The organism is Modicisalibacter xianhensis, from assembly GCF_900113605.1.
In the GTDB taxonomy this organism is placed as follows: Bacteria; Pseudomonadota; Gammaproteobacteria; order Pseudomonadales; family Halomonadaceae; genus Modicisalibacter; species Modicisalibacter xianhensis.
Genome location: NZ_FOPY01000001.1, coordinates 350,590 through 402,032 on the forward strand (window position 1 = coordinate 350,590; position 51,443 = coordinate 402,032).

The following is a 51,443-nucleotide window of genomic DNA, read 5'->3' on the forward strand; positions in this document are numbered from 1 at the left end:
GCCAATGCGTCTCCAGGTTGGGCACGGCAGAAACACCATTTCCCTGCGATCCCGGCAGAACCGCGGCCACACCTTGAGGCAGCACGACATAGAGACGCTGGATGAGCGCATCGCTCTGGTAAAGGTCGCTCATCAACGGCTCGAGGCGGTGAATCTGCCGGGCAAGTGCATTGGCTTCACGCTCACTTCCGGTGTCCGACGGGCTGAAGACGTCATTCGCCTCGGGTTGTGATGGTGAGTGCGTGCCAGGAAAGGGGAATGCGAAGGCAACCGCCGCGGGTGGCCCCTCTCTGTGGAAAAGGCGGCGCGTGGCATACCCCAGCTGCCTAAGGTACTGTTGTTGATCAGCCAGGCGCTGGTCGAGCAGCCGTGCCTGAAGCTGGAACGTGTCGAACTGCGCCTGGCGGTATGCCTCGACGCGGTGCTCGTGGTCATTGTGCCAGACCCAGCTACCCACGCCGAGACAAAGCAGGGTAAAGGCGACCTCGGCCAGCAGCACCGGCAAGACACTGCGCCTGGCCAGGCGCCGCCGAGGCTTGTCTCCCTTCACTTTTTTCCCCGACATGTCTTGCATCGGCATCCCTGGCATCGAGAATAACGAAAGTTTACGCCCTTGCTTATCATGATGTCATGACAGGCCAGCCAAAACGAGGACCCTCGGAATAAAGTGCTATGTGTCTTATCGTCCTAGACTGGCAACCCGGCAGCCTGAGGCCCCTGCGCCTGGCCGCCAACCGGGATGAGTTCTACGATCGGCCGACAGCCCCCCTTGCCCGGTGGCAGGAGGCCCCGGATGTCCTGGGCGGACGCGACCTGCGCGCCGGCGGGACCTGGCTCGCCGTGCATCGCAAAGGCCGCATGGCCGCCGTAACCAATGTCCGCGACCCGCAGCACAAGGCGCCAGCCGATGGCCCCAGCCGCGGCGAACTGGTGCGCAACGCGCTGGAATGCGACTCGCTGACGACATGGCTGGAAGACCTGGCCAGGAGAGGAGCGTCAAGCTATGCCGGCTTCAACCTGCTGGCCAGCGATGGTCATACGCTCTGGCACCTGCATCATGGCCGCACCGGAACCCGGCTGCAGCAGGTTGCACCGGGGCTACATGGGCTCTCCAATGCGACGCTGGATACGCCGTGGCCCAAGCTGCTGCGCAGCCGGCGGGCCCTGGAAGACATAGCGGCATTGCCGACGTCCGCCTTTGCCAAGCAGGCCTGGTCGCTGCTGGCCGATGAGTGGCGTCCTGACGATACGGCGCTGCCGAACACAGGTGTAGGGCTGGAACTTGAGCGCTTGCTATCCGCGCCATTCATTACCAGCCGCGATTACGGCACGCGCGCCAGCACCTGGCTATCGTGGCATGCCGAAGGCCAGCTCGACATGGGCGAGCGCAGTTTCGGCCCCCATGGCCAGCCCCTGGATGAGAGGGAGCAGTCACTGGCGCTTTCCCCGCTACTGACATGAGCGTGTCAATGCTCGTCCTTGGGCGGCAATAAATGATCCAGTTGCCAGTCCGAAAAGCATTTTCCCAGGTAAGAACGCACCTCCCTTGAGGTGGGCATCGCCAGGGTCTGGTCTACCAGATCGCGCGCCGACGCCAACGAGACACGCCGAATCGCCGCTCTCACGCGCGGCAGACTGGGCGCATTCATCGACAGTGCATCAAAGCCCATGCCCATCAGCAGCAACGCCCCTGCCGGATCGCCAGCCAACTCGCCACACACCGACGTAGGAACGCGCAACCGCGTCACCTCCTGCGCCAGGTACGCCAAGGCCGCCAGCACAGCCGGATGGCAGGAGTCGTAGAGCTCGGCGACGCGCGGATTGTTGCGATCCACGGCCAGCAGGTACTGGGTCAGGTCGTTACTGCCCACCGAGAAGAAATCGACACGTGCCGCCAAGGCCTCGAGCTGATACAGCGTGGCCGGCACCTCGATCATCACCCCGACCCGAGGCCGGGCGAGATGAATGCCCTCCTCGGCAAGTTCGATGAGCGCCCTGTCGAGCAGCCGCAAGGCAGCATCGACCTCATCGATGTTGGTGACCATGGGCAGCAGTATCTGCAGGTTGCCGAGCCCGTCCGAGGCACGCAGCATGGCCCGTAGCTGCACCATCAGCACTTCGGGATGATCCAGGGTGACACGGATACCGCGCCAGCCCAGGAACGGGTTGGCCTCGTTGATCGGGAAATACGGCAGATCCTTGTCACCCCCGATATCCAAGGTACGCATGACCACCGGCAGCGGCGCGAATCCTTCGAGCTGCTCGCGGTAGAGTCGCGCCTGCTCCTGCTCGCCGGGAAAGCGCTCGGTGATCATGAACGGCACTTCGGTCCGGTATAGGCCGACACCGCTGATGCGCGGCTTGAGTACGCCCACGGCATCCACCGCCAGCCCGGTATTGACCATCAGCGGCATGACATGGCCATCGGGCGTGCAGCTGGGCAGGTCCTGCTCGTGCTCCAGTACCTTGGCCAGCGCCTGCTCCTCGGCGATCAGGTGCTGGTAGCGCTTGATCAGTTCTTCGCCGGGCCGCACGAACAGGCGGCCACGGTAGCCGTCGAGTATCACCTGGGCACTGTTCAGCCGAGGCAGCGGCAGATCGACCATCCCCAGCACGGTGGGAATGCCCATCGCCCGAGCCAGGATCGCCACATGCGAGGTACTCGACCCGCGAATCGACACCAGGCCGGCCAGCTTCTCGCGCGGGACCTCGCCGAGCATGGTCACGCTGATCTCGTCGCCGACGAGAATGCAGCGCTCGGGGTAGGTATCGGGTGTGCGCGGGTTCTCTTCCTGCAGATGGGCCAGCACACGCCGCCCAAGGTCGCGAATGTCCGCGGCCCGCTCGCGCAGGTAGTCGTCATCGACACGCTCGAGATACTTGACGTGACGGCGCACTACGTCTGCCAGGGCCCCGGGTGCCCATTGCCCTTCGCGAATCCGCTTCTCCACTTCCTGGCCGAGCGACGCATCCGCCAGCATCTGCTCGTAGACGTCGAACAGCGCCAACTCCTGGGTCGTGATGCGACTGGCCAAGCGTTCGCTGGCGCCTCGAATCTCATTGCGCACCTGGGCGATGGCCTCGCTCAGGCGGCGCACTTCGTAGTCGACATCGGTGGGAATCAGGTCCGGCACGCTGTCCAGGTCCGCCGGCGGGGCAATCACCACGGCCTCGCCAATGACGATCCCGGGCGAGGCGGCCACTCCCTTGAAGGTCGCCATGCCATCGGCACGGGTCGGCCGGTTGAGCGTGCCCGTGGCCAGGGCATGCGCCAGCACGCCTGCGAGCTGTGCCGCCATGGTCACCAGGAAGGCTTCGTCACCCTCGTCGTAGCGGCGATTGTCCTTTTGCTGAACGACCAGGACACCGAGCATCCGCCGTTGATGGATGATGGGTACACCCAGGAAGCTGGAAAAACGCTCTTCGCCGGTTTCCTTGAAGTAGCGGAACAGCGGGTGGGCGGGGGCATCCTCGAGGTTGAGCGGCTCCTCGCGCTGCCCGACCAGCCCGACCAGCCCCTCGCCCAGGCGCAATGTGACATGCCCCACCGCCTGGGTGTGCAGGCCGATGGTATCCATGAGCACCAGGCGATCCTGAGCGGGATCGAACAGGTAGACCGAGCAGACGTCGGTCTGCATCGCCTTGCGAATGCGGCGGACCATGGTAGCCAACGCCGCCTCGAGACTTCGAGCTCCGTTGACCTCCTGAACGATGCGGCGTAGAACGTCGAGCATGGGCTTTCTTCTTTGTAATGATCGTCATGCCGTCGCGAGACTTCCCGCGATCAGCCGCCTCCCTGAGCCAGGCGCTGGACGCGTGGCGCCAGTTCCCGCAAGGCGCGGCGATAGACCTCGCGCTTGAAAGGAACTACCTGCCCCAACGGGTACCAGTAACTGACCCAGCGCCAGCCGTCGAATTCCGGCTTGGGCGTCGTGTCCATGCAGATTCGGCTATCCTGGCAACGAATGCGCAGCAGGAACCATTTCTGCTTCTGGCCGATACAAACCGGCCTCGATTGGGTGCGTATCATGCGCCGCGGCAGACGGTAGCGCAGCCATCCCCGGGTACAGGCCAGCATCTCGACATCGTCCGGAGTCAGGCCGATCTCTTCCTCGAGTTCGCGATAGAGTGCCTGTTGCGGAGTCTCGTGCGCCTTGATGCCTCCCTGGGGAAATTGCCATGCATTCTGTCCCACCCGACGCGCCCACAGCAGTTGCCCTTCATGGTTGGTAATGATGATACCAACGTTGGGGCGGAAGCCGTCAGCGTCTATCACGGGCTTCACCTTATGAAAAACCAGTATTGAAGCCATTCTTCCACAAAGCTGGAAAGCGCATCAATACAGGGGATGCCAAGCGGTGTGCATGGATTCGCGGTTCTGCAATAATCGGCGCCGGTGCCGCCAACCGCCATCGTTCACGCAACGGGAGAATCCCCTTGAGTCTGGCCATTTTCGATCTCGACAACACCCTCATCTCCATCGACAGCGATCACGCCTGGGGGCAGTTCCTTGTCGAGCAGGGCGCCGTCGACCCCGTCCGCTATCACGAAGCCAACGAACGCTTCCTCGAGGATTACAAGAACGGCACCCTCGATATACACGCCTATCTGGAACTGGCGCTGAAACCCCTGGCCGAGTACAGCCGCGAGCAACTCAACGCTTGGCACCAGCAGTTCATGGCGAGCAAGATCGAACCGCACATCCTGCCCAAGGGCGAGGAACTGCTGGCGCGTCACCGTGAGCGCGGCGACACCCTGCTGATCATCACCGCAACCAACCGATTCGTGACCGGCCCCATCGCCGAGCGCCTGGGCGTCGACGACCTGATTGCCGTCGAGCCGGAGTGCGTCGATGGTCGCTATACCGGCCGGGTACACGGCACGCCCAGCTTTCGGGAAGGCAAGGTCGAGCGGCTGGAGACCTGGCTATCAAGGAACGCGACCTCGCTGCACGATGCCTGGTTCTACAGCGACTCCCTCAACGACCTGCCGCTACTGGAAAAAGTCGATCATCCGGTCGCCGTCGACCCCGACGACACCCTGCGCCGGGAAGCCGAACGTCGCGATTGGCGAATCATCAGCCTGCGATAGATAAGTTTCATCAGCATTTTCATACTGCACCGCACCATCGACAAGCGTCAGCAAAAGCAACTTAACCTGTTGGTTTCGTTGCTTTTTTACTCCGCCTTCAACGCTAAGCTTTTGCTTATAGCCAGCCGAGTAACCATAAAGTACACCTTTGGCATAGGTCGTTTTTCCTATCAAAGCGTCTATAATGAGCGCCAATTGCTCTTTACGGGTCACCGCGTATCGAAAAGACGCACCGGACCCAGACGACTCCCTGATGATTACCGCCAATGGTTGATAACGTTATGGATGAGACAGTCGATGTCTTGCTGGTAGGCGCGGGGGTGATGAGCGCAACGCTTGCCACCCTTCTCCATGAACTGGAACCGGAAGCACGCATCGAGGTTCTTGAGCGGCTCGATTCCACGGCCAGTGAAAGCTCGTTCGCCTGGAACAACGCTGGCACCGGCCATGCCGGCCTGTGCGAGCTCAACTACACCCCGCAGACCAGTGATGGCTCGGTCGACATCCAGAAAGCCGTCAAGATCAACACCATGTTCGAGGAGTCCAAGCAGCTATGGACCTACCTGGTGGAACATGGCGATCTCGGCGATCCCTCGCGTTTCGTATACCCGGTTCCGCACATGAGCTTCGTACGTGGGAAGCAGGATGTCCGTTTCCTGCGTGCACGCCATGAAGTCATGCAGGCGCACCCCTGCTTCGAGGCGATGAAATACACCGAGTCGCCCGAGGCCATCGAGCAGTGGGCTCCGCTGCTGATGAATGGCCGCCAGGCAAACGAGCCACTGGCAGCGACCCGGGTGGAATCCGGTACCGACGTCGACTTCGGCGCGCTGACCCGCCAGCTTCTGGCACGTCTCGAGACCGAGCCCGACGAGCAGGTTCGCATCAGTACCGGTCAGAAAGTCAGCGACCTGGAACGCAATCGTGACGGCAGCTGGACCGTCAAGGTCGACACCAACGGTGGCGAACGACGGGTCATTCGTGCCCGTTTCGTGTTCCTGGGGGCCGGGGGCGCCTCCCTGCACCTGCTGCAGAAGAGCGGTATTCCCGAAGCCAAGGGATACGCCGGCTTTCCGGTCAGTGGCCAGTGGCTGCGCTGCGACAAGCCCGAGATCGTTTCCCAGCACAATGCCAAGGTCTACAGCAAGGCGCCTATCGGTGCGCCGCCGATGTCGGTTCCGCACCTGGATACCCGCAACGTCGACGGCACGCCATCGCTGCTGTTCGGCCCGTTTGCCGGTTTCACGACCAAGTTCCTGAAGACGGGGTCCGTGTTCGATCTGGCCAGGTCGGTACGCTCATCGAACCTGAGCCCGATGCTGGCCGTGGCGCGTGACAATTTCAGCTTGGTCAAGTACCTGCTCGATCAGGTACGCCTCTCGCATGGCGAACGCGTCGAGGAACTCCAGGACTTCTATCCGGCGGCATCGGTCGACGATTGGCGGCTCGAGGTCGCGGGTCAGCGCGTCCAGGTCATCAAGAAGGACCCCAGGAAAGGCGGCGTCCTGCAGTTCGGTACCGAAGTGGTGGCCTCGAGCGATGGCACCATCGCTGCCCTGCTCGGCGCCTCGCCGGGGGCATCGACGGCCACGTCGATCATGCTCGGGTTGATCGAACGCTGCTTCCCCGAGAAGTATGCCTCCACCGCCTGGCAGGAGCGCTTGAAGCAGCTCGTGCCCGCCCGTGCCGACACGCTCGCCGACCATGGCTCGCTGCTACGTGACATTCGTGCGCACACGCATCGCACCCTGAAGCTGAGCGACCCGGCCACCTGAGATATGAACGTCCTTGCAGCCCGGCCTCTCCTGGCGGATTGGTCGGGTTCAGCATTCTCTCCTATACTGGCAAGCATGTTGCGCTGCAACATTGCCAGACCCAACCAACCCACCAAAACTAACCGATTAGTCTAAATTACCGATACGAGTAGCGTCCTATACTCGTATCGAGTGTCTGCGATTCGCCTGACCGTCACGCGGCGCTCGGCAGGCCCGGACTCGTCTTCGCGAGGAAGCCGAGATCGAACGACTGCACCAACCAGAGCGTATAGCCATGTCCGAAGCGACTTACGACGTCCTCATCATCGGCGGAGGCGTGTCCGGTACCGCCCTGCTCTACGAATTGGCCCGATATACCGACCTCAAGTCGATCGGACTGGTGGAAAAGTACGATCACGTCGCGATCGTCAACTCCCACGGTCGCAACAACAGCCAGACCATTCACTACGGCGATATCGAGACCAACTATACCCTCGACAAGGCCCGCGTCACCAAGCGCACGGCCGGCATGGTGGTCAACTTCGCGACCAAGCTGCCTCCCGAGGAGCGCGATCGCGTCGTGTTCAGGTACTCCAAGATGGTGCTGGGTGTAGGCGACAAGGAGTGCGAGTTCCTGCGTACCCGGCATGACCGGTTCAAGGAACTGTTTCCCAACCTCAAGCTGCTGGAGCGTGCAGAGATCGCAGAGCTCGAGCCCAACCTGGTCGAGGGGCGCCGGAAAGAGGAACCGATCGTCGCGTTGGGCGCGCTCGATGAATACTCTGCGGTCAACTACACCACCCTATCCGAGGCGTTTGTCGACCAGGCGCAAAAGAGCGCCGCTGCCAAGCACATGCGGTGCGATGTCTTTCTCTCAACCGCCGTGGAACGAATCGTCGAGGAAGACGGCTGTTTCAAGGTCAGGACACCCAACCAGGGCACATTGACGGCACGCTATGTCGTGGTCAGTGCCGGTGGGCATTCGCTGCTATTCGCGCACCAGATGGGCTACGGCCTGGACAAGTCCTGCCTGCCCATGGCCGGTTCCTTCTATTTCACGCCCAAGGTGCTCAATGGCAAGGTCTATACCGTGCAGAACGAGAACCTGCCATTCGCTGCCGTGCATGGCGACCCCGACGTACTCGTCGGAGACAAGACTCGCTTCGGCCCGACCGCACTCATGCTGCCGCTGCTGGAACGCTACAACGGCAAGACGTTCTTCGACTTTCTGAAAGTGCTGCGCCTCGATCAGAACGTGGTCAAGGCCCTGTGGGAGTTGCTCAAGGTTCGCGATATCCGCCACTACATCTTCAAGAACTTCCTCTACGAGGTGCCCATCCTGCGCGAGCGGCTGTTTCTCAAGGACATCCAGAAGATCGTACCCAGCCTGACGGCCAAAGAAGTGTCCTTCGCCAAGGGGTTCGGCGGCGTGCGCCCCCAACTGATCGACAAGACCCGGCACAAGCTGGTCATGGGCGAAGCGAAGATCAACCCGGGTACCGGCATCGTGTTCAACATGACGCCCTCGCCGGGCGGCACCAGTTGCCTGGGCAATGCCGAGAAGGACATGTACCTGGCCAGGGATTTCCTGGGCTTCGCCATCGATACCGAGGCCTTCGAACGCGACCTGCTGAGTGGCGAGATGCCGCTCACCGAACTCGAGCGGCCGGAAGCCTCCTCATTGATGTAAGCTGTCCGTTGGCCTGGAACGCAGCCCCGGCCCCGCGCCGGGGCGCTACGTTGACAGTGCCTCGCTGTGCATCGACTATCACGGTCGAGCGACTTCATCAGCGCTTCCTTATTTCCTCGACCTGGATGCAAGATGCGCCACAAACTTACCCTTTCGCCTGCCCTGTTCGCCCTGGCTCTCGGCATTGCCCTGCTCGCCTGGCTGGCCTTCGGCAACATGCAGGAGTTTCGCGATAACGCGCCCCCGAGCGATGAACAGGCCGGCCAGGATCTGCCTCGTGTCGAAGTCAGGCTGTCACGTGCCGAAGCGTATTCGCCGCACCTCACCCTACAGGGGCAGCTAGAGCCGCGCCGCGATGTCACCTTGCGTCCGAGCCTGTCGGGGACCGTCGCTCGACTGCCCCAGGCCCAGGGCACACGCGTCGCGCAAGGCGACGTGCTGCTCGAACTGGAGCTGGAAGATCTGGACGCCCAACTGGCGCGCGCCAAGGCAGACCTCGAACTGCGTCAGGCCGAGCTCGAGGCCGGCCAGCGCCTGCGCAGCCGTGAGCTGGTCGCCGGCAACGAGTTGCTGCGCCTGCAGAGTGCCCTGGCCACGGCCAAGGCCGAATTGGCCAGCCTTCGCCAGCAGCAGGCCAACCTGCGTATCGTCGCACCGTTTGCCGGCACGCTCGATCGCCTGGACATCGATGAGGGCGATTACGTCCAGGCCGGCGAAGACATCGGACGTCTGATCGAGATCGACCAGCTGACGGCGGAAGCCTGGGCGCCCCAGCGACGCGCCTTGGCCCTCGAGGAAGGCCTACCGGTAACGGCGATTTTGCTCGATGGCAGCACCCTGCAGGGAGAGCTCAGCTACATCGCCAGCGGCGCCGACGAAGCCACACGCAGCTATGCCCTGGAAGCGAACATCGCCAACCCCGAGCGCCGCCGTATCGCTGGTGCCAGCGCCACGCTGGAAATCGCCCTGCCCGAACGGCAGGCCCATCGTCTTTCGCCGGCCCGGCTGGTACTCGATGAGCAGGGGCAACTGGGCGTCAAGCATCTGGCGCCAGACGACACGGTCGAGTTCACGCCGGTCAGCCTGATCAGTGCCGATGCCACCCAGGCCTGGGTGGCCGGGCTCCCCGAGGAGATCCGCCTGATCACCCTGGGCGGAGGCTTCGTCGACAACGGTGACGCTGTCGTGCCCGTGCCGGCCGATACCGAGGAAGAGCGGAGCTGATGCGCACCCTGATCCATGCCGCCCTGAACCGTACCCGTACCACCCTGCTGCTGCTGGTCTTCCTGCTGATTGCCGGGCTGGTGGCCTACCAGGCGATCCCCAAGGAATCCAACCCCGACGTGGCGATTCCGATGATCTACGTGTCGCTGGCCCTCGAAGGCGTCAGCCCCGAGGATGCCGAGCGCCTGCTGGTTCGACCGATGGAACAGGAGCTACGCGCCATCGAGGGATTGGAGAAGATGACCTCCCAGTCCAGCGAGGGACATGCCTCGATCACCCTGGAATTCGATGCCGGCTTCGATGCGCGCCAGGCGCTGGCCGACGTGCGCGAAAAGGTGGACATTGCCCGTAGCTCACTGCCCGACGAGGCCGAAGAGCCCCGCGTCATGGAAGTCAATGTATCGCTTTTTCCGGTGATGTCGGTGGGTCTGTCGGGGCCGCTGTCGGCCGCCGAACTGATGACCGTCGCTCGTGAGCTCAAGCAGGCCATCGAGGGTATCCCCCAGGTATTGGAAGTGGATATCGCCGGCGAGCGCGAGGATCTGCTGGAAATCGTCGTCGATCCGCTGGTCCTCGACAGCTACGGCGTCGATTTCGATACCCTGTTCAATCTCGTGTCACGCAACAACCGACTGGTCGCGGCCGGCAGCATCGACAATGGCGCCGGCCGCCTGACCATCAAGGTCCCCGGGGTGATCGAGAATCTGGAGGACATCCTGGCCACCCCGGTCAAGGTCGACGGCGACCGTGTCGTCACCTTCGGTGACGTGGCGATGGTTCAGCGCACACTGAAAGATCCCGCCGGCTATGCACGCATCGATGGTCAGCCGGCACTCGTACTGGAAATCTCCAAGCGCACCGGGGCCAACATCATCGCCACCGTGGACGCGGTCAAGGCGCTGCTTACCCAGGCCGAGTCGCGCCTGCCCGAGACGCTGGACGTCAGCGTCATCATGGACCAGTCGACCGACGTCGAGAACATGCTCGACGAATTGCTCAACAATGTGCTGACCGCCGTGGTACTGGTCCTGATCGTGATTCTTGCCACCATGGGGCCGCGCTCCGCCCTGCTGGTCGGCACGACCATTCCCGGCGCTTTCCTTGCCGGTATCCTGCTGATCTGGGCGATTGGCTACACGCTAAACATCGTGGTGCTGTTCGCCCTGATCCTGGTCGCGGGCATGCTGGTCGATGGTGCCATCGTGGTCGGTGAACAGGCCGACCGCTTTCTCGCCGAGGGACTGACGCCCCACGATGCCTGGGCGGGCGCAGCCAGCCGCATGGCCTGGCCGGTCATCTCCTCGACTGCCACCACCCTGGCGGTATTCTTGCCACTGCTGTTCTGGCCCGGCGTGGTCGGTGAATTCATGAAGTACCTGCCGGCGACAGTCATCCTGTGCCTGCTGGCCTCGCTGGCCATGGCCCTGGTCTTCCTGCCTACGCTCGGCAATCTGTTCAGCCGTCGCCGAGCCACTCACAGCGACACCGTGAGTGCCGGTGGACGGCTCTACCGCCGCACCCTGGGCAGTCTGCTGCGTCATCCCGGCTTTACCCTGGTGGGGGCGCTGCTGGTCATGGCAGTGATCTACATGGGTTACGCCCGATTCAACCATGGCGTGGAATTCTTCCCTTCGGTGGAACCGGACAGCGCCCAGGTGCTGGTACACGCCCGCGGCGACCTGTCGGTAGAAGAGAAGGATACCATCGTGCAACGTGTGGAAAGCCGCCTGGATGACATGAGCGAGGTCGAAGCGCTTTATGCCCGCTCCTTCGCGGTGCCCAACGAGCAGCTTGGGGTCGACGTCATCGGCCAGCTCACCTTCCAGTTGATCGACTGGGACAGACGGCGTCCGGCGGGCAGGATTCTTGCCGACATGGCCGAGCGCACCGAGGACATTCCCGGCATCCAGTTGGAGTTCCGCGAGCAGGAACAAGGGCCAACCAGCGGCAAGCCGATCCAGATCGAGCTGAGCGCCGACGACCCGGCCGCCATCGAGCGCGCCGTGGAACAACTGCGTGCCGCCATGCAGCGACTGGGCGGATTCCGAGATATCGAGGACAACCGCAGCCTGCCCGGCGTGGAATGGCGACTGCAGGTCGACCGCGAAGCCGCAGCCCGCTTCGGCGCGGATGTGACGACCATCGGCAGCGCCGTGCAACTGGTCACCAATGGCCTGCAGATCGCCACCTACCGGCCTCAGGATGCCACCGACGAAGTCGATATCCGGGTACGCCTGCCCGGTGCCCGGCGCAGTCTCGACCAACTACAGCGCATGACGATCAATACGGCGCGCGGCCAGGTACCGATCAGCCATTTCGTGACGCTGGAACCGGCCCCCAAGGTCGGCACGCTGCACCGGGTCGATGGTCAGCGTACCCTGACCCTGGAAGCCGATGTCACCCCGGGCCAGCAGGTCGATGAACGCATCCAGGCATTGAGCGGCGAGCTGGACTCACTGCCCGATGGCGTGCGCGTCGGATTTGCCGGCGAGCAGGAGGATCAGGCCGAGACCAGTCGCTTCCTGGGCATGGCCTTCGGCATCGCCATTTTCCTGATGGCGATCATACTGGTCACGCAGTTCAATAGTCTCTACCAGGCAGGCCTGGTGCTGTCGGCCATCGTGTTCTCCACGGCCGGGGTATTGCTCGGCCTGCTGCTCAACGCCCAACCCTTCGGCATCGTCATGGTCGGCATGGGCATCATCGCCCTCGCCGGTATCGTGGTGAACAACAACATCGTATTGATCGACACCTACAATCAATTGCGTAGCGAGGGCCTGAGCGCCGACGAGGCAGCGCTGGAAGCCGGTGGCCGTCGCCTGCGCCCCGTACTGCTCACGGCTGTCACTACCATCCTCGGGTTAATGCCGATGGTACTGGGGGTCAACGTGGACCTGCTAGGACCGAGCCTGGGCTGGGGTGCCCCCTCGACGCAGTGGTGGACCCAGCTATCCAGTGCCATTGCCGGCGGCCTGGGGTTCGCCACCGGCCTGACCCTGCTGCTTACGCCCTGCATGCTGCTGCTGGGCGCTCGCCTGGGTGAGCGCCTGTCACGCCGACGTCGCATGAGCCAGCCCGATTCTGGCTAGACGGGGAAATAGAACGCGAAAAGGCCCGTCGACAATGTAGTCGACGGGCCTTCTTGCGTTTGATGTTGCGTTTGGCGTGCCCCGACGAGCATCAGCCAGCGCGTCTCTCGATCAGAGAGTCGCTTGCGGTGCCGCCTCGGACGCCGGCGGCGGCGAATGCGACGCATGCAGGCGTTCGATGAACTCGTCTTCCAGGGCAAAGCGCTCGGTCATGCCCTTCTGCAGCCGCGTCAGCCAGGCCGGTAGCCGGGACGCGAAGTGCTGACAGCGTACCGGGGTGGAAAATTCGTTCTCGAACTCCAGCGCCATCTCGGTGGACCTCTCCAACCGCGACAGCAGCTTTTCCGCCACGGCCAAGGCCTCGCGATCGTCGAAGGCCTTGGCCTCTTCCCGCAGTTGCGGGTAGATCTCGAAATGCCCGGCACTGATGTAATCCATCAGCAGCTCGTTGAAGCGATCGATCCGTTCCTTGGGCACCGCTTCGCAATCGATCTCACAGGCTTCGTAAAGATCCATGAAAGCCACCAGCATCTCGTGGCGCTCTTCGAGCCAGTGATCGATGAGGCGATGCACACCACCCCAACGCTCCTGAGCCGTCTTGCAATCCTCCAGCATGGGCAGCCTCCCTTCGTCCTTGTCCCAGCGGGACACCCAGCGTCGCCCCAAGCCGCGTCGGTGTCAATCCTCTATCGTCTAAAGTCGTGCCGGACAAGCGTCACGTTGCAAAACGCTACGAAACACCATGCCCAAGGGAACCACGGCCAGGACCACGAAGCCGATCAGCGTCCATTGCGGCAGGGTCAGCCCCAGCCAGACGCCATCGATCTCGGCGCACTCGCCGGAGCCGGAGAGCACGCGTGAGAGTACGTCCCACACGGGCAGCACCTCCATCATGTAATCGAGTCCCGGGCCGCAGCTTGGCACCTTGTCGGGCGGCAGTGACTGCAGCCATACATGGCGCCCGGCGACGGCAATGCCAGCGCCTACCGCGGCCAGGCCCAGCACACCGTAGACACTGCCGCCCCAGCCGCGCGGATTATGGATCGCCGCAACCAGGAACACGGCCGCCGCCGACAGCACCGCGACACGCTGGAAAATGCACAAGGGGCAGGGTTCGAGGCCCACACCATATTGCAGCCACAGCGCAACGCCCATCATCAGGGCACAGAAGGCCAGTCCCACCATACTCCACTGGCGAATGCTCGCCCTGGACAGGACATTCCACATCGGGTCGATCTCCCTTGCAAAGAAACGGCCCACAGAGGTGGGCCGCCGGTTCGGTAGGTCAGACTGCGGCCTTTCGCCGGGGTTCACGCGCCCGGGCGAAATAGGCATCCAGAAAGTCGTTGAAGCCGTCTGCGTCGGCTGCCTCGATGTCCTCCTGCTGCTGATGGGACGTCTCGGTCAGTTGAGTGAACAGCGTGTCGCGCGCGCGATCCATGGGCTGGCCGCGGAAGAATGCCGCCTGCTCTTGCGCCTGCGCAAGGGTGTACTCGACGAATTCGCTGCCGGTCTCCTCGAGCGCGGCAAGCAGGCGACCGGAAGGCGTCTGTTCAGGATGGCCAAGCAGCGGGCGCAATGCATCCAGCGCCTCGACGTGATGCGTGGCGTTGCCTTCGATGGTGTCGAGCAGGGCCGCGACCTCGCGCATCTCATCGAAGATATGCCCGGCACGCTCGGCGAGTCGCTGCTCCCGGCCATCGACGGCCAGCGTCAAGGCCGGATCGCGCCCGGCATCGACTACCGCACGGCGGTTGTCGTCGAGCCGGTCGCATTCCTCGTCGGGTATCCACGGGCTCTCGGAAAGCAGGCACCACATCAGGAACGTATCGATGAAGCGCATCTGGGGCTCATCGATACCCAACGGCAGGAAGGGGTTGAGGTCCAGGCAGCGCACCTCGATATATTCGACCCCACGCGCTTCCAGGGCCTGGGTCGGCGTCTCGTCGTGGCGCGCAACGCGCTTGGGCCGGATGTCGCTGTAGTACTCGTTCTCGATCTGCAGGATATTGGCGTTGAGTTGTTGCCAGTCACCATTCTGGTTGACACCCAGGCGCTCATAGGCCGGCCATGGCGTGGTAATGGCGTGGCGCAGCGTGCCAACGTAGTTGGAGAGCGAGTTGAAACAGATCTTCAGTTGCGCCTGGACCTTGTTCTGGTAACCCAGATCGGACATGCGCAGGCTGGTGGCATAGGGCGAGACCAGCGTATCGCGGGCATGGGCGCGCAGCTTGTCGGGCACCGCCCCGGTCAGGAAACTGCGATCCAGCGCCGGCGAGGCACCGAACAGATACAGCAGCAACCAGCTGTTACGCCGGAAATTGCGAATCAGATCGAAATAGCGTCCGGAGCGATAGGCGTCGAGCGGCTTGTCCTCGGCCCCTTCCAGTTCACGTAGCAAGGGCCACATGTCTTCCGGCAACGAGATGTTGTAGTGCACCCCGGCAATGGCCTGCATGATACGCCCGTAACGGACATCCAGGCCCTTGCGATAGACATGCTTCATGGTACCGACATTGGAGTGGCCGTAGTCGGCGATCGGCACGCTGTCATTGCCCTGCAGGCGCGCCGGCATGCTCGCCGGCCAGATCAGTTCGTCGTCCAGATGGCGGTAGCTGAAGCGATGCAGGTCGGTCAGGAAGTCCAGGGCATCCTTGGGCCGACAGTACACCGGCGTGATGTACTCGAGCAGCGCTTCGGAATAGTCGGTGGTGATATGGGGGTGGGTCAGCTTCGACCCCAGCGCATGCGGATGCGGTGTCCGGGCGATGTTGCCCCGGGCATCCACGCGCAGCCCTTCCTTTTCGATACCGCGCCGCAACCGGCCCAGTAGGCCCTGGCGTGCCGGCCCCTTGAGCCGCGCAATGGCGTTGTCTAGTTGCTCGGACAAGATCACTACCCCTCGTTGAAGGCGGGTACGCCGGCGCGCGGCACGGCGATGCTGAAAATCAGATTATGGTGCCGCGCCGGGCCCTTTCAAGGCGCACTTCATTCACAGGCTAACAAAAGTGGCACTCATCGCTTTTTCCTGGCCTTGAGCAGCGCTTCTCCCAGCGCGCCCATCTGACCACCGCCGTTGCCAGCGCCCTGGCCTTGACCACTGCGTCGCGCCGGCTTGCCGCCTGGCGCCTTGGGGTTGCCTCCGGCCCCCTTGCGGGCCGTGGCCTCGCCCGGCTGGTCGTGCATGCGCATCGACAGGCCGATGCGTGCGCGCTCGATATCCACCTCCATGACCTTGACCTTGACGATGTCGCCGGCCTTGACCACCTGGCGTGGATCCTCGACGAAGCTGTCGGAGAGCGCCGAGATATGTACCAGGCCGTCCTGGTGCACACCGATATCGACGAAGGCACCGAAGTGGGTGACGTTGGTCACCGTGCCTTCGAGGATCATGCCCGGCTCGAGGTCCTTGAGCGTTTCCACGCCTTCGCGGAACTCGGCGGCCTTGAATTCAGGACGCGGGTCGCGCCCCGGCTTGTCGAGCTCCTTGAGGATGTCGGTCACCGTGGGCACACCGAAGGTATCATCGACGTAATCGGCGGGCTTGAGCGACTTTAGGAAGGTGCTGTCACCGACCAGGCTGGCCAATTCGCGCCCGCCCTTCTCGGCGATGCGGTTTACCACCGGGTAGGCTTCAGGGTGCACGGCGCTGGCATCCAGCGGATTGTCGCCGTTCATGATGCGCAGGAAGCCGGCACACTGCTCGAAGGTACGCGGCCCTAGGCGGCTGACCTCGAGCAGTTCGCGACGGTTGCGGAACGGCCCCTCGCTGTTGCGACGCAGGACGATGTTCTCGGCCAGGTTGGGGTTGAGCCCGGACACACGCGAGAGCAAGGCGCTCGAGGCCATGTTGAGATCGACCCCCACCGCGTTGACGCAATCCTCGATGACCGCCTCCAGGCTGCGCGAGAGCTGCACCTGCGAGACATCGTGCTGGTACTGGCCGACCCCGATCGACTTGGGCTCGATCTTGACCAGTTCGGCCAGCGGATCCTGCAGGCGGCGGGCGATGGAGATGGCGCCTCGGATGGTGACATCGAGATCGGGAAATTCGCGCGAGGCGTACTCGGACGCCGAGTAGACGGAGGCACCGGCCTCGCTGACCATGACCTTGGACAGGCGACGCTTGCCGGACAGCAGCTTGACCAGTTCCGCGGCCAGCTTGTCGGTCTCGCGGCTGGCCGTGCCGTTGCCCACGGCGATCAGCTCGACGCCATGCTTCTCGACCAGTGCGGCGAGGGTATCCAGCGATTCGCGCCAGCGGTTCTGCGGCGCGTGCGGATAGATCACCGCATGGTCGAGGAACTGACCGGTGGCGTCGACTACCGCCACCTTGCAGCCGGTGCGCAGCCCGGGGTCGAGCGCCAGGGTGGCCTTGGGGCCGGCCGGTGCGGCAAGCAGCAGGTCCTTGAGGTTGGCGGCGAACACATCGATGGCATCATGCTCGGCGCGCTCGCGCAGGCGTCCCATCAGCTCGGTCTCGAGGTGGGTGTAGAGCTTGACGCGCCAGGTCCAGCGCACCACTTCACGCAGCCAGCGGTCGGCGGGGCGGCCTTGGTCCTCGATGCCAGCATGCCGGGCAATGGCGACCTCGGCGGGATGCACCGCAGCCTCGTCTTCGCCGGGCAGCTTGATGGTCAGGCCCAGCACGCCCTCGTTACGCCCGCGGAACATCGCCAGGGCGCGATGCGAAGGCACCTTGGCCAGGCGCTCGTCGTGCTCGAAGTAGTCGGAAAACTTGGCACCCTCCTTCTGCTTGCCGTCGATCATCCGGGCGCTGAGTTCGCCTTCGTCCCACAGGCGATCGCGCAGCCGTCCGACCAGCTCGGCATCCTCGGCGAAGCGTTCCATGAGAATCTGCTTGGCGCCGTCGAGGGCGGCCTTGGCATCGTCGATGGCCGGAGTATCGCCATCCGCCGGGCGCAGGTAGCCCTGGGCCTCGGTCTCCGGGTCGAGGGTCGGGTCGGCCAGCAGCGCATCGGCCAGCGGCTCGAGCCCCGCCTCGCGCGCGATCTGCGCCTTGGTACGCCGCTTCTTCTTGTAGGGCAGGTAGAGATCTTCGAGGCGCTGCTTGGTTTCCGCCTCGCGGATCTGGGCCGCCAGTGCGTCGGTCAGCTTGCCCTGTTCATCGATACTGGCCAGTACCGCCTCGCGGCGCTCTTCCAATTCGCGCAGGTAGCGCAAGCGCTCTTCCAGCGTACGCAACTGGCCATCGTCGAGACCGCCGGTGGCTTCCTTGCGGTAACGGGAGATGAACGGAACGGTGGCACCGCCATCGAGCAGTTCCACGGCAGCCGCCACCTGATTGGGACGGACGGCGAGTTCGTCGGCGAGGCGCCGGATGATCTGGGCTTGAGCGTCCATAAGATCCTTGACGTGTTTCTGAACCTGGGTACAGCGCCGCCGGGCACTGCACAGGGCGCCGGCCTGGCCTTGGGCTCGGGCCGGCGCAGGAAATGGCGACAAGGTACCACAAAGCATCCCAAGGGCGCAGAGCCAGACACGTCAATCGCGTTCGCATCCGCGATCGTCCCAGAAGGGACGGCTCGCCTCGCGCTCGATATCGGCCCGCGACAGGCCGATGTCCTTGAGCGTTGCATCGCTCAGTCGCCAGAGTTCCTGACGTTCGTGACGCACTTGCTGCCAGCGGCGCAGTCGTCTGAGCAGGCGCCGCCAGCCCGGTGCCATGGTGCGGTGGGTATCGCCTGACCTGGTAGCGTCCAGAGTTTCGTTGCAGAGTGCCATGAGCGTTTCCTCCTGTGGTGATGGAGGAAGTGTCGGCGGCAGGCTAAAATCAATCCAACGAATGTTACTGATGCCAGGCATCAAGACTGCTGATGGATGGGCGCCATGCTACAGACCATTGATCATGAACTGCTGCGCACGTTTGTTGCCATCGTCGACCACGGCGGGTTCACGCGTGCCGCCGAAGCCGTCAACCGAACCCAGTCCGCCGTGAGCATGCAGATCAAGCGACTCGAGGAGGATGTCATTCGACGCCCCTTGTTCGAGCGCGATGGGCGCCAGATTCGCCTGACCAGCGAGGGCAATACGCTGCTCGGCTATGCCCGGCGCATTCTCGACCTTCACGGCGAGGCGTTGAACGTGCTGCGCCAGCCCGACATGGTCGGGCGCGTCAGGATCGGTGTCCCCGACGATTACGTGATGCGCTTTCTGCCAGGCATTCTCAAGTCGTTCTCTCAGGTCTGGCCGCTGATCGACGTGGAGGTGCACTGTGAGCCATCGTCCCAGCTGCTGTCACGTCAGGATGGAAGCCTTGACCTGAGCATCGTGACTCGCGAAGTGGGACACGAGATCGGTGAGATCCTGCGCCAGGATGCCACGGTATGGGTCGTCGCCGAGAGCCACTCATTGCATCAGCAGTCTCCGCTGCCGCTGGCGCTCTTCGAGGAGCCGTGTTTCTGTCGCCGGCATGCATGCAATGCCCTGGCACGTGCCGGGCGGCAATACCGGGTGGCCTACAGCAGCCCCAGCCTGGCTACCCTGCAAGCGGTGGTCAGTGCAGGGTTGGCCGTTTCGGCCTGGATGAAGAGCCTGGTCGTACCGGGCATGCGCATCCTCGATGAGTCGGACGGCTTCCCTCCCCTGCCCGATGCCTCGATCGTTCTGCTACGTGCGCCTCAGGCTCACTCGCCGATCGTCGATGGGCTGGCACGCTATATCACCGAGGGCTTCAGGCAGTGAAGCTGCTCAGGCCGGCACGAACCTGAGTGCCAGGCCGTTGTTGCACCAGCGCAGTCCGGTGGGCTCGGGGCCATCCTCGAAGACGTGACCCTGATGCCCGCCACAGCGGGCGCAGTGATACTCCGTGCGTGGAATCAGCAGCACGAAATCGAGCTCGCTCAGCAGGTGGCCCTCGATGTGATCGAAGAAGCTCGGCCAGCCGGTACCGGAGTCGTACTTGGTCTCGCTGGTGAACAAGGGCAGGTCGCATCCTGCACAGCGATATTCGCCCTGGCGCTTCTCGGCATTCAGCGGGCTGCTGCCGGCCGGCTCGGTGCCGGCTTCACGCAGGATATGGAACTGCTCCGGCGTGAGCCGTTGGCGCCACTGCGCTTCGCTCAGTGTCAGTGGCTGGATGTCCGCGGCGCGTTCGAGTTCCAGCTTGGGCCGTGCGCCAGCCAGTCCCGGCAGCATGCCTGCCAGTCCACCTAGGCCCAGTAGCCCCAGAAAATGACGTCGACGCATGGCGTTTCCTCCCGCAGCGTCCCTGCCAACGGCGCGAGGCGCTGACGACAAAAAAAGGGAGAGCCCGAAGACTCTCCCTCTTGGATGCGGCGAGGCCACGAAGGTTCGACGAATCTCAGTCGAGTGACGGGCCTGCTGCCACGATGGCGTCGTCTACACCGGAGAACTTCTTGAAGTTCTCATTGAACTTGACGATCAGTTCACGCATCTGCTCATCGTATGAGGCGCCGTCTTCCCAGGTATCGCGCGGTACCAGCAGTGACGAGTTAACGCCCGGCACGCTGACCGGCACATCCAGGTTGAGACCGTCGATGCGCTGTGTCTCGGCATCCTTCAGGGCACCGGACTGGATGGCGCTGATCACGCTGCGGGTAGTGGGGATGCTGAAGCGGCTGCCACCCTGGCCGAAGCTGCCACCGGTCCAGCCGGTGTTGACCAGGTAGACGCGCGAGCCGAAGGCCTCGATGCGCTTGATCAGCAGGTCGGCATATTCACGCGCCGGACGCGGAAAGAACGGCGCACCGAAGCAGGTCGAGAAGGTTGCCTCGAGACCGGACGAGGAGCCCATCTCGGTGGAGCCGACCTTGGCGGTGTAGCCGGACAGGAAGTGATAGGCGGCAGCTTCCTTGGAGAGGACCGACACCGGCGGCAGCACGCCACTCATGTCGCAGGTCAGGAAGATGATCGCGTTGGGCTCGCCGGCGCGATTTTCGGCCACGCGCTTCTCGACGTGCTCGAGCGGATAGGCGGCACGGGAGTTCTGGGTCAGGCTATCATCGGCGTAGACGGCATGGCGGCGGTCGTCGAGCACGACGTTCTCGAGGACGGCACCGAACTGGATGGCTTTCCAGATGATCGGCTCGTTCTTCTCGGAGAGGTCGATGCACTTGGCGTAGCAACCGCCCTCGATGTTGAAGACCGTGCCCTCGCCCCAGCCATGCTCGTCGTCACCGATCAGGTAACGCGCCGGGTCGGCGGACAAGGTGGTCTTGCCGGTGCCGGACAGGCCGAAGAACAGCGTGGTCTCGCCATCCTCGCCGACGTTGGCGCTGCAGTGCATGGGCAGCACGTCCTTCTCGGGCAACAGGAAGTTCTGCACCGAGAACATGGCCTTCTTCATCTCGCCGGCATAGCGCATCCCGGCGATAAGCACGCGACGGCGGGCGAAGTTGATGATCACCGTACCGTCGGAATTCGTGCCGTCACGCTCGGACTCGCAGACGAAATGCGGCGCGTTGAGAATGGTCCACTCGTTCTTGCCCTTGGGGTTGTATCCCTCCGGACGCACGAACATGGTATGGGCGAACAGATTGTGCCAGGCCGTCTCGGTCGTGACCCGAATCGGCAGGTAGTGCTCGGGATCGGCACCCACGTGGAGTTCGGACACGAAACTGTCACCTTCGGCCAGGTAGTCTTCGACGCGCTCCCACAGCGCATCGAAACGTTCGCTATCGAAGGGCCGGTTCACACTGCCCCAGTCGATCAGTTCCGAAGTGGAGGGTTCGTCGACGATGAAGCGATCCGCCGGAGAGCGTCCGGTACGTACCCCGGTGTTCACCACCAGTGCACCGGTATCGGCAAGCTGGCCTTCGCCACGGGCAATGGCACTCTCGATCAACTCGGCGGCACTCAGATTGGTGTGAATCTTCACGGCGCGACGCTCTGTCGCTACCTGAGGAGCAGCTTGGGTAGTGGTCATTATGGTGTCCTGGGCCCGTGGGCCGATTCTCTCTCGTTAGCCAAAAGCGTTTTTCTTCCTTGCGCTCGGCGGTTTCCCCGCTTCTGTGTAGAGCACAAACTTTCCTTTACGGACGCTGGGCGTCTCGGGTCGTCATTATGGCAAAAAAGCGACAGTCCGGAAAACGCGCTTTTTCTCCCCCGGTATCGATGAAATGACTCAGCCGGGAGAGTTCCACAAGCATGACCTCATCAGTGCAGCGTCGGTGAATCACCATCGGGCGAATCGAGCATCGCCTCGATCTCGGCCGCACTGAAATGGTAACGGGTGTGGCAGAAGTGGCATTGGGTATCGATGGCCTTCTGCTCGGCCAGGATGTCGCGCAGCTCGGCCTCGCCCAGTGTCAGCAGGGCGTCGGCGATACGCTCACGCGAACAGGTGCAGCCGAAATGCAGCGGCTTGGGCTCGAAGACCCGGGCGGTCTCCTCATGGAAGAGCCGGTAGAGCAGATCGCGTTGCTCGAGAGTCAGCATTTCCTCGGCCGACACGGTGCTGGCCAGTGACAGAAGCCGGTCCCAGGCATCGGGATCGCGGTTGCTGGCATCATCGGGTAACTGCTGCAGCAGCAGCCCCGCCGACCGCTTGCCGTTGGCGGTCAGCCACAGGCGCGTCGCCAGCTGCTCGGAACGGTAGAAGTACTCTTCGAGGCAACTGGCCAGATCTTCGGCCTCGAGGGCAACGATGCCCTGATAGCGATTGCCCTCGCGCGGGTCGAGCGTGATCACGAGCTGGCCATCGCCGACCAGTTGCTTGAACGAGGCATCCTCGGCCGGCACGTCCGCATCATCGGCCAGTCGTGCAATGGCACGCAGTTCGCCACCGGGGTTGGATTCGGCCATCAGCAGGCTCAGCGCGCCCTGGCCGCGCACCTCCAGGCTCAGGGTGCCATCCAGCTTGACGGTCTCGGTAAGCAAGGCCGCTGCCGCCAGCAATTCACCGAGCTGGCGTTCCACGGCAGGTGGATAGGCCTGCTTGTCCAGCACCTCGGCATAGGTGGATTCCAGCGTGACGATCTCGCCGCGCACGTTGGTATCGTCGAAGATGAAACGCTGTATCTGATCGGTCATGAGTCACTATCGGTCTTGAAAGAATGAGAGAGCCTACCCGAGGTCACTCGGGGCGCTGACGCTGAAAACGCTGTATCTCGCGACGCTGCTTCTTGTCGGGCCGGCCCTGTGGGGCACTCATGGCCTGGTTCGCCAGACGGCGTTTCTCGGTTTCACTCTCGCGTCGCGCCTGGCTCTCGGGCGTCTCGCGGTAGAGTTCGCGGGCTTCGGGTGCGCCACGGCGCTGGTCGGACACTGCCAGCACCTCGACCTCCCACAGGTCCCAGCCCTGCGGCACCTTGATCAATGCGCCCGGTTCGACGGTCTTGCTGGTCTTCACCCGGGCACCGTTGTAATGGACCTTGCCACCTTCGATGGCCTTCTTGGCCAAGGCACGCGTCTTGAAGAAACGCGCCGCCCATAGCCACTTGTCGATTCGTACGCCAGTCATGGGACTCCGTCAGGATCCGGCCTGGAGCGGTGCGGTGGGTAGCAATGCCGCAAACCGATCCAGGACGATGAACTCTTCCAACTCTTTTTCGGGACGTGTGCTGTCGGGCTGCTTGATGCCCAGCAGGTGGCGAATGCCATACTCACGAGCGCTCTCGAGTACTGCCGGATTGTCATCGATGAACAGCGTGCGAGACGGGTCGAAGGGTTCGACGTCCTGCAAGGCAAACCAGAATTCCGGCGCTTCCTTGGGCATGCCCAGATCGGCGGAGGACACGATGGCATCCAGATAGGCCTCGAGACCGGTCAGGGGCAGCTTGAGCGCCAGGCTCTCGCGATCGGCATTGGTCGCCAGCACGACCCGCGGATGGGCCTGCTTGAGCCACTGCAGGAAATCCAGCGCATCGCTGCGCAGGCCGATGAGGTGCTGGACTTCACGCTTGAGCGCCACGATGTCCACGCCGAGCTCGCGACTCCAGTAGGCCAGGCTGTACCAGTTCAGGGTGCCCTGCTCACGGATAATCCGGGCCCGCACCTCGTCCTGGGTGGCCTCGTCGAGTCGATGCAATTCGACATAGCGACGCGGTAAATGTTCCAGCCAGAAATGACTGTCGAAGTGCAGGTCCAGCAGGGTACCGTCCATATCCAGCAGCACGGTATCGATGGCACGCCAGTCGATCATTGGCCAGAGGCTCCACAGCGATGGTAAAAGGGTGGGAGATTGCTACGTCTCATTGTACTGGATACCTTTGCCATGCCGCCAACGCCTCCCCGCAAGCCGAGCATCCTCTCCCGCGAGGAAGTCGCCCGTAGCCAGTTGTTTACCATCGAACGCCTGGACCTGCGCTTTTCCAACGGGGCCGAACGCACCTTCGAGCGCCTCAAGGGCGGCGGGCACGGTGCCGTGATGATCGTTGCCATGCCCGACCCGGATCACGTGCTGCTGATTCGGGAATACGCCGCGGGCTTCGATGACTATGCCTTGACCCTGCCCAAGGGCCTGGTCGACCCCGGTGAGGACATCATCACGGCGGCCAACCGCGAGCTGATGGAAGAGTGCGGCATGGGCGCGCGGAACATCGAACCGCTGGTCGAGCTTTCTCTGGCGCCCAACTACATGAATCACCGCATGCACGTGCTGCTGGCCAGCGACCTGTACGAAAAGCGTCTGCCCGGTGACGAGCCGGAGCCTTTAGTAGTCGAGACCCATTCGTTCAAGGAACTGCCGGCATTGCTTGCGCGCGAGGATTTCCACGAGGCACGTGCCATTGCCGCGCTGTTCATCGCCCGGGAAAAGTTGCGTAGCGATCGTGACCAGAACGATTGGTGGTGACAAAACCTGGCACAGAAAAACGCCGCCACGCAAGCGCGGCGGCGTCATACCGGACGTTACTCAGTGGAAAATCAGTTGGTGACACCCTCTTGAGTCGCGGTGTCGCCAGCCTGGGTGTTGGCGGAACCGGTCTGGGTGCTCATTTCATCGCTGGGACCACTGGGAATCTCGTCATCGGCACGCGGTTTTTCGGTCTCGATACGATATTCCTCGTCATCTTTCTTCATGGTGTCGCCATGCATGGTGCCATCGTGGCTTTCATCGCCACCGACCAGGCCAGGCTCCTCGGGATTCTTGGCAGTGCCACCCTTGACGGCAGTATCGCCAGCTTGGGTGTTGGCCGTTCCGGTCTGCGTGCTCAGGTTTTCACTCGGACCGCTGGGGATGTCATCATCAGCCCGCGGTACTCCATTGCCCGCTTCGCCGCTTCCATCACCGAATGCGGTACCACCTTCAGGCTTCATGGAGCCTTCTTCAGTGTTAGCCGATCCAATCTTTCCGCTTTCCATGCTATTCGTATCATCGGCGGCCAACGTCGTACCGGCAGAGCCGAACAAGATGGCGGCAATCAGAGCGCTATAAATTCCTTTCATGCTACTCCTCCTCATTCCTTGGTGGCAGCGTCTAGCCTAGGAAATCCTTGTCCGAATCTCCAAGCGTACCTAGAAGCTAGAAACGATACGCGGGTTTTGCAAATGTTGTATGGCTTCCGACTGTAACCACGCGATAACAATCGCATGTCGGCACTGCCAGCCGCTGGCGCTACTTGAGCCGAACCCAACGCTGCTGACGGTGACTGTCGAGCCCGGCTTCGAGCAGTTGCATCACGGCCAAGGCCTCGTCTGCCGTGACCGGATTGTCGGCCTCGCCGCGCAGGGCATCGCGCACGCCGGCATAGTAGGCCAGGTAATCGCCCGGCAGGGTCGAGTAGGACGTCGTCACCAGGGACGCCTGTTCTCCCTCGCCGTCTCTGGCCGTGAGTTGCCCATCACGCTCATCCTCGCCCCATGCCGGTGCGGGCGTCTCGCCGGCCTTGAGGCGATCCTCCTGAGGATCCAGGCCGAACTTGACGTAACTCCCTCGCGTGCCGTGCAGCGTGAAGCGCGGCGACTCGGCGGCCACCAGCGCAGCGGCGTGCAACACCACGCGCATGTCGCCATAATCGAGTAGCGCATGGAAGTCGTCGTCGACCTGTGCGCCCTCACGCCGTATGGCCAAGTCAAGCAGGATGGCATGAGGCATGCCGAACAGCACACGGGCCTGATCGAGCAAATGCGGCCCAAGGTCGTACCAGATGCCTCCCCCCGGCTTGGCCTGTTCCCGCCAACGGTCACGCACTTCGGGCCGGAAGCGGTCGAAGTGGGACTCGAAATGCACCAGGCGACCCAGGCGCCCGGACTCGAGAAGTTGCTGTACGGTCAGGAAATCACTGTCCCAGCGGCGATTATGAAATACCGACAGCAGCTTGCCGCTCGCATCGGCAAGGCTCTTGAGCAACCGCCCCTCGCGCAGCGTCACCGTAAACGGTTTGTCGAGCACGACATGCTTGCCGGCATTCAGGGCAGCCTTGGCCAAGGGGAAGTGCGTTTCGTTGGGCGTAGGTATCACGACCAGTTCGATGTCCGGACGCGCGAAAAGCGCATGGGGATCGGATTCGACCATCACGTCCGGCAAATCGGCATGCACCTTCCCTGCATCGCTGCTGGAAACGGCCGTCAGTTCCAGGCCCGGCGTCGCGGCAATCAGCGGGGCGTGAAATGTCTGGCTGGCGAAGCCATAACCCACCAGACCGACCTTGAACGTCTCCTTCATACAATCCTCCTTGTCACGTGAACGTCGCCTGAAGCAGAACCCATGACGCATGTCAAACAGACGAGAAAAACCGGCTGTCGACCTTCGTCTAACCGACCATACTTCATTTGTGGTTCTTCACCCACCGGAGATAGGAGAAGATATCGATGTGTTGTTCCGAAGAAAGTCTTGAACTGCTGGAATTCTGGTTTGCGTTGGAGTGCGAGCGGGAGAGGCTCGCCGAGGTCGATGACGAGGTGCTGCGCGAAGCGGCCTGAGGTTCTGCTCGTACTGCCAGGGAAGCGGCAATTCATCGAGGCCCGGCCAAGTGCCGGGCCTCGCCCTTCATAACATCTTCATAAAATCAGTCCAGCTTGGACAGGTCCCGCACCGCCCCCTTGTCAGCGGAGGTGGCCAGCAATGCGTAGGCCTTGAGTGCGGCGGATACCTTGCGCACCCGTTGAATGCTGGGTTTCCAGGCCTGGTTGCCTCGCGCCTCCATCGCCTCGCGGCGACTTGCCAACTCGGCCTCGCTGAGCTGAACATCGATCCGACGGTTAGGAATATCGATGCGAATCATGTCACCGTTTTCCACCAGCCCGATGGCACCACCGGCTGCCGCTTCCGGCGACACGTGGCCGATCGACAGGCCCGAGCTCCCACCGGAGAAGCGGCCGTCGGTCATCAGGGCACAGACCTTGCCGAGTCCCTTGGACTTGAGATACGAGGTCGGATAGAGCATCTCCTGCATCCCCGGACCACCGCGAGGTCCTTCATAACGCACCACAACGACTTCACCCGGCTTGACCCTGCCTTCCAGCACGTGCTCAACCGCTTGGTCCTGCGACTCGACCACATGGGCCGGCCCTTCGAAGACCAGAATCGACTCGTCGACACCGGCCGTCTTCACCACACAGCCATCCTGAGCAATGTTGCCGAACAGGATCGCCAGACCGCCCTCCGTCGAGAAGGCATGTTCGAGGTCGCGAATGCAGCCATTGGCGCGGTCGCCGTCGAGGCTCGGCCAGCGGGCGCTCTGCGAGAAGGCCTGCTGGGTAGGAATGCCGCCCGGTCCGGCCTTGTAGAACTCCACGACCTCGGGCGAGGGATTGCGCATGATGTCCCACTCATCGAGTGCGGCCTTGAGCGTATCGCCATACACGGTCGGTACCGAGGTATCCAGCACGTGGGCACGGTCGAGTTCGCCGAGGATCGCCATGATGCCGCCGGCACGATGACAGTCCTCGATATGGTACTGCTGGGTATTGGGCGCCAGCTTGCAGAGCTGCGGCACTTCCCGCGACAAGCGGTCGATATCGGCCATGGTGAAGTCGATCTCGGCCTCCTGGGCAGCAGCCAGCAGGTGCAGGATGGTATTGGTCGAGCCGCCCATGGCGATGTCGAGGGTCATGGCGTTGCGAAACGCCGCCTGGGAACCGATGGCCCGCGGCAGCAGGTGCGCCTCGTCGCCTTCGTAGTAGCGTTTGGCCAACTCGACGATGCGCTGTCCCGCCTCCTCGAACAAGCGGCGACGGTCGGCATGCGTGGCCAGCAACGTGCCGTTGCCGGGCAGCGCCAGGCCCAGGGCCTCGGTGAGGCAATTCATTGAATTGGCAGTGAACATGCCCGAGCAACTGCCACAGGTCGGGCAGGCGCTACGCTCGATCTCGGCGATGTCCTCGTCGCTGTACTTGTCGTCGGCGGCGTAGATCATCGCGTCGATGAGGTCGATGCCGTGGTCGAGCAACTTGGTCTTGCCCGCCTCCATCGGCCCGCCCGACACGAAGATCACCGGGATGTTGAGACGCATGGCCGCCATCAGCATCCCCGGGGTGATCTTGTCGCAGTTGGAAATACACACCAAGGCATCGGCGCAGTGTGCATTGACCATGTATTCGACGCTATCGGCGATGATGTCACGACTGGGCAGCGAATAGAGCATGCCGTCGTGGCCCATGGCGATACCGTCGTCGACGGCGATGGTGTTGAATTCCTTGGCCACGCCACCAGCCTTCTCGATCTCACGCGCCACCAGTTGCCCCATGTCCTTGAGGTGCACGTGACCGGGCACGAACTGGGTGAAGGAGTTGGCGACGGCTATGATCGGCTTGTGGAAATCCTCGTCGGTCATGCCGGTGGCGCGCCACAGGGCGCGGGCGCCAGCCATGTTGCGACCGGCGGTGGTGGTGCGTGAGCGATACTGGGGCATGGTTTCCTCGTTATGTGCTAGCCAACTTCACGCCGCCGTACGATCGACAGCAACGATCGTCACCGGACTGGCGCCGATGGTCTGTAGGGGTGTCCAGGTTGGACGCTCATTTTGTCATGACGTCGCAACGTTGCCTAGCGAAGCGACACGCATGGCACAGTTACCCTGCAATAACGAAAAAGCCCCGCGATGGCGGGGCTGCAAGCGAAGGCAAGACAACAAAGCACGTTCGCTACTTGAAGACGATCTTGGCCACGTCCTTGTAGTGCTGAGCAAAGTGCACGGTGACGCCCTCCTTGAGGTAATCCGGCAACTCCTCGTAATCGCGGCGATTGGCTTCGGGCAGGATGACTTCGAAGATATCGCTGCGCCGCGCTGCGATCACCTTTTCCCGAATGCCTCCGACCGGCAACACCTGCCCGGTCAGCGTCACCTCGCCAGTCATCGCCAGCGGGCGGTCGATGGCTTGATGCCGGGCCAGCGAGATCAGCGCCGTGGTCATGGTTACCCCGGCAGACGGTCCATCCTTGGGTGTGGCGCCTTCGGGTACGTGCAGGTGAATGAACGCCTCGTTGAAGAAGTCGGCGTCGGCGCCGTATTCGGCCAGGTGACCCAGCGTATAGCTGTAGGCAATGTTGGCCGACTCCTGCATCACTTCACCCAGCTTGCCGGTCAGCTTCAGGCCGCGGGTCAGCGCATGGACCTTGGTCGCCTCGATGGGCAGGGTCGCGCCCCCCATGCTGGTCCAGGCCAGGCCGGTCACCACCCCGACCCCCTTGAGTGCCTTATCCTTGCGGAACAGTGGCGCCCCCAGGTACTCCTCGAGATTGTTGACCGACACCTTGATGCTCTTCTGCTCGCTTTCGAGCAGCTTGACCGCCGCCTTGCGTACGATGCGGTGCAACTGCTTCTCCAGTTGGCGCACCCCGGCCTCGCGGGCGTAACCCTCGATCACCTGACGCAGTGCCGCATCGGTCAGGTTGATGCACTTCTTGGGAATGTTGTCGCGCTTGAGCAGCTTGGGCCACAAGTGATCCTTGGCAATCGCCATCTTCTCCTCGGCGATGTAGCCGGACAGGCGAATCTGTTCCATGCGGTCGAACAGCGCCCCGGGAATGGTATCGGGCTGGTTGGCGGTACACACGAACAGCACCTTGGATAGATCCAGACGCACGTCGAGGTAATGGTCGAGAAAATCGCTGTTCTGCTCCGGATCCAGCACCTCGAGCAGCGCCGAGGCAGGATCACCCTGAAACGATTGCCCCATCTTGTCGATCTCATCGAGCATGATCACCGGGTTCTCGACATCGACCTCCTTGAGAGCCTGGACCAGCTTGCCGGGCATGGCGCCGATGTAGGTCCGACGGTGCCCCTTGATTTCGGCCTCGTCGCGCATGCCGCCGACCGAGAAACGATAGAACTTGCGCCCCAGTGCCTCGGCGATGGAACGTCCGACAGACGTCTTGCCGACCCCGGGCGGGCCCACGAGCAGCACGATGGAACCGCCGACATCGCCCTTGAAGGTACCTTCGGCGAGAAATTCGATGATACGCTCCTTGACGTCGCCAAGGCCGTTATGGTCACGGTCGAGCACCTTGCGGGCATGCGCCAGGTCAAGCTGATCCTCCGATGTGACGCCCCACGGCATCGAAGTCAGCCAGTCGAGATAGTTGCGTGTAGTGCCATACTCCGGCGAGCCGGTTTCCAGCACCGCCAGCTTGTCGAGCTCGTCGTCAATGCGCTGCATGACCCGCTCGGGCACCACCCGCCCTTCCAGCCGCGCACGAAAGGTATCGACGTCGTTTTCACGATCGTCCTTGGAGATGCCGAGTTCCTTCTGGATGATCTTGAGCTGCTCACGCAGGAAGAATTCGCGCTGACGCTCCTGCATCTGGGCATTGACCTGCTCGCTGATCTCGCTCTGTAGCTGGGCGACCTCGATTTCCTTGCGCAGCAGCGGCAGCACCTTGTGCATGCGTGCCATGACCGGCAGCGTCTCGAGTATGCCCTGCAACTCTTTTCCCTTGGCCGAGGTGATGGCAGCGGCAAAATCGGTCAGCGGACCGGGCTCATGTGGGCTGAAGCGATTGAGGTAATGCTTGAGCTCTTCGCCATATAACGGATTGATCGGCAGCAGTTCCTTGATGCCATTGATCAAGGCCATCGCATAGGCACGTGCCTCGTCGGCTTCTTCGTCGACCGGCTCCTTGGGATAGGCAACCTCGACCAGATAGGGCGGTTTCTTCGACAGCCAGCGGACGATGCGGAAACGCCGCATGCCCTGGGCAATGAACTGGATCTGCTGGTCCTCGCCCTGCACCTTGTGAACCTTGACCGCCGTACCGATTTCCGGAAAGTGCTCGTGATCGAGTTCATTGGCGCCCACATCGCCAACGTAGGCCACCCCCACGGTATGGTGCGGCGTATCGGAGACACGCTGCATGGTCTCTTCCCAGCGCTGACGCTGAATCACCAGCGGCTGAACCTGGGCCGGGAAGAAGGGACGGTTGTGGATGGGCAGCAGATAGATGCGCTCTGGCAGGTACTCCCGGGTCGGGATTACCGCGCCGCTATGCTCATGGCGCTCTTCCTGGCTATCCATGAGGATTTCCGGTGCGTCTTGGTCACGTTCGCTCATCGTTCACCTTGCATCAGCTGGGCCTAATAGCCGTCATATGCCGAGGAATGTGGGCACGTCGCGAAAACTTCAAGTCGCGCCCTGGCATGGCAACGGGCTTTGCGTGGGATTCAGCCTAGAACAGAATCACAACAGCGACGGCAAGGGACGATCATTGATACGGATCTGGCCGGCCTCGATGGTGATCACGAGTTCCCGGGTATCCAGCGGCAGGCCCAGTTGCAAGGCGACAAGCGGAGGGACTCCGCTCCAGGTAAAGCGGCCGTCGAGACGCTCGCGCCAGGCCGACGCATCGGCATCGAGCAGATCGAGCACCTCCAGCGCTGCAGCGTCCTGGCCGTCGAAGACCAGTTCGCCATGACCTCGGGTATCGACCCCGAACAAGGGGCTCGACAAGGTGGCCCCCTCGAGGATAAAGCGCGGTGAGTCTTCCAGCATGGCCAGGATGACGGGCTCGAGACGCTTCAGAAGGCGGCGTCGCTCGGCCTCGTCGAGTCCCGACAGGTCACTCCCCTGCTGCTCGATCGCGGAATCCAACTGGCGGGCAAGCTGTCTGGCGGCCTGCCCATCGATGCGATCGAGACTGGCCGCCAACCGGCCTGCCAGCAATGACTCTCCGGCCACTTGCGCCTGCTCGAGCGAAAGCGACATGTCGAGACGCAACTGGTCATCGAGTCGTGTCTCGTCACTGTAACGCAGGCCGGTCAGTGTCAGCGGGGCGCGTTGCGGCCCTCGATAATCGAGACGATTGACGATCAGCTCATTGCGCTGATGAAAGAAGTAGTCGTCGGAGGTCTGATAACGACTGTTGAGATGCAGGGGGCCGGTGGACAACTCCTCCCGGCCGCGTTGCCAGCGAAGCGGGGCGATCTGGCCCTGTATCGCCACGTCGCCGATCCGCCCCTCGGCCGTGAACTCGGCCCCGGTGAAGGAAACAGCCACCTCGTCGTGTTCCAGTTCGAATCCTGCCACGTCCAGGCGCCCATCGGTCTGGCGATCCAAGGTGTGGAAGGTTGCCGTCCAACGCGGCTCGGCGGACGGCAACACATCGCCGAACAGCATGCGCGGGGAGGCGGCGTCGCCCTCATCGGCCAGCATGACCTGAACCGCGCCACTCATTCGGGTCGTCAGTACGCCATGCCGGGCAGCGTAGGGAACCTCGGCCTGCCAGCGGGCATCCCCGGCGGGAGCAAGCCGCAGCCGGCCCTGTGAATGGAACCAGCCCCGCTCCACCGCCTGGCGCTCGACCTGCCACTGTCCGTCTTCACGCAGGGCCTCGAGTGCGCGCGCCAGTTCCTGCTCGAAGACCCGGCTGGCATAGGCCTGCGCCCCGAGGTAACCGACCACGCCCACTACCGCCACAACGATGACCGCCCACCATGTCCTGCGCATTGCCTTCCCCTGACCGTGTGACCTTTTCTTGACGTAACCCTACCGGAAAAGCTGGCAAGCGAGGACAAGGCAGAACTAATGCAACCAGAACCACAGGTGCATCGCTCCCCAGGCATACACCCCCGCCAGAATATCGTCGAGCATGATGCCGAACCCGCCAGCTACTCGCCGGTCGACCCAGCGTATCGGCCAGGGCTTGATGATGTCGAAGACCCGAAACACCACGAAGCCCCACAGCGCCGACTCCCAGGAAAACGGCACTGCCGCCATGGTCAGCCAGTAACCGACGAACTCGTCCCAGACGATACCGGAGTGATCGTGGACACCAAGATCGCGCGAGGTCTTGTCGCACAGCCAGATGCCGATCAGGCTGGCAACCAGCGCCAGTCCCAGATACCAGGACAGCGGTAGCCCCGACATCAACCAGTAGAAGGGAATGGCCGCCAAGGTACCGAACGTACCGGGTGCGAACGGTACCGCACCGGAGCCCAGGCCGAAAGCCAGAAAATGCGTGGGGCGCCGCCAGACACTGGAAGGTGCACGGTTCATGACGACCCTCCCGGAAAGTGCTGCCAGCCTTTGATCGCGCGCGTATCCACGCCGGCGATGCCAGCCCCGTCACGCAACCTTCCAACCGGCCACAGGTCCACGCCGCACTCACGCAGACGACGCCGAGCTTCGTCCAGGGACGACGCCGGCAGGCTGAACAGCAATTCGTAATCGTCGCCGCCACACAGCGCTGCATGGCGAGCATCTTGCGTGCCAAGCAAGGCCTCCAACCCGGTCGCCAGGGGCAGTTGCGTCATGTCCAGTTCGGCGCCCAGCCGTGAGGCGTCGCACAGATGCGAGAGATCGGCCAGTAACCCATCGGAAATGTCGATGGCGCAGTGAGCCAGGCCACGCAAGGCCAGGCCGGCCGCCAGGCGGGGCTGGGGCAACAGGTAACGAGCCAGAAGCGGATCGTCCAGGTCGCGCCGGCCCTGCTGCCAGGCGCGCAGACCACCGTGACCGCCCCCCAGGGGGCCGGTCACGGCGATGATATCGTCAGCCTGGCCACCACTGCGGCACAACGCTGCGCCGACCGGCACTTCGCCGTGCACGGCCACGCTGATACTCAACTCGCCCCGTGTCACATCCCCGCCGACCAGAGCGACGCCGTATTCCCGACACAGCGCATGGAAGCCTTGGCTGAACGCGTCGAGCCAGGCCTCGTCGGCCTCGGGAAGTGTCACGGCCATGGTGCACCAGCGCGCCCACGCGCCCATGGCGGCGAGATCGCTCAGTGATACGGCCAGCGCACGATGGCCCACGGCCCAGGCGGGCGCCCCGGCAGGAAAATGCACGTCGACCACGGAGGTATCGACGCTGACTGCCAGTTGCTGGCCCGGCGTAGGGACCAGCAACGCACAGTCGTCTCCCGCGCCCAGCGCGACACCGGTCGTTTCGCCTTCGTTGCGCTGCACGAAGTAGCGGGCGATGAGCTCGAACTCACTCGGCATGTGGCTTGCCATCCGACCCGGCACGTCAGCGACGACGGGCGTTGACCTCGGCATTGCGCAGTCGCGCGGCGAGCTTGTCGAGAATGCCGTTGACATACTTGTGGCCGTCGGTGGCGCCGAACGACTTGGCGAGCTCGACCCCCTCGTTGATTACCACGCGATAGGGAACTTCGGGGCGCTTGGCCAGCTCGTAGGCACCGAGGCGCAGGATGGCCAGTTCGATGGGGTCGAGGTCGTCGAGGCGACGATCGAGCAACGGCGCAATGCTGGCATCGAGCGCGTCACGCTCGCGCACCACGTTGCTCAGCAGTTCATGGAACAGTGCCAGGTCGGCAATTTCCATGACTTTGTGCCAATTCTCGTGATCCTCGAGGTCCTCGTCGGCGACCTGGCTACGGAATTCGGCCTCGAGCGTACTGACCGGCTTGCCGGTCAACTGCCACTGATACAGGCCCTGCACGGCAAGCTCACGGGCGGCATGCCGTGCCTGGCGAGCATCCGTCGCAGCGGGACGTCTGGCATTCATCCTTCACCCCCGAAACGCTTCATCAGCGACACCATTTCCATGGCGGCCATGGCGGCTTCCGCCCCCTTGTTGCCGGCCTTGGTTCCCGAGCGCTCGATCGCCTGCTCGATGGAATTGACGGTCAGCACGCCATTGGCAATGGGCGTGTCGAACTCCAGTTGCAGGTTGCCCAGGGCGGCATTGCAACCACCCGCGACATACTCGAAGTGCGGCGTACCGCCACGGATCACCGCGCCGAGCGCAATCACTGCATCGGGCTTGACCACACGCAGCGCACGCTTGACCGCCAGGGGCAGTTCCCAGGCACCGGGTACATGAACGATGTCGATGTTATCCTCGTCGACGCCATGCCGAACCAGGCTATCGACGGCACCTTCCACCAGGCTATCCACCACGTGGTGATTGAAACGACCGACGACGATCACGTAGCGGCCATCGACGTCGGTGAAGGAACCTTCGACTTGGGAGATCGGTTGCATAATCTTTCCTGGCAAAAAAGGGGCTTATTCTAACGAGTCGCCGGCGTCCGCGGTATCACCGCCCAAGCGCTCCACCACTTCCAGGTCGAAGCCGGACAGCGCCGAGAACTTCCACGGGGAACTGAGCAGGCGCATTTGCCCTACCCCGAGCAGGCGCAGGATCTGTGACCCGGTACCGATCGTCAGGTAATTGCCAGCCCCATCGGAATCGCTCGAGCGTGGCGCCCGTGTTCGCTCGAGGAAGATATCGAGCTGGCTCTTGAAGTCCAGCGCCGTGCGCCCGTCATCGAGCAGCACGAACACCCCGGTGTCGGCCTGGGCCACCTGGGCCAGGGCGCCTTGTGCCGTCCAGCTCTGGCTGCCCGGCTTCTGCAGCGCCAGCAGGTCACGCAGGCTATCGGCCAAGTGTACTCGGACCGTGGTGGGCCGGTCGGGCTGCGGCTGCCCCTTGACCAGGGCCAGGTGATGCGACCCCTGAATGCGATCGCGGAACACGTGCAACGTCAACTCGCCGAACGAGGTATGCACCGGCATGTGTTCCTCGAGCTCGACGGTCTGCTCGTTGTGAATGCGGTAGTGGATCAGGTCGGCAATGGTGCCGATCTTGATGTCATGCTCGGCAGCGAAGCGCTCGAGTTCGGGACGGCGCGCCATGCTGCCGTCTTCGTTCATGATTTCGCAGATTACGCCACTCGGGTCGAACCCGGCCATGGCCGCCAGATCGCAGGCTGCTTCGGTATGTCCGGCCCGCCGCAGCACGCCGCCCGGCTCCGCCATCAGCGGAAAGATATGCCCGGGCTGCACGATATCGGACGGTTTGGCGTTGCGTGCCACGGCCGCCTGCACGGTCCGCGCACGATCGGCGGCAGAAATGCCGGTCGTCACGCCTTGCGCAGCTTCGATAGACAACGTGAACTTGGTACCGAACCCCGAACCGTTGTCGCGCACCATCAACGGCAGGTTGAGGCGCTCGCAACGCTCCCGGGTCATCGGCAGGCAGATCAACCCCCGGGCATGGCGGGCCATGAAATTGATGTGCGCGGCCTCGACCTTCTCGGCCGCCATGATGATATCGCCTTCGTTCTCGCGATCCTCGTCATCCATCAGGATGACCATCTTGCCCTGGCGGATGTCCTCGACCAGGTCTTCGATACGGGCCAGCGCCTGCCGGGACGGCGAATCCTGGGCAAGAGGCTGGGGGGCACCCTGTGAAGTGGGCTGGGAAGAGGAAGCCACCATCTGTTCTCCGGAATTCGTCTCGTGCGGAACTGTCGACGGGAGGCGACAGGATCAGGCCCGTTGGCCACATCTCCCGCGTTAGGTCGGCGGTCAGGGTACCTGTCTACGCGCGCATGCGCTAGTCCCGTGTCGGGCTTGTGATGGGCCCGGGGGACGCGTCAGCAATACGCTGGGGACGAGCGATAATACGCCAGTCACGACCCACCGCGCGGATGTCGTCGATCTGCAACGGCCGCTGCTGGGCCATGCGCTCGAGCCCGGGCAACGCGAACAGCGGACGCGCCTCGCCACCCAGCAAGGTCGGCGCCACGAACAGGTGCATTTCATCGATTAGTTCAGCGTCGAGCATGCTCCCAGCCAGGGTCGCTCCGGTCTCGAGCAACACCTCGTTGCAGCTCTCCTCTCTGGCCAGATAGGTCAACAACGCCGCCAGGTCGACCCGGCCGTTGATATCGCAGCCCAATACCAGTACCTCCGCACCGGCCTCCTCGAGCTTGCGCCGCCGCGGTGACTCGGCCGCGCAGGTGGCGATCAGGGTACGCCCGGGCTCACGCAGGCAGGCGGCGGCCAGCGGCATGCGCAACCGGGTATCGACGACCACACGCAGCGGTTGGCGCTGGCTGATGCTATCGGCCTGTTCGAGGTCCAGTTGCTCGGCACGCACGGTCAGCCGCGAATTGTCGAAGATGATCGATTCGACACCGGTCATGATCGCACTGGAGCGGGCCCGCAGGCGCTGCACCTCGGTGCGTGCCGACGGGCCGGTGATCCATTGAGACTCCCCGCTGGCCATGGCGGTACGCGCATCCAGGCTCATGGCCATCTTCAAGCGCACGAAGGGGCGTTGTCGACTCATGCGGGCGATGAACCCCGGATTGAGCGCCCGCGCCTGATCCTCGAGCAGCCCGACCTCGACCTCGATACCGGCCTCGCGAAGCCTGGCGATGCCCCGCCCTGCCACCAGCGGGTTGGGGTCCTGCATGGCCACGACCACCTTCTTCACGCCGGCGTCGATGAGCGCCACCGCACACGGGCCGGTGCGGCCCTGGTGCGAGCAAGGCTCCAGCGTTACATAAGCCGTGGCCCCCCTGGCAGCGTCTCCTGCCTCGCGAAGGGCGTTGACTTCGGCATGTGCCTCGCCGGCCTTGCGGTGCCAGCCCTCGCCAACCTTGCGGCGGTTCTTGACCAGCACGCAGCCGACGCGCGGGTTCGGGTCGGTGGTATAGAGGCCACGCCGCGCCAATACCAGCGCCCGCGCCATCCAGGTTTCGGAAGTCACCTTGGCCATGGGTATCCTTGAAGCGGGAAAACGCAATAGAGGTAATGACGACTGGCTGGCAGGATCAGAGGACCGGCAGGGTCCGTACCCGCCAGCCTAGCGCTCGTCATCCTGAGGGGGAAAGGAAGGCTCCTGGGCCAAGCGGTCGATTTCGGCCCGGAACTCGTCGATATCCTGAAAACGGCGATATACCGACGCGAAACGAATGTAGGCCACCTGGTCGAGTCGCTTGAGGGCGCCCATGACCTCTTCACCGATCTCCCGCGCCTCGATTTCGCGCTCACCACGGGCGCGCAGTCGCTGGCGAATACGCTCGATGGCCGCTTCGGTGGACTCGGCGCTGACCGGGCGCTTCTCGAGGGCCCGCAGCATGCCATCGCGCAACTTGCGCTCGTCGAAGCTCTCGCGAGACCCGTCCGCCTTGACCACGCGAGGCATGACCAGTTCGGCGGTCTCGTAAGTGGTGAAACGTTCGCCGCAGGCAGTGCATTGCCGCCGTCGGCGAACCTGATCGCCATCCGCGACCAGGCGGGAATCGGTCACTTTGGTCTCGTGCGTACCACAGAAAGGACAGTGCATCAGTCGGCATCCGTGTGCATGTTCATGGCATTGTAACGGTTTGCCGCAAAAGGCGGAAACGACGAATCTCCTTGCTTAACCCCGGCCCAACCGACCATGCTCATGTCTGCACACCAATCCCTAATGTAAGGAGACAACATGGGTTTCTTCGCCTGGATCATCTTCGGTCTGATTGCCGGTATCATCGCCAAACTCATCATGCCCGGCAAGGACCCGGGTGGCTTCATCATCACTATCATCATCGGGATCCTCGGGGCGGTCGTCGGCGGCTGGATCGGTACAGCACTGGGCTTCGGCTCGGTAGATGGCTTCAACCTCGGCAGCTTCGTCATTGCCGTGCTGGGTGCCATCGTGCTGCTGGTCCTTTATCGCGTCGTCAGGCGCTAAGGCATGCGGAGGCGGATCGGCTCGTCCCGATCCACCTCGGTAGAATGGCTGGCACGTCTGATGCAAGACAAGCGGAGTAAGGACGCAGACGAACGAGGATTCCCAGCCATGCCCGACATCTCCAGTGTCCAACGGCACGCCTTGCCGCCCACCCCCGCCAGAGCGCTGGAAGAAAGCGAATTCATCACACGGGCCGAAGCGCGACTGCAGGAAATCTATGGCCCGCGGGCCGGGGAAGTCCTGCGCCGCCTGCTGACCCTGCTGATGCACCAACGCAGTGCAATCGATGCCACGCCGCGCCCCTTGTGGAGCGAGCGCGATCAATGGCTGATCACCTACGGCGACACTCTGCTGGACGGTGACCGCCCGCCTCTGGAGGTGCTCGACGAGTTCCTTGACGAGCGCCTGCCGGACACATTCAGTGGCGTGCATATCCTGCCCTTCTTCCCCTGGAGCAGCGACGACGGGTTCTCGGTCATTCACTACCGCGAGGTGAACCCGGCGCTGGGCGACTGGGAACATATCCGCCGCCTGGCCAGCAAACGCGGTCTGATGGCCGACCTGGTCATCAATCATGTCTCGCGCGAGTCGCTATGGTTCGTCGACTACCTGACCGGAAGCCAACCGGGGCGCGACTATTTCATCGAGATGGACCCTGCAACCGACGTCTCGCAGGTCACTCGACCACGCAATACGCCATTGCTGGTACCGGTCTCCACGCGCCGCGGCACCCGTCACGTCTGGGCGACTTTCTCCGAGGACCAGATCGACCTCAACTTCGCCAACCCCGATGTACTGCTGGAGTTCGTGGGCATCATGCTCTACTACGTCGAGCAGGGTGTGCGCATGATCCGCCTCGATGCCATCGCCTACCTGTGGAAAGAGATCGGCACTTCCTGCATTCACCTTCCGCAAACGCACGCCGTGGTACGCTTGCTGCGCGCCATCCTCGACTTTGTCGCCCCGGGCACCCTGTTGATCACCGAGACCAACGTACCCCACGCAGAGAACATGAGCTATTTTGGCCTGGAACGCCTGGGCCTGTCGGGCCATGATCGAGTAAGCGAGGCTTCCGCCGACTACGCCACCCCCGACGAAGCCCACCTGATCTATCAGTTCACCCTGCCGCCACTGCTGATACATACCTTCACCAGTGGCGATGCCACGCTGCTCAGCGACTGGGCGCGCTCACTCCCGACATTGCCCTCCGGTTGCAGCTATTTCAATTTTACCGCCAGCCATGACGGAATCGGCGTACGTGCCCTGGAAGGGCTATTGCCACCCCATGAGGTCGAGAAACTGCTGGAGCTGATGCATCGCTTCGGCGGTTACGTGAGCATGAAAGCCAACTCTGACGGCAGTGACTCACCCTACGAAATCAATATCGCCTACTACGATGCCATGAAGGGCACGCGACGCGGCGCCGACGCCTGGCAGGTGGAGCGATTCCTGTGCAGCCAGAACCTGCTGCTGGCGTTGCAGGGCATTCCCGGCCTCTATTTTCACTCGCTGACCGCCACGCTCAACGATTACGAAGGCGTCGAACGTAGCGGCCATCTGCGCTCGATCAATCGCCGGCGCTGGAACAAGGAAGAACTCGAGGAGCTGCTGGACAGCCGCAGCACGCCGACGCGCGAAGCGTTCATGTCCCTCAAGCGTCGCCTTGCGCTGCGCGCCGGCGAGCCCTGTTTCCACCCCGAAGCCGCCCAGACGGTGCTCGACACCCCTCCCGGGTTGTTCGCCATCCAGCGCGGCCCGCTACCGGACGGTCGACGACTGCTGGCCATCTACAACATCAGCGACAAACGCCAGCCACTCGAGGTGCCGTCACTCAGGGAAAACACTTGGTACGATGTGCTCGAGGATGGCGCTCCCTGGCAGCCCGACGAGCCGGATACCCTTCGGCCCTATCGCAGCCTGTGGCTGGTATCCCAGCCATAGCGGCGGTCACGCGACTATTCAGCAAAACTTTATGGAATATTAAATACAACTATTATTCCGAACCGACAGCGTACGCTACACTTGCGTCAGTCTTCACTTCAGGAGTCAACCATGACCTTCCCGCGCCTGCTCTCCATAACCCTGGCTGCGCTCGCCCTCACCATGGGCACGGCCCATGCTGAAACCTTACGAGTCGGTATGTCTGGCAGCTACTACCCTTTTACCTTCGTTGAACAGGATCAGCTGAAAGGTTTCGAAGTCGATGTCATGAACGCCATCGGCGAATCAACCGGCGACGATATCGAATTCGTCACCGCCAGTTTCTCCGGCCTGGCCGGCATGCTCGACTCCGGGCGCATCGACACCATCGCCAATCAGATCACCATCACGCCGGAGCGCCAAGCCAAGTACGCCTTTACCGAGCCTTACGTCTACGATGGCGCTCAGGTGGTCGTACGCGAAGGCAACGACAGCATCAAGGGCGTCGAGGATCTCAAGGGCAAGACCGTCGCGGTCAACCTGGGTTCGAATTATGAAGACCTGCTGCACGAGCTTCCCTACGCTGACCAGATCGACATCAAGACCTACGAATCCAATGTCGAGCAGGACGTCGCCCTGGGGCGCGCCGATGCCTTTGTCATGGACCGGATCAGTGCCTCCCAAGTGATCAAGGACAAGCCACTGCCCCTGCAGCTTGCCGGCAAACCTTTCTCACGTATCGAAAATGCGCTGCCTTTCCGTGATGATGAAGCAGGCCGAGCGATGCGTGACCGCGTCAACGCGGCACTCGAGTCACTTCGTGACAGCGGCAAGCTTTCCGAGATATCCGAAAAATGGTTCGGTAGCGACGTCACCCAACCTTGACCTGCTGGCGGCCGGATACCCCGGTCGCCGTGCCTTTCTCCTGTCAGGCTGACCGCCAATGCACGCGCTCGATGTCGATTACATGCTGGGCCTCGTGCCCATCCTGCTGGGCTATCTGCCACTTACCCTGGAGATGGCCGTCGCCGGCATGGCCTGTGCCCTGATTTTGGCCTGCCTGCTGGCCGTCGTGCGCGTTCGCCGGTTACGCTTCCTCAATGCCCTGGCGATGCTGTTCATCTCCTTCTTTCGCGGTACGCCGCTGCTGGTTCAGCTGTTCCTGTTCTATTACGGCCTGCCACAGCTACTGGCCTTTCTGGTCGCGATCAATGGCATCACAGCGACCATCATGGGCCTGACCCTGCATTTCTCAGCCTACATGGCAGAGTCCATTCGCGCGGCTATCGTCGGTGTCGATCGCAGCCAGACAGAAGCCGCGCTATCCATCGGCATGACACAGGGCCAACTGATGCGGCGTATTGTCCTGCCCCAGGCGACACGCATCGCTACGCCGACATTGATGAACTACTTCATCGACATGATCAAAGCCACCTCGCTGGCATTTACGCTTGGCGTCACCGAGCTCATGGGTGCGACCCAGAAAGAAGCGGCCAGCAGCTTTCTCTACTTCGAGGCCTTTCTCGTCGTGGCAATCATCTATTGGATCATCGTCGAGGCACTTTCCTGGCTTCAGCGGCGACTGGAAGTCCGACTCAACCGAGCTTACCAACGATGATCGAACTCAAGGGCATCACCAAGCGCTTCGACGACCAGCCGGTATTCGAGAACATCGACCTGTCGCTTGCACAGGGAGAAATCATTGTCGTCATTGGGCCATCAGGTACCGGCAAATCGACCCTGCTACGCTGCATCAACTTTCTCGAGCGCCCCGATGCCGGGCATCTTACGGTCGGTGACCTCTCCTTCGACGTCACCCGCGCCACCACACGCGATATTCTCGCGCTGCGTCGCCGTACCGCTTTCGTATTTCAGAACTACGCGCTGTTTGCCAACAAGACCGCGCTCGAGAACATCAGTGAGGGAATGATAGTCGTTGACGGCCTTCCCAAGGCGCAGGCCCACGCACGAGCCCGGGAGATCCTCGAGCGTATCGGGTTGGCCGACAAGGCCGATGCGTACCCTGCCTCGCTGTCCGGCGGTCAGCAGCAACGCGTGGGCATCGGCCGGGCGATGGCCGCCAATGCCGAGGTCATACTCTTCGACGAACCGACGTCAGCCCTCGATCCGGAGTGGGTCGATGAGGTGCTGGGCCTGATGAAACAACTCGCCGCCGAGCGCCAGACCATGATCGTGGTAACCCATGAAATGCGATTCGCCCGCGACGTGGCCGACCGTGTGATATTCATGGATGAAGGCCGAATCGTCGAACAGGCCCCGCCAAGCGAGCTGTTCCATCAACCTCGCGATGAACGCACCCAGCGCTTTCTTCGCAAGGTGCTGCCCCAGGCTACGGTCTGAGTTTGTCATACCCTACCGGCCGCGTATCCGTTGCGATCTTCCGCTTTGAGCCTGAAGGCTCAGGAGCGGTGCAGCGATGACGATGCCCGGCTCGACGAGGCCGGCAACTGCCTGGCCAGCCACCAACCGACGATCATAGCGATCAACAGCGCCAGCAGCGGCGGCGTCGGCCCCGCCAGCGAGGCCACGGCCGGCCCTGGGCAGTAGCCGGACAGCCCCCAGCCTACGCCAAACAGGGTGGCGCCACCCAGCAGCCGGGCATCGAGATCGCGCCGCGTCGGCAACTGGAAACCTGCCGCAAACAGGGGATGGGGTTGGCGCAACACCCATCGGTAGCCAATGAACGTGGTGATCACGGCACCGCCCATGACGAAGGCCAGCGTCGGGTCCCAGTTGCCGAACAGGTCAAGGAAGCCCAGCACGCGGGCCGGGTCGGTCATGCCCCCGATTGCCAGCCCCAGGCCGAAAAGCAATCCGGCCAGGTACGCCATCAGTGTCTTCATGCTCAGCCTCCCACATGCCTGACTACAAACACGGTGACGATAGCCGCTGCCATGAAGGTCAAGGTGGCGGCCAATGAGCGCGGGGAAAGTCGGGCCAGCCCGCAAACGCCGTGTCCGCTGGTGCAGCCACTGCCGATGCCGGTACCGACGCCCACCAGCAGCCCGGCGATGAGCATCGTCGTCACGCCAGCGACAGGCTCGCCAACCACGGCGCCTGATTGCCCCACCACATTGCCAAGACCGCTACCTGTCAGCGCCAACAGCAACGGTCCGCTGACCAGCCCAGCGACAAAAGCCACTCGCCAGGCACTGTCGCCCTGCGGCCGGTCCAGCAAGAGTCCCGAGACAATCCCACTGATTCCGGCGATGCGCCCCAGGCTGGCCATCAGCCACACCGCCGCCAGGCCGATCAGCACCCCGCCGATCAACCCCTGAATACTTGCCATCCAGTCCATTGCCTCCCTCCTCTACGACTTCCGGGGCTGGCCGAAGGCGTTGATGGGCACCTTGAGGTAGACCCGACCATTGTCTTCGGCCGGCGGCAGGTGCCCGGCACGCATGTTGACCTGGACCGAAGGAATGATCAGCTTGGGCATGCCCAGCGTGCTATCGCGCTCAGTGCGCATGGCAACGAAGTCCACCTCGTCGACACCTTGGTGTACATGGACGTTGTCCCGGCGCTGCTCGCCGACCGTCGTCTGGCAGGCATAATCTTCGCGACCCGGCGCCTTGTAATCGTGGCACAGGAACAAGCGGGTCTCGTCGGGCAGCGCCAGAACCTTCTGGATAGAGCGGTACAAGGTGCGCGCATCACCACCGGGAAAGTCACAACGCGCTGTGCCGTAGTCGGGCATGAACAGGGTATCTCCGACGAAGGCGGCATCGCCGATGACATAGGTGAGGCAGGCCGGTGTGTGTCCCGGCGTATGCAGTACACGAGCTTGCAACCTGCCGATACTGAACGTGTCACCCTCCTCGAACAGCCGGTCGAACTGACTGCCATCTCTAGCGAACTCATCACCACTATTGAACAGGTCGCCAAAGATGGACTGGACTTGGCTAATCTTCGCCCCGATACCGGTCTTCCCACCCAGGCGCTCCTGCAGGTACGGCGCCGCCGTGAGATGATCGGCATGGACATGCGTTTCGAGGATCCACTCGACCGCGAGCCCTTCGCGCTGAATGAATTCGATGATCCGGTCAGCCGACTGCCAGCCCGTGGCGCCCGAGGCATAGTCGAAATCCATGACCGAATCGAGAATTGCACAGGCTGTGCTGTCGGGATCGCGCACGACGTAGCTGAAAGTATTGGTGGGCTCGTCGAAGAACGCCGTGACCTCTGGATTGCTCATGAAACAGCCTCCCTATCGCAACGCTTGTCAGGGGGTAGTATACACGAACAAAAGGAATAACGTTATTCACTTTTCATATATACATCCGACCTGCCAGTGCACGGCGGACTAAACCTTGCCCTGATTGTCCAGTTCGACCGCTTCGTGCATCCGCTCCAGAACATCGGGAAAGGCCGCTTGCACGCGGTTCCAGCTGGGAATGAACGGCTTGTCGCGCGGATATTCGAGAAATGCCTTGCCGGCCTCCATGATATTGCTGGCGAACAGTTCCACGGCTTGTTCTTCACTGTGCCGGTCGAGTTTCAGTCCATTCATGATGGCGTCGTTGTCGTAGGTCTCGATCAGGTCCAGGGCAATGCGATAGTAGGTGGCCTTGATGGTACGAAAGCTCTCGGCACTGATCTGCACACCGAGGGTGGCCAGCTTGCGATAGAGCGCCTTGGCGATGTCCAGGCTCATGCGGTTGAGGCCGCCCGTGGCATCGCCCTCGGAGACTGGCTGATGCTTGTGATCGTAGACGTCGGCGATATCCACCTGGCACAGGCGCTTGGTGGAATAATTGCGATGCACCTCGGAGAGCACGCCGATCTCCAGGCCCCAGTCACTGGGAATGCGAATGCCATCGAGTACGTCGGTACGCATCGAGAACTCACCGGATAACGGGTACCGGTAGCTGTCCAGATAATCGAGAAAAGGCAGCGGACCGTAGATTGCCTTCAGCGCGCGCAGCATCGGAGTCACCATCAACCGCGCTACGCGCCCATTGAGCTTGCCGTCGGCGATCCGCGAGTAGTAGCCCTTGCAGAACTCGTAATTGAACTGCGGGTGTGCAACGGGGTAGATCAGACGCGCCAGCAAGCCGCGATCGTAAGTGACGATGTCGCAGTCATGCAGCGCGACCGCTTCGGTGCGTCGCGAGGACTGCACGTAACCGGCGCAATACCAGACGTTACGTCCCTTGCCGGGCTCCTGGGGGGAAATCCCCTCCGCTTCGAGTTCGGCATCCAGCGCCTTGAGCCGCGGACCATCGTTCCACAGGATACGATGGTGTTGCGGCAGCTTCGAGAAAAACTCCCGGGCACGCAAGAACTGGTCGCGGTCGGCCCGGTCGAGGCCGATGACGATTTCGTTGAGATACGGCACCCGAGTCAGCTCATCGACGATGTTGGCCAAGGCCGGGCCTTCGAGTTCGGAGTAAAGCGAAGGCAGGATCAGGCCCATGGGCCGACGCTTGGCGAAACGCACCAGATCGGCCTCGAGCTCTTCCACCGGACGCCGAGTCAGGTTATGAAAGTTGGTGATGATACCGTTCTGGTAGAAATCGCTCATGCCAGCTCCTGTCCAAGCCAATGTTCCATACCTTCGGCCCAGCCACGCGGCCCGGTTTCCACGGTGCGATAAAGGCGGGGATGATCTATCTCGACGGGATGAGAGTGCATGCCACGGATGAGTACCGCCGCATCGCAGGCGTTCAGCAGCGCAACGTCATTGGGCCCGTCGCCCAGCCCCAGCGACCAGGGATTTATACCGCGCAGCGCACCAAGGCGTGCCACGAGCCAGCTCACTGCCCTGCCCTTGTCGATGTTGCCCATCACGTGCCAGAACCGCCCGCCCTGCGTCAGTACCAGGTCATCGTTGGCCAGCAGGGTCCGGAACGCGTCGAGCATTGCCTCGCTATCGTCCCAGAGCAACGGAATGCTGCCTTCCCGCTCGCGTGCCTGCCCGGCCCGCGCTGCATCCAGACCGGTCGCTTCGATGATTGCCTCGATCGTCATGTCGGGCAGGCAGCGAAAGGCCACTCCCAGCCTTTCACGAATCACTGCGAGCCGGCGCATGAGGAAATCACTATCCACGCTCAAGGCTTTCACTCGCAGCCCATCGACATTGGCAGGGTCGCGATCCAGACGGGCATGCTGCCAGGCAGCAGGTAAACCGATGATGGCGCCGTTCTCGGCGATGAAAGGCGTCTGCTCGAGGCCAAGCGCCTGCCGCAAGGGAAGCAGCTCCGCGCGGGTCTTGCTGGTTACGGGAATGACCGGCACGCCAGCGGCGTCCAAGCGCTCCAACCAAGGCCGAGCCGGCTCCCAGCCGTAATCGTGATGATCGAGCAGCGATCCATCCAGGTCAGTGAAGACCAGGCGCAGCGGTGGCGAAATGGTCTCCTGCATTGCAAACCCTCTCGCGTGCTTGGCGATTCACCCGATGTCATCGCCCTATGAGTGTGCATAAGCACGTTGCATGCCAATTCCGCAAACTCAGGCACTGGCCAGCGGTTCCAGGTCACCGAGGGTGTCGCCAGGTGGCCTATTGCCTTATGGAGAAGCTCTTCATGTTCATTTTTGGTGCAATCCATGAAAGTTACGTTTTTCTACGCATATTGGCTGGCAGGAGCCGCTAATTCGCGATGCAGAAATGGTATTCTTACCACGTTGGAAAGCGCTTCACTTCAGGAACAATAGCAGATGGAAACGTCACCCAAGTGTATTCTCGTCATGGGCGTCTCGGGCTCGGGAAAGTCGCATATCGGCCGGGCCTTGGCCAAAGAGCTAGGTTGTCACTTTATCGATGGGGACGATCATCACAGCGCAAGCAGCATCGCCAAAATGTCACGCGGCGAACCGCTTAGTGACGACGATAGAAAAGACTGGTTAGTGACCCTCTCCGGCCTCTATCGTGATTACCATTATCGCGGCGAGTCGGTAGTCATCGGCTGCTCTGCACTGAAGAAACGTTATCGGGATGTCCTGCGCCAAGGCGCACCGGAACTCGAGATTCTCTACCTGCATGGCAGTCGCGAGACACTGCTGCAACGGCTTACCTCGCGCGACTCACACTTCTTTCATGGCGAGCACATGCTGGATAGCCAACTCGAGGCCCTGGAGATCCCCTTGGCCAGTGAAGCCTGGCAAATTGATATCCGCCAGTCCCCCGAGGATATCGTCGAGCGCTACGTCATTTACCTACGCGATAGCAGGCATGCCTGATTAGGCATAGGGTGAAAAAATGCCAGCCGGAAGGCTGGCATTCGGAAGAGACATCAATGATGTTTTTCGGCCAGAGCGACCAGTCCTGCCAAGGTCGCCCGGTCGCTATCCACTTCGACAATGTCCTCGAAACCTGCCTGTTGCATGGCCAGCCGATACAGGGCATTGAGCGCGCTGGAGCCGACCAGAATGACGCGACGGGCCTCGGAATGAAGTGAACGCTGGGTGCGGACCTCGCTACCGATCATGACACCGGAAATGAAGCTACCGACCTGATTGTCGGCAAGTCCCGCATAGAGATGCCTGCTTCGCGCCTCGAACAAGGCATGCAGCAAGCCCGCCGGGTGTGCCGCCGCCTCGAGCCCCTGGTGGAAGGCTGTCGCCTCGAACTCGGCCGACTCCCGGGCCGGCTCGCCGGGCAAGGTATGAAAGCGCACTGCATGATAGAGTTCCCCCGTCATGGCGGTGACAAAGTCGACCAGCTTCCCCTCCTCGAGGCGCGCCCACTTGCTATGCGTCCCCGGCAGGCAGCACAACGCCTCGCTCGTCTTGGCAATCGACAGGGCACCGAAGGCTTGAATCTCCTCGCCGCGCATGACGTCGACGTGCTCGGAACTCACGATCTTGACGCCCGGCACGATCCAGGCGTTGTCCAGCCCGGGAGCCGCCACGACATGGCTGGCCAGCGCATCGGCATCGACCGGCAAATCCAGTTGCGGCGCCTCGCTCCAGCCGCGCTTGGAGCCCACCATGCCGGCCAGGTAGACCGGCACCCGCCCTTCCTCTCGCCACCCGCCGACCTGGGCGGCACAGTAATGGGGAAACTCGGCGCTGCTCAGCGAACGCAGGCCGGCATCGGAACGCCGGCTATCCAGCACTTCGCCGGAGTCGCGATCGACCAGGAAGGCGCGGAAGTTACTGGTTCCCCAGTCGATGGCGATGAGTCTCGACGACGTCATGCGTCCGCCTCGCGCTCGAGACCGTCTGCCTGGGCCAGGCCTTCCTTGACGCGACACCACTCGGCGACCAGACCACGCGCACAGCGTTCCACCTCCTGCGCCGACCAGCCCGGCCGGTACACGCTGCCACCGAAGCCGAAGCCGTCGATACCAGCAGTGATCCACTCGCTCATGTTGGACTGGTCGATGCCGCCCACGGCAAAGACCGGCATGTCTGACGGCAACACGGCTTTCATGTCCCGGTAATAGCCAATCCCCAGGCGTGCCGCGGGGAACAGCTTGAGCGCACTGGCGCCTGCACGGGCCGCGGCCAGCGCCTCGGTGGGCGTCATGCAACCGATCATCGGTGCCAGGTCCTGCGCCACGGCTTCACCGATGACGGCAGGATCAGTGTTTGGCGTAATGACCAGGGGCGCATCAAGATCGGCAAGGCGACGGCAAGCCTCAGGATCGAGTACCGTGCCGGCGCCGATCACCACATCATCGGGACAGCGCTTGGCGACCCGCTCGATACTTTCCCAAGGACGTGGCGAATTGAGCGGAATCTCGATCAACTTGAATCCCGACGCGACCAGGGCATCGAAGATGCTGTCGATCTCGTCCGGCCTCACCCCACGCAGGATCGCCGCCAACGGCAGCTCCCTCATGGCCGCGTTCAGCGCGGCACGGCGTGTCTCGTTCATAACCTCTCCTTACCACTCGGCAATACTGCCGTCCTCATGCGTCCAGACCGGGTTGCGCCAGCGATGGCCCACCTTGGCGCGCTCCTCCACGAAGGCCTCGTCGATCTCGACGCCCAAACCCGGCCCCTGCGGGATCTCGCAGAACCCGTCCCTAATGCTCAAGGCCGACTTGTCGACTAGATAATCGAGGACGTCGTTGTCCCGATTGTAGTGGATCCCCATGCTCTGTTCTTGGATGAAGGCATTGTGGCTGACGGCATCGACATGCAGCGACGCAGCCAGCGTCAGCGGACCGAGCGGGCAATGCGGTGCCAGCGCGACATCGTGGCATGAAGCCAGCGACGCGATCTTCAACCCTTCGCTGATACCCCCACAATGCGACAGGTCAGGCTGGACAATGTCCACCATGCCCTCGGCCAGCAGGTCGCGGAACTGGAAGCGAGTATGCAGGCGCTCACCTGTGGCGATCGGATAGCCCAGGCCGGTGGCAATATGCTTGAGGCTCGGCAGGTGCTCGGGCAGGACCGGCTCCTCGACGAACATCGGGTGGTACGGCTCGAGTTCGCGCAGCAGCGCCTTGGCCATCGGCCGGTGCACACGGCCATGGAAATCGATGGCAATACCTACATCCGGACCCACCGCCTCGCGGGCCTCGGCCACGCGCGCCACGGCGTCGTCGATCTTGCGATGCGAGTCGACGATCTGCATTTCCGGCGTCCCGTTCATCTTGAACGCCGTGAAGCCCTGATCGACCAGCGCCTTGGCACCGGCCCCCACGTCGCTGGGACGATCGCCGCCGGTCCAGGCATACATGCGCATTTTGTCGCGTACCTGACCACCCAATAGCTGGTGGACGGGAACGCCCAGGTCACGCCCCTTGAGATCCCACAGCGCCTGATCGATCCCGGCAATTGCACTCATCAGAATCGGCCCGCCACGATAGAAACCGGCACGGTACATGGTGTTCCACAGATGCTCGATACGATGCGGGTCCTGGCCAATCAGGTAATCGGCCAGCTCGTGTACCGCCGCCTCGACGGTCGCTGCCCGCCCTTCCACCACCGGCTCACCCCAGCCGTAGCAGCCTTCGTCAGTCTCGATCTTCAGAAACAGCCAGCGTGGCGGTACCTGCCAGGTCTTCAGTTGGGTAATTTTCATGACGATCCTTTTACGATTCTTCCGACTAGACCAGCCACATGGCCAGGTTGGGCCAGAACAGCAGCGCGAACAGCACGCACAACTGGATGGCGATGAACGGCAGCAGCGACACGAAGATGTCCTTGAGGCTGATCTCCGGCGGCGCCACCCCCTTGAGGTAGAACGCGGCCGGCCCGAACGGCGGCGACAGGAACGACACCTGCATGTTCACCGCGAACAGGATGCCGAACCAGATCGGGCTGTAGCCCAGCTGCTCGATGATCGGCACGAAGATCGGCAGGGTCAGCATCGCCACCCCGATCCAGTCGAGGAACATGCCCAGCACCAGCAGGATCGCCATCATCACCAGAATGATCACGATCGGCGATACCTCCAGGCCCAAGATCATGCCCGAGATGAAGCGGTTGCCGCCCATCAGGTTGTAGACCCCGACCAGTGCCGCCGCGCCGATGCCGATCCAGATGATCATGCCGCAGGTCATCAGCGTCTGGCCCAGGCTCTCGTGCATGGTCCTCAACGAGAACTCGCCGCGCAGCACCACCGCCAGCAGCACGCCGAACACGCCCATCGCCGCCGCCTCGGTGACCGAGGCCACGCCGCCGTAGATCGAGCCCAGCACCAGCACCGCGATCAGCGCCGGCACGATGATCGCCTTGAGCGCCTGGCCCTTGGTGGCGAAGGTCTCCTGGCGGTCGGCCTCGGTCAGCGGTGGCCCCATGGCCGGGTTCTTCAGGCAGCGCACCAGCACGTAGGCGATGTAGGAGAGCATCAGGATCACCGCCGGGGTGATCGCCGCGGTGAACAGGTCGGCGATCGAGACGCTGGCGATCAGGCCGTAGATGATCAGCACGATCGACGGCGGCATCATGGTGCCCAGCGAG

At 62.7% G+C, this 51,443-nt stretch carries 48 protein-coding genes (1 of these 48 running past the window's edge); 14 read left to right on the plus strand and 34 right to left on the minus strand.

The features are described 5' to 3' along the window. Positions 1-565, minus strand: partial view of a response regulator gene (locus BM194_RS01605; protein WP_177223309.1) — the 5' end (the start) only. The gene continues 1,613 nt to the left of window position 1, outside the view; only the first 565 of its 2,178 coding nucleotides appear in the window; its start codon is at positions 563-565; its stop codon lies beyond the left edge, outside the window. A gap of 107 nt (positions 566-672) precedes the next feature. On the opposite strand from BM194_RS01605, the gene BM194_RS01610 reads away from it, so the two are divergent. Continuing rightward, complete coding sequence (locus BM194_RS01610; protein WP_092842910.1) at positions 673-1,461, plus strand: NRDE family protein; 789 nt, start codon at positions 673-675, stop codon at positions 1,459-1,461. A gap of 5 nt (positions 1,462-1,466) precedes the next feature. Here the strand turns inward: BM194_RS01610 and ptsP are convergent, their stop codons facing one another. Continuing rightward, a complete protein-coding gene (gene ptsP / locus BM194_RS01615) occupies positions 1,467-3,734 on the minus strand; it encodes a phosphoenolpyruvate--protein phosphotransferase (RefSeq protein WP_092842912.1) in 2,268 nt (755 codons plus the stop codon). Between the two features lie 50 nt (positions 3,735-3,784). Beyond that, positions 3,785-4,276, minus strand: coding sequence for an RNA pyrophosphohydrolase (locus BM194_RS01620; protein WP_092842914.1), 492 nt, complete (start codon positions 4,274-4,276; stop codon positions 3,785-3,787). A 161-nt stretch (positions 4,277-4,437) separates the two neighbouring features. Here BM194_RS01620 and BM194_RS01625 point away from each other — a divergent pair, with 161 nt between their 5' ends. From BM194_RS01625 to BM194_RS01645, 5 genes are all read left to right on the plus strand, one after another. Further along, a complete protein-coding gene (locus BM194_RS01625) occupies positions 4,438-5,091 on the plus strand; it encodes a histidinol-phosphatase (RefSeq protein WP_092842916.1) in 654 nt (217 codons plus the stop codon). Between the two features lie 266 nt (positions 5,092-5,357). Next, positions 5,358-6,866 (plus strand): malate dehydrogenase (quinone), encoded by a 1,509-nt coding sequence (gene mqo / locus BM194_RS01630; RefSeq protein WP_177223310.1) that lies wholly within the window; start codon positions 5,358-5,360, stop codon positions 6,864-6,866. A gap of 274 nt (positions 6,867-7,140) precedes the next feature. Beyond that, on the plus strand, positions 7,141-8,535 hold the full coding sequence (locus BM194_RS01635) for an FAD-dependent oxidoreductase (RefSeq protein ID WP_177223311.1): 1,395 nt from the start codon (positions 7,141-7,143) through the stop codon (positions 8,533-8,535). A gap of 132 nt (positions 8,536-8,667) precedes the next feature. Next, a complete protein-coding gene (locus tag BM194_RS01640) occupies positions 8,668-9,759 on the plus strand; it encodes an efflux RND transporter periplasmic adaptor subunit (protein WP_092842923.1) in 1,092 nt (363 codons plus the stop codon). Further along, a complete protein-coding gene (locus tag BM194_RS01645; RefSeq protein ID WP_092842925.1) occupies positions 9,759-12,848 on the plus strand; it encodes an efflux RND transporter permease subunit in 3,090 nt (1,029 codons plus the stop codon). The genes BM194_RS01640 and BM194_RS01645 overlap by 1 nt, the downstream gene beginning before the upstream one ends. A 111-nt stretch (positions 12,849-12,959) precedes the next feature. Here BM194_RS01645 and rsd read toward each other — a convergent pair whose 3' ends face one another. The 5 genes from rsd to BM194_RS01670 form a co-directional block, all read right to left on the minus strand. Continuing rightward, complete coding sequence (rsd, locus tag BM194_RS01650; RefSeq protein WP_092842927.1) at positions 12,960-13,463, minus strand: sigma D regulator; 504 nt, start codon at positions 13,461-13,463, stop codon at positions 12,960-12,962. Between the two features lie 78 nt (positions 13,464-13,541). Next, positions 13,542-14,075, minus strand: coding sequence for a disulfide bond formation protein B (locus BM194_RS01655; RefSeq protein WP_092842929.1), 534 nt, complete (start codon positions 14,073-14,075; stop codon positions 13,542-13,544). 58 nt (positions 14,076-14,133) lie between these two features. Further along, the gene (gene gshA / locus BM194_RS01660) at positions 14,134-15,744 is read right to left on the minus strand and encodes a glutamate--cysteine ligase (protein ID WP_092842931.1); all 1,611 of its coding nucleotides are present in this window, start codon (positions 15,742-15,744) and stop codon (positions 14,134-14,136) included. 119 nt (positions 15,745-15,863) lie between these two features. After that, positions 15,864-18,212, minus strand: coding sequence for a Tex family protein (locus BM194_RS01665; RefSeq protein ID WP_092842933.1), 2,349 nt, complete (start codon positions 18,210-18,212; stop codon positions 15,864-15,866). A 141-nt stretch (positions 18,213-18,353) separates the two neighbouring features. Beyond that, complete coding sequence (locus BM194_RS01670; RefSeq protein ID WP_218155342.1) at positions 18,354-18,593, minus strand: DUF1127 domain-containing protein; 240 nt, start codon at positions 18,591-18,593, stop codon at positions 18,354-18,356. A 105-nt stretch (positions 18,594-18,698) separates the two neighbouring features. On the opposite strand from BM194_RS01670, the gene BM194_RS01675 reads away from it, so the two are divergent. Further along, on the plus strand, positions 18,699-19,553 hold the full coding sequence (locus BM194_RS01675; RefSeq protein ID WP_092842936.1) for a LysR substrate-binding domain-containing protein: 855 nt from the start codon (positions 18,699-18,701) through the stop codon (positions 19,551-19,553). A 6-nt stretch (positions 19,554-19,559) separates the two neighbouring features. On the opposite strand, the gene msrB is transcribed toward BM194_RS01675, so the two are convergent. The 5 genes from msrB to yrfG form a co-directional block, all read right to left on the minus strand. Further along, the gene (gene msrB / locus BM194_RS01680; RefSeq protein ID WP_092842938.1) at positions 19,560-20,057 is read right to left on the minus strand and encodes a peptide-methionine (R)-S-oxide reductase MsrB; all 498 of its coding nucleotides are present in this window, start codon (positions 20,055-20,057) and stop codon (positions 19,560-19,562) included. Between the two features lie 115 nt (positions 20,058-20,172). Beyond that, the gene (locus tag BM194_RS01685) at positions 20,173-21,756 is read right to left on the minus strand and encodes a phosphoenolpyruvate carboxykinase (protein ID WP_092842940.1); all 1,584 of its coding nucleotides are present in this window, start codon (positions 21,754-21,756) and stop codon (positions 20,173-20,175) included. A gap of 230 nt (positions 21,757-21,986) precedes the next feature. Next, positions 21,987-22,862 (minus strand): Hsp33 family molecular chaperone HslO, encoded by an 876-nt coding sequence (gene hslO, locus BM194_RS01690; protein WP_092842942.1) that lies wholly within the window; start codon positions 22,860-22,862, stop codon positions 21,987-21,989. A 43-nt stretch (positions 22,863-22,905) separates the two neighbouring features. Beyond that, a complete protein-coding gene (locus BM194_RS01695; RefSeq protein WP_092842944.1) occupies positions 22,906-23,292 on the minus strand; it encodes an RNA-binding S4 domain-containing protein in 387 nt (128 codons plus the stop codon). A gap of 9 nt (positions 23,293-23,301) precedes the next feature. Beyond that, positions 23,302-23,973 carry a GMP/IMP nucleotidase gene (yrfG, locus tag BM194_RS01700; protein WP_092842946.1) on the minus strand — a complete coding sequence of 224 codons (672 nt, stop codon included), beginning with the start codon at positions 23,971-23,973 and terminating at the stop codon, positions 23,302-23,304. 72 nt (positions 23,974-24,045) lie between these two features. Between yrfG and nudE the strand changes: the two genes are divergently transcribed. Continuing rightward, positions 24,046-24,624, plus strand: a complete 579-nt coding sequence (nudE, locus tag BM194_RS01705) for an ADP compounds hydrolase NudE (protein ID WP_092842948.1) — start codon at positions 24,046-24,048, stop codon at positions 24,622-24,624. Positions 24,625-24,695: 71 nt separating this feature from the next. Here the strand turns inward: nudE and BM194_RS01710 are convergent, their stop codons facing one another. From BM194_RS01710 to nrdR, 12 genes are all read right to left on the minus strand, one after another. Beyond that, the gene (locus BM194_RS01710; protein WP_143097557.1) at positions 24,696-25,088 is read right to left on the minus strand and encodes a hypothetical protein; all 393 of its coding nucleotides are present in this window, start codon (positions 25,086-25,088) and stop codon (positions 24,696-24,698) included. 298 nt (positions 25,089-25,386) lie between these two features. Then, positions 25,387-26,436, minus strand: coding sequence for an oxidoreductase (locus tag BM194_RS01715; RefSeq protein WP_092842952.1), 1,050 nt, complete (start codon positions 26,434-26,436; stop codon positions 25,387-25,389). Between the two features lie 343 nt (positions 26,437-26,779). Beyond that, positions 26,780-28,624: a dihydroxy-acid dehydratase gene (gene ilvD, locus BM194_RS01720; protein ID WP_092842954.1), complete on the minus strand. Its 1,845-nt coding sequence runs from the start codon at positions 28,622-28,624 to the stop codon at positions 26,780-26,782. Between the two features lie 232 nt (positions 28,625-28,856). Further along, complete coding sequence (gene lon / locus BM194_RS01725) at positions 28,857-31,226, minus strand: endopeptidase La (RefSeq protein WP_244890845.1); 2,370 nt, start codon at positions 31,224-31,226, stop codon at positions 28,857-28,859. Positions 31,227-31,388: 162 nt separating this feature from the next. Beyond that, complete coding sequence (locus BM194_RS01730) at positions 31,389-32,654, minus strand: DUF945 family protein (RefSeq protein ID WP_092842958.1); 1,266 nt, start codon at positions 32,652-32,654, stop codon at positions 31,389-31,391. A gap of 75 nt (positions 32,655-32,729) precedes the next feature. Next, positions 32,730-33,203, minus strand: coding sequence for a phosphatidylglycerophosphatase A family protein (locus BM194_RS01735; RefSeq protein ID WP_092842960.1), 474 nt, complete (start codon positions 33,201-33,203; stop codon positions 32,730-32,732). After that, positions 33,200-34,153 carry a thiamine-phosphate kinase gene (gene thiL, locus BM194_RS01740; protein WP_092842962.1) on the minus strand — a complete coding sequence of 318 codons (954 nt, stop codon included), beginning with the start codon at positions 34,151-34,153 and terminating at the stop codon, positions 33,200-33,202. The genes BM194_RS01735 and thiL overlap by 4 nt, the downstream gene beginning before the upstream one ends. Positions 34,154-34,178: 25 nt before the next feature. Beyond that, positions 34,179-34,679 carry a transcription antitermination factor NusB gene (gene nusB / locus BM194_RS01745; RefSeq protein WP_092842964.1) on the minus strand — a complete coding sequence of 167 codons (501 nt, stop codon included), beginning with the start codon at positions 34,677-34,679 and terminating at the stop codon, positions 34,179-34,181. Then, positions 34,676-35,158, minus strand: coding sequence for a 6,7-dimethyl-8-ribityllumazine synthase (gene ribH, locus BM194_RS01750; protein ID WP_092842966.1), 483 nt, complete (start codon positions 35,156-35,158; stop codon positions 34,676-34,678). Before ribH ends, nusB begins: the two co-directional genes overlap by 4 nt. Positions 35,159-35,182: 24 nt before the next feature. Next, positions 35,183-36,397: a bifunctional 3,4-dihydroxy-2-butanone-4-phosphate synthase/GTP cyclohydrolase II gene (gene ribBA / locus BM194_RS01755; RefSeq protein ID WP_244890842.1), complete on the minus strand. Its 1,215-nt coding sequence runs from the start codon at positions 36,395-36,397 to the stop codon at positions 35,183-35,185. A gap of 118 nt (positions 36,398-36,515) precedes the next feature. After that, positions 36,516-37,685: a bifunctional diaminohydroxyphosphoribosylaminopyrimidine deaminase/5-amino-6-(5-phosphoribosylamino)uracil reductase RibD gene (ribD, locus tag BM194_RS01760; RefSeq protein WP_092842968.1), complete on the minus strand. Its 1,170-nt coding sequence runs from the start codon at positions 37,683-37,685 to the stop codon at positions 36,516-36,518. 87 nt (positions 37,686-37,772) lie between these two features. After that, the gene (gene nrdR, locus BM194_RS01765) at positions 37,773-38,255 is read right to left on the minus strand and encodes a transcriptional regulator NrdR (RefSeq protein ID WP_092842970.1); all 483 of its coding nucleotides are present in this window, start codon (positions 38,253-38,255) and stop codon (positions 37,773-37,775) included. Positions 38,256-38,393: 138 nt separating this feature from the next. On the opposite strand from nrdR, the gene BM194_RS01770 reads away from it, so the two are divergent. From BM194_RS01770 to BM194_RS01790, 5 genes are all read left to right on the plus strand, one after another. Continuing rightward, positions 38,394-38,642, plus strand: coding sequence for a GlsB/YeaQ/YmgE family stress response membrane protein (locus BM194_RS01770; protein WP_092842972.1), 249 nt, complete (start codon positions 38,394-38,396; stop codon positions 38,640-38,642). Positions 38,643-38,750: 108 nt separating this feature from the next. Then, on the plus strand, positions 38,751-40,583 hold the full coding sequence (locus BM194_RS01775; protein ID WP_092842974.1) for a sugar phosphorylase: 1,833 nt from the start codon (positions 38,751-38,753) through the stop codon (positions 40,581-40,583). A gap of 111 nt (positions 40,584-40,694) precedes the next feature. After that, positions 40,695-41,447, plus strand: coding sequence for an amino acid ABC transporter substrate-binding protein (locus BM194_RS01780; protein ID WP_092842976.1), 753 nt, complete (start codon positions 40,695-40,697; stop codon positions 41,445-41,447). Positions 41,448-41,505: 58 nt separating this feature from the next. Next, positions 41,506-42,180, plus strand: a complete 675-nt coding sequence (locus BM194_RS01785) for an amino acid ABC transporter permease (RefSeq protein ID WP_092842978.1) — start codon at positions 41,506-41,508, stop codon at positions 42,178-42,180. Then, positions 42,177-42,923 (plus strand): amino acid ABC transporter ATP-binding protein, encoded by a 747-nt coding sequence (locus BM194_RS01790; protein WP_092842980.1) that lies wholly within the window; start codon positions 42,177-42,179, stop codon positions 42,921-42,923. Before BM194_RS01785 ends, BM194_RS01790 begins: the two co-directional genes overlap by 4 nt. Positions 42,924-42,982: 59 nt before the next feature. On the opposite strand, the gene BM194_RS01795 is transcribed toward BM194_RS01790, so the two are convergent. From BM194_RS01795 to BM194_RS01815, 5 genes are all read right to left on the minus strand, one after another. Continuing rightward, complete coding sequence (locus tag BM194_RS01795) at positions 42,983-43,426, minus strand: DUF6691 family protein (protein ID WP_177223312.1); 444 nt, start codon at positions 43,424-43,426, stop codon at positions 42,983-42,985. A gap of 2 nt (positions 43,427-43,428) precedes the next feature. Beyond that, complete coding sequence (locus BM194_RS01800) at positions 43,429-43,881, minus strand: YeeE/YedE family protein (protein ID WP_092842982.1); 453 nt, start codon at positions 43,879-43,881, stop codon at positions 43,429-43,431. A gap of 12 nt (positions 43,882-43,893) precedes the next feature. Next, positions 43,894-44,778 (minus strand): MBL fold metallo-hydrolase, encoded by an 885-nt coding sequence (locus tag BM194_RS01805; RefSeq protein WP_092842984.1) that lies wholly within the window; start codon positions 44,776-44,778, stop codon positions 43,894-43,896. A 108-nt stretch (positions 44,779-44,886) separates the two neighbouring features. Beyond that, positions 44,887-46,107: a glycosyltransferase family protein gene (locus tag BM194_RS01810; RefSeq protein ID WP_092842986.1), complete on the minus strand. Its 1,221-nt coding sequence runs from the start codon at positions 46,105-46,107 to the stop codon at positions 44,887-44,889. Beyond that, entirely contained in the window at positions 46,104-46,946 is an 843-nt protein-coding gene (locus BM194_RS01815) for an HAD-IIB family hydrolase (protein WP_092842988.1), read from the minus strand. Before BM194_RS01815 ends, BM194_RS01810 begins: the two co-directional genes overlap by 4 nt. Positions 46,947-47,240: 294 nt before the next feature. On the opposite strand from BM194_RS01815, the gene BM194_RS01820 reads away from it, so the two are divergent. Further along, positions 47,241-47,762: a gluconokinase gene (locus BM194_RS01820; protein ID WP_092842990.1), complete on the plus strand. Its 522-nt coding sequence runs from the start codon at positions 47,241-47,243 to the stop codon at positions 47,760-47,762. A gap of 53 nt (positions 47,763-47,815) precedes the next feature. Here BM194_RS01820 and BM194_RS01825 read toward each other — a convergent pair whose 3' ends face one another. The 4 genes from BM194_RS01825 to BM194_RS01840 form a co-directional block, all read right to left on the minus strand. Continuing rightward, positions 47,816-48,721 (minus strand): 2-dehydro-3-deoxygalactonokinase, encoded by a 906-nt coding sequence (locus tag BM194_RS01825; protein WP_092842992.1) that lies wholly within the window; start codon positions 48,719-48,721, stop codon positions 47,816-47,818. Continuing rightward, on the minus strand, positions 48,718-49,404 hold the full coding sequence (locus BM194_RS01830) for a 2-dehydro-3-deoxy-6-phosphogalactonate aldolase (RefSeq protein ID WP_092842994.1): 687 nt from the start codon (positions 49,402-49,404) through the stop codon (positions 48,718-48,720). The genes BM194_RS01825 and BM194_RS01830 overlap by 4 nt, the downstream gene beginning before the upstream one ends. Before the next feature lie 9 nt (positions 49,405-49,413). After that, positions 49,414-50,562 carry a galactonate dehydratase gene (gene dgoD / locus BM194_RS01835; RefSeq protein WP_092842996.1) on the minus strand — a complete coding sequence of 383 codons (1,149 nt, stop codon included), beginning with the start codon at positions 50,560-50,562 and terminating at the stop codon, positions 49,414-49,416. Between the two features lie 25 nt (positions 50,563-50,587). After that, the coding region (locus BM194_RS01840) for a TRAP transporter large permease (RefSeq protein WP_092843054.1) at positions 50,588-51,443 on the minus strand (856 nt) is incomplete at its 5' end.

What these genes read in the sequence shown, in the direction of transcription:
- BM194_RS01610 (WP_092842910.1), top strand. Translation starts at nt 673, where the DNA reads ATGTGTCTTATCGTCCTAGACTGGCAACCCGGCAGCCTGAGGCCCCTG.
- ptsP (WP_092842912.1), bottom strand. Translation starts at nt 3,734, where the DNA reads ATGCTCGACGTTCTACGCCGCATCGTTCAGGAGGTCAACGGAGCTCGA.
- mqo (WP_177223310.1), top strand. Translation starts at nt 5,358, where the DNA reads ATGGTTGATAACGTTATGGATGAGACAGTCGATGTCTTGCTGGTAGGC.
- BM194_RS01635 (WP_177223311.1), top strand. Translation starts at nt 7,141, where the DNA reads ATGTCCGAAGCGACTTACGACGTCCTCATCATCGGCGGAGGCGTGTCC.
- BM194_RS01640 (WP_092842923.1), top strand. Translation starts at nt 8,668, where the DNA reads ATGCGCCACAAACTTACCCTTTCGCCTGCCCTGTTCGCCCTGGCTCTC.
- BM194_RS01645 (WP_092842925.1), top strand. Translation starts at nt 9,759, where the DNA reads ATGCGCACCCTGATCCATGCCGCCCTGAACCGTACCCGTACCACCCTG.
- rsd (WP_092842927.1), bottom strand. Translation starts at nt 13,463, where the DNA reads ATGCTGGAGGATTGCAAGACGGCTCAGGAGCGTTGGGGTGGTGTGCAT.
- BM194_RS01655 (WP_092842929.1), bottom strand. Translation starts at nt 14,075, where the DNA reads ATGTGGAATGTCCTGTCCAGGGCGAGCATTCGCCAGTGGAGTATGGTG.
- BM194_RS01665 (WP_092842933.1), bottom strand. Translation starts at nt 18,212, where the DNA reads ATGGACGCTCAAGCCCAGATCATCCGGCGCCTCGCCGACGAACTCGCC.
- BM194_RS01670 (WP_218155342.1), bottom strand. Translation starts at nt 18,593, where the DNA reads ATGGCACTCTGCAACGAAACTCTGGACGCTACCAGGTCAGGCGATACC.
- BM194_RS01675 (WP_092842936.1), top strand. Translation starts at nt 18,699, where the DNA reads ATGCTACAGACCATTGATCATGAACTGCTGCGCACGTTTGTTGCCATC.
- msrB (WP_092842938.1), bottom strand. Translation starts at nt 20,057, where the DNA reads ATGCGTCGACGTCATTTTCTGGGGCTACTGGGCCTAGGTGGACTGGCA.
- BM194_RS01685 (WP_092842940.1), bottom strand. Translation starts at nt 21,756, where the DNA reads ATGACCACTACCCAAGCTGCTCCTCAGGTAGCGACAGAGCGTCGCGCC.
- hslO (WP_092842942.1), bottom strand. Translation starts at nt 22,862, where the DNA reads ATGACCGATCAGATACAGCGTTTCATCTTCGACGATACCAACGTGCGC.
- BM194_RS01695 (WP_092842944.1), bottom strand. Translation starts at nt 23,292, where the DNA reads ATGACTGGCGTACGAATCGACAAGTGGCTATGGGCGGCGCGTTTCTTC.
- yrfG (WP_092842946.1), bottom strand. Translation starts at nt 23,973, where the DNA reads ATGATCGACTGGCGTGCCATCGATACCGTGCTGCTGGATATGGACGGT.
- nudE (WP_092842948.1), top strand. Translation starts at nt 24,046, where the DNA reads ATGCCGCCAACGCCTCCCCGCAAGCCGAGCATCCTCTCCCGCGAGGAA.
- BM194_RS01710 (WP_143097557.1), bottom strand. Translation starts at nt 25,088, where the DNA reads ATGAAGCCTGAAGGTGGTACCGCATTCGGTGATGGAAGCGGCGAAGCG.
- BM194_RS01715 (WP_092842952.1), bottom strand. Translation starts at nt 26,436, where the DNA reads ATGAAGGAGACGTTCAAGGTCGGTCTGGTGGGTTATGGCTTCGCCAGC.
- ilvD (WP_092842954.1), bottom strand. Translation starts at nt 28,624, where the DNA reads ATGCCCCAGTATCGCTCACGCACCACCACCGCCGGTCGCAACATGGCT.
- lon (WP_244890845.1), bottom strand. Translation starts at nt 31,226, where the DNA reads ATGGATAGCCAGGAAGAGCGCCATGAGCATAGCGGCGCGGTAATCCCG.
- BM194_RS01730 (WP_092842958.1), bottom strand. Translation starts at nt 32,654, where the DNA reads ATGCGCAGGACATGGTGGGCGGTCATCGTTGTGGCGGTAGTGGGCGTG.
- BM194_RS01735 (WP_092842960.1), bottom strand. Translation starts at nt 33,203, where the DNA reads ATGAACCGTGCACCTTCCAGTGTCTGGCGGCGCCCCACGCATTTTCTG.
- thiL (WP_092842962.1), bottom strand. Translation starts at nt 34,153, where the DNA reads ATGCCGAGTGAGTTCGAGCTCATCGCCCGCTACTTCGTGCAGCGCAAC.
- nusB (WP_092842964.1), bottom strand. Translation starts at nt 34,679, where the DNA reads ATGAATGCCAGACGTCCCGCTGCGACGGATGCTCGCCAGGCACGGCAT.
- ribH (WP_092842966.1), bottom strand. Translation starts at nt 35,158, where the DNA reads ATGCAACCGATCTCCCAAGTCGAAGGTTCCTTCACCGACGTCGATGGC.
- ribBA (WP_244890842.1), bottom strand. Translation starts at nt 36,397, where the DNA reads ATGGTGGCTTCCTCTTCCCAGCCCACTTCACAGGGTGCCCCCCAGCCT.
- ribD (WP_092842968.1), bottom strand. Translation starts at nt 37,685, where the DNA reads ATGGCCAAGGTGACTTCCGAAACCTGGATGGCGCGGGCGCTGGTATTG.
- nrdR (WP_092842970.1), bottom strand. Translation starts at nt 38,255, where the DNA reads ATGCACTGTCCTTTCTGTGGTACGCACGAGACCAAAGTGACCGATTCC.
- BM194_RS01770 (WP_092842972.1), top strand. Translation starts at nt 38,394, where the DNA reads ATGGGTTTCTTCGCCTGGATCATCTTCGGTCTGATTGCCGGTATCATC.
- BM194_RS01775 (WP_092842974.1), top strand. Translation starts at nt 38,751, where the DNA reads ATGCCCGACATCTCCAGTGTCCAACGGCACGCCTTGCCGCCCACCCCC.
- BM194_RS01780 (WP_092842976.1), top strand. Translation starts at nt 40,695, where the DNA reads ATGACCTTCCCGCGCCTGCTCTCCATAACCCTGGCTGCGCTCGCCCTC.
- BM194_RS01785 (WP_092842978.1), top strand. Translation starts at nt 41,506, where the DNA reads ATGCACGCGCTCGATGTCGATTACATGCTGGGCCTCGTGCCCATCCTG.
- BM194_RS01790 (WP_092842980.1), top strand. Translation starts at nt 42,177, where the DNA reads ATGATCGAACTCAAGGGCATCACCAAGCGCTTCGACGACCAGCCGGTA.
- BM194_RS01795 (WP_177223312.1), bottom strand. Translation starts at nt 43,426, where the DNA reads ATGAAGACACTGATGGCGTACCTGGCCGGATTGCTTTTCGGCCTGGGG.
- BM194_RS01800 (WP_092842982.1), bottom strand. Translation starts at nt 43,881, where the DNA reads ATGGACTGGATGGCAAGTATTCAGGGGTTGATCGGCGGGGTGCTGATC.
- BM194_RS01805 (WP_092842984.1), bottom strand. Translation starts at nt 44,778, where the DNA reads ATGAGCAATCCAGAGGTCACGGCGTTCTTCGACGAGCCCACCAATACT.
- BM194_RS01810 (WP_092842986.1), bottom strand. Translation starts at nt 46,107, where the DNA reads ATGAGCGATTTCTACCAGAACGGTATCATCACCAACTTTCATAACCTG.
- BM194_RS01815 (WP_092842988.1), bottom strand. Translation starts at nt 46,946, where the DNA reads ATGCAGGAGACCATTTCGCCACCGCTGCGCCTGGTCTTCACTGACCTG.
- BM194_RS01820 (WP_092842990.1), top strand. Translation starts at nt 47,241, where the DNA reads ATGGAAACGTCACCCAAGTGTATTCTCGTCATGGGCGTCTCGGGCTCG.
- BM194_RS01825 (WP_092842992.1), bottom strand. Translation starts at nt 48,721, where the DNA reads ATGACGTCGTCGAGACTCATCGCCATCGACTGGGGAACCAGTAACTTC.
- BM194_RS01830 (WP_092842994.1), bottom strand. Translation starts at nt 49,404, where the DNA reads ATGAACGAGACACGCCGTGCCGCGCTGAACGCGGCCATGAGGGAGCTG.
- dgoD (WP_092842996.1), bottom strand. Translation starts at nt 50,562, where the DNA reads ATGAAAATTACCCAACTGAAGACCTGGCAGGTACCGCCACGCTGGCTG.